The organism is Streptomyces sp. NPDC037100, from assembly GCF_055606225.1.
Genome location: NZ_JBVJSX010000016.1, coordinates 1 through 56,917 on the forward strand (window position 1 = coordinate 1; position 56,917 = coordinate 56,917).

The window sequence follows — 56,917 nt, forward strand, 5'->3', positions numbered from 1 at the left end:
GGCGTTGACTTTTGGCACGCTGTTGAGTTCTCAAGGAACGGTCGCTTCCTTTGTACTCACCCTCTCGGGCTTTCCTCCGGGCGCTTCCCTTCGGTGTTCCAAACTCTATCAGTGTTTTTCCGGCCCTCCGACCACCGTCCTGCAGGCATGCAGAAGGCGATCCAGAGATAGGATCTGACAAGTTGGTTGCTGCCCGGCCGAGACGCAAGGTTGCGTCGCTCAGCCCCGAGCAGGAGTACGACTGTACACGCGGCCGCGGAGCCGGTGCAAATCGGTTTGAGGTATGGTCTAGACCACTTCGGAGCGCTGCGCGGAACCGGCACTTCAGGTGACATACGCTGCTGAACAGTGTGCCGCCCGGTACCTACAGGGACGGCCCCATCGATCTCCACCCCTGGGAGGCTTCCCATGACCACCGTGACGTCCCCGCTCGCAGGACGCGTTATCGGACTGGCGGCAGTGCCGGATCCGGTCTTCTCCGGGGCCATGGTCGGCCCGGGCACAGCGATCGATCCCGTACGTGAGCCTTCCGAGGCCGTCTCGCCCGTGGATGGCGTCATCGTCTCCCTGCACCCGCACGCGTTCGTCGTCGTCGACGAGAACGGACACGGCGTGCTCACTCACCTCGGTATCGACACCGTGCAGCTCAACGGCGAAGGTTTCGAGCTGCTCGTGAACAAGGGCGACACCGTCAGGCGCGGTCAGGGTGTCGTCCGCTGGAACCCTGCGGCCGTCGAGACCGCCGGCAAGTCCGCGGTCTGCCCGGTCGTGGCGCTGGAAGCCACGGCCGAATCTCTCTCCGATCTTCGCGACAACGGCGATGTGAAGGCCGGCGACAGTCTCTTCCTCTGGAAGTGACGCCAGCGCCGTCCTGTGACGGCGAGTACGACAACCACCGCGGCGGCGGGGCCGCCGCTCTATACGGAGACGGGTGAGATGGAGACAACGCTGCGAGGCGTCGGGGTGAGCCACGGTGTGGCCATCGGCGAGGTTCGGCACATGGGAACGGCGGTGCTCGAGCCGCCCGCGAAGCAGATACCGGCGGAGGAGGCGGAGCGTGAGCAGGGGCGCGCCCGCAAGGCCGTCGAAGCGGTGGCGGCGGACCTGATGGCGCGGGGCAACCTGGCCGGTGGCGAAGCCCAGGCGGTGCTCGAGGCGCAGGCCATGATGGCCCAGGACCCCGAGCTGATGGCCGACGTCGAGCGACGGATCGCTGTCGGCAGCACGGCGGAGCGCGGGGTGTACGACGCGTTCGCCTCCTACCGCGAGTTGCTGGCGGGAGCCGGTGAGTACCTCGCCGGTCGCGTGGCCGACCTCGACGACGTGCGGAACCGTATCGTCGCCCGGCTGCTGGGGGTGCCGATGCCGGGCGTCCCCGACAGCGACGAGCCCTACGTCCTGGTGGCCCGCGACCTCGCACCGGCCGACACCGCGCTGCTCGACCCGACTCTGGTGCTCGGCTTCGTCACCGAGGAGGGCGGCCCGACCAGCCACAGCGCGATTCTCGCCCGGGCGCTCGGGGTGCCGGCCGTGGTGGCGCTGCCGGGTGCCGGTGAGCTCGCCGAGGGCACGATGATCGCCGTCGACGGCAGCACGGGAGAGATCTTCGTGGACCCGAGCGACGAGAAGAAGGCGCAACTGGAGGCTGCGGCTGCCGAGCGGAAGGCCGCGTTGGCGGCCTCGACCGGGCCGGGTGCCACGGCGGACGGTCACAAGGTGCCGTTGCTCGCGAACATCGGTGGCCCCGCCGATGTGGCGGCCGCGGTCGAGGCCGGGGCCGAGGGTGTCGGTCTTTTCCGTACGGAGTTCCTCTTCCTGGACGACAGCAAGCAGGCGCCCTCGGAAGAGAAGCAGGTCGCCGCGTACCGGCAGGTGCTCGAGGCGTTCCCCGAGGGGCGTGTCGTGGTGCGGGTGCTGGACGCGGGTGCGGACAAGCCGCTCGACTTCCTCACGCCGGCCGATGAGCCGAACCCGGCGCTCGGTGTGCGGGGTCTGCGGACGCTGCTCGACCACCCGGAGGTCCTGCGCACCCAGCTGACCGCGCTCGCCAAGGCCGCGGAGGGACTGCCGGTCTACCTCGAGGTCATGGCCCCGATGGTGGCGGACCGTACGGATGCCCGGGCTTTCGCGGACGCCTGCCGGGAAGCGGGGCTGCGGGCGAAGTTCGGCGCGATGGTGGAGATCCCGTCGGCCGCGCTGCGGGCTCGTTCGATCCTCCAGGAGGTCGAGTTCCTGTCGCTGGGGACGAACGACCTCGCCCAGTACACCTTCGCCGCCGACCGGCAGGTGGGTGCGGTGTCCCGTCTGCAGGATCCCTGGCAGCCCGCCCTGCTCGACCTGGTGGAGCTGTCCGCAGAGGCGGCCAAGGCCGAGGGCAAGAGCTGTGGAGTCTGTGGTGAGGCCGCGTCCGACCCGCTGCTCGCGTGTGTGCTGACCGGTCTGGGTGTCACCTCTCTCTCGATGGGTGCCGCGTCGATTCCCTACGTCCGGGCGACCCTGGCGAAGTACACGCTGGCGCAGTGCGAGCGGGCCGCTGCGGCGGCACGGGCGACGGACAGCGCCGAGGACGCGCGCAGTGCGGCGCAGGCGGTGCTGTCGGGCGAGTAGGCCCGGCCGGGTCTCCGGCGTTTCCCGGGAGGGGCGCTCCACTGAGATGGAGCGCCTTTCTCGTGTTTCAGTGCCGGTGCCCCCGGGCGGGTTTCTCCTCTCCGAGGTCGGGCGGCGCGCAGTAGTCGACGTTGGATTCCGGGGAGATCAGGTCTCCGGATTCGACGTCGGTGCAGTAGGCGTCGAAAACCTCTCCTGCGGTGAGGGGTTCGAGTCCGTAGGAGCGCATGCGCCAGCCGTAGACGCGGTCGGGTGTGCCCGGGGCGCTGGTGCGGATGACGAGTCCTCCGGGGCTTTCGGTGGCCAGGCCGAGGGCCAGGACCGTGGTGAATTCGAGGGCCTCGGTTTCGTCCAGGTCCAGGGCGGCACCGTCGTCGGTGATGTGGAGGGCGGCGACGAGGGTTTCGGGCGGTCCGGTGACACTGCAGACGAGGTGGCGATCGCCCGGTGGCGCCGTGTCGAGGATGCGGACGAAGAGCTCTGCGGCTCGGGTGAAGGAGGCGCGTCCGATGTCCTCACCGCAGGAGGCGCAGGCGCCCAGGCGGGCGAGGAGGGTGGTCGCGTACTCCCAGGTGGCCTGCCGGACGGCCTCGTCGACGAGGGCCGGGAGGAGGTCGGCCAGCGGTCGGCCGTCGTAGGGAAGGGTCGGGCCTGTGGCCGCGATCTGTGCGGTGAAGCGTGAGCGGCTCGACGGTTTGTCGGGGTCCAGCGCCTTCCGTGTGCAGAACTCGGCGTATTCCTCGGGGTCGAAGAGGGCCACCGTGGTGTGGCTGCCCTGCAGTGCCCTGTTCCTGAGGAGGGCCTCCACGTGTTTCAGATAGGTCGCGTGGTCGTCGAAGGTGAAGCTGCGGTAGCGCCGCATGGCCCGGAAGTCGTGATCGTCGGCGAGCAGGCCGATGGTGCCGGCGATCTCGCGGTGCAGGATGCGGCGCTTGGTCCGGTTGTGGGTGTGCGTCATGGTTCCCCCTGTGCACGGTCGATCAATGCTCACTCACAGTAATCGGCGGCACTGACAGCGGGGGTCGGCTCGACGATCGTGAGTTCGGCCGATGAAGAAAGGTGCAGGTCGCAGCGATTTCGCTGCAACCTGCACCCCTGAGCTTTGGTAACGGGGAGTCGCGGGACGCGGGTGGTCGGCGTCAGGCGCGTTTGCGGGCCAGTTCCTCGTAGAAGTTCAGCAGGCCGAGATTGTCGATGGAGCCCGGGTTGACCGCCTTCTCCAGCGGGGTGCCCTGGAGGAGGCGTTTGACGGGGACCTCGATGCGCTTGCCGGTGAGGGTGTGCGGGACGCCGGGTACTTCGATGATCTCGTCGGGGACGTGGCGCGGTGACAGTTGCTCGCGGATCGTCTGCTTGATGCGGTTCAGCAGGGTCTCGTCCAGGACGGCTCCGGGGGCCAGGTGCACGAAGAGGGGCATCCAGTAGCCGCCGTCGGGCTGCTCGATGCCGATGACGAGGGATTCCTTGATCTCGGGGAGCCTCTCGACGGCTTCGTAGATGTCGGCGGATCCCATGCGGACGCCCTGTCGGTTCAGCGTGGAGTCGGAGCGGCCGTGGATGACGACGGATCCGCGGGAGGTGAGGGTGATCCAGTCGCCGTGCCGCCACACGCCGGGGTAGGTGTCGAAGTAGCTGTCGTGGTAGCGGCTGCCGTCGGGGTCGTTCCAGAAGTGGATGGGCATCGACGGCATGGGGTTGGTGACGACGAGTTCGCCGACCTCGTCGACGAGGGGGCTGCCGCTGGGGTCCCAGGACTGCAGGTCGGTGCCGAGGCAGGGGGCCTGGAGTTCACCGACGTGGACCGGGAGGGTCGGTACGGCTCCGGCGAAGCACGAGCACACGTCGGTGCCGCCGCTGACGGAGGCGATCCACAGGTCGTCGCGGACCTCGTCGTGGAGCCAGCGGAATCCGTCGGGGGGCAGGGGCGAGCCGGTGGTGGCGACGCACTGGACTGAGGAGAGGTCGAAGTCGCGGGACGGGTGCACGTCGGCCTTGCGGCAGGCCATGACGTAGGCGGCGGAGGTGCCGTAGAGGGTGGCCTTCGTGCGTTCGGCGATCCGCCACTGGGCGCCGGTGTCGGGGTAGCCGGGGCTGCCGTCGTAGAGGACGATCGTGGTGCCGGTGAGCAGGCCGGAGACGAGGAAGTTCCACATCATCCAGCCGGTCGAGGTGTACCAGAAGAAGCGGTCCTCGGGACCGAGGTCGCAGTGCAGGCCGAGCTGCTTGAGGTGCTCGACGAGAATGCCGCCCTGGGACTGGACGATGGCCTTGGGCAGTCCGGTCGTACCGGAGGAATAGAGCACCCACAGGGGGTGATCGAAGGGCACCTGTTCGAATATGGGGTCCATGTCGGCGGAGGTGAGGGCCGACCAGTCCAGGGCGCCCTCGGGTGCCTCGGTGCCCAGGAGCGGGATGTGGATCACGGCCCGCAGGGTGGGGAGTTCGCGGCGCAGCTCGGTGACCACCTCGCGTCGGTCGTGCTCCTTGCCGCCGTAGCGGTAGCCGTCGACCGTGAAGAGCACGACGGGTTCGACCTGCTGGAAGCGGTCGAGGACGCTGCGGGCGCCGAAGTCGGGCGCGCAGGAGGTCCAGACGCCGCCGACTGCGGCTGTGGCGAGGAGGGCGACCACCGCCTGCGGGACGTTCGGGAGGTAGCCACTGACCCGGTCGCCGGGGCGCACGCCGAGGGCGCGCAGTTCGGCGGCCAGGGAGCCGACCTGGCGGCGCAGCTCGGCCCAGGTGACGGGGCGTGGTTCGTGGGTCTCGTCGACGTGCAGGAGGGCCGGTTCGTCGGAACGGGTGGCGGATGCGCGCAGGGCGTGCTCGGCGTAGTTCAGGGTCGCCCCGGGGAACCACTCGGCGCCGGGCATCGAGCGGTCGCCGAGCACGCGCGCGTAGGGCTGCGAGAAACGGACGTCGAACCACTCCGTGACGGCCTTCCAGAAGGTGTCCAGCTCGTCGACGGACCAGCGCTGCAGGGCCGCGTAGCCGCCCTCGGTGGGGGCGCCGTGGTGCTCGGCCGCCCAGGTCTGGAACCTGGTGATCCGTGCGCGGGCGATGCGCTCGGGGTCGGGCTGCCAGAGCGGCTGGGGACTAACGGTCGACATGGTCGGCTCCCGGACTGTGCGCGTCGTGTGCGTCCTCCGCGCACGGGCTGGGGTGTGCGCGTGAGCGGCTGGCACGGACAATGCCATGTGATCGACTTCGGCACCAGGGTGCGCCCCACATAGTCCGTGTCGTGAAGATGTGGTCCTGGCACGGGTGAACGGCAGTTGAACGACACGCCCGCGCGGGGCCGTCAGTGGCAGGGTGAGCAGCATGAACGGTCGTGACCTGGTGCGTTCGGTGAAAGCGGTGGCTTCTGTGGGGGCGGCGCAGGGTGTGCGGACCGTACGAGCAGCGTGGCGCAGGCGTCGGGCCGACGCCACCGGGCTGCCGGCGCGCGGGGCGGAGCGTGCGCGGGTGCCCGGGCCCGTTGAGGACGTGGAGCCCGGGCCGGGGGGCGGTGTCGTCCGGTTCAGCCGGTCGGAGCTGCGGATCCTGGTCGCCGTGAACGGGGCCGTGTTCTGGGGCTGGGACGGGGCGGGGCCCGAGCCGTCCTACGCACTGGCCGGACGCTGTCCGGAGCCGGATCCGCGGGCGGTCCTGGAGCCGGACAAGGACGGCGGCTGGCGTGTGGTGGCCGAGCGGGTGACGGTCGTGGTCTCGCGGCACGGCGCGGTGGAGGTACGGACTCCGGGCGGGGTCACCCTGCGACGCGATCTGCCGCCTCGCTGGTGGGAGCCGGTCGGCGGCGGCCCAGCGCGGTGGATGCAGCGGTCGGAGGTGGGCGCCGACGCCCGGTTCTTCGGGCTTGGAGGGCGTGCCTCGGGTCCTCGGCTGCCGGACGGGACGTACCGGCTGTGGAACTCCGATCCCGGCCGCGCCTTCGGACCCGGGGACGACCCGCTGTACATCACGATGCCGGTGCAGATGGTGGTGTCCGACGGTGGTACGCATCTGGCGTTCCACGACAGCTCGTGGGACGGCACAGTGACGCTGCGCGAGGGCGAGGAGGGGGCGGGTTCCGGGCACGACCGTGCCGGAACGAGCGAGCTGCGGATGGCCGGCGGACCGCTGCGCTGCTGGGTGATGGTGGGCACCCCCGCGCGCGTGCTGCTCGCCTGGGCGTCGCTCACCGGGGCGCCCACGCTGCCCCCTGCGTGGGCCCTTGGGCACCATCACGCACGGTGGGGCTTCGGCGGCGAGCAGGAGGTGCGGCGGATCGTCGCGGCCTACCTGGAGCACGGGCTGCCGCTGGACGCCGTGCACCTGGACATCGACCACCTCGACGCACATCAGGTGTTCACCGTCGACCCGGACCGCTTCCCCAAGCTGCCCGTGCTGGCCGAGGAGCTCCGGCGGGAGGGGATCCGGCTGGTGTCGATCGTCGGGCCGGGCGTGAAGGCCCTGCCGGGCCGTGCGGTGTACGACTCCGGGGCGGCTGAGGACGCGTTCGTGCGAGATGCCTCCGGGGCGGTCGTGGAGGGCGTCGTGTGGCCCGGGGAAGTGGTTTTCCCCGACTTCACCCATGCACGCGTGCGTGCATGGTGGGGCGCTCTCTACGAGGAGCGGCTCGCCCAGGGCTTTTCGGGCTTCTGGCACGACATGAACGAACCCACGTCGTTCACCGCCTTCGGGGAGTCGACGCTGCCCCGCTCGGCCCGGCACTCCCTGGAGGGGCGGGGCGGTGACCATCGTGAGGCGCACAACGTGTACGCGCTGTGCATGGCCAGGGCGGGCTTCGAAGGGTTGCGGAGGCTCGCGCCCGAGGAGCGGCCGTTCCTGTTCTCACGTTCCGGGTGGGCCGGCATGCAGCGCTACGGAGGGACGTGGTCGGGGGACGTCGCCACCGGCTGGCCGGGGCTGCGGGCATCGTTGGCCCTGGTCATGGGGCTCGGACTGTGCGGCGTCCCGTACTCGGGGCCGGATGTCGGGGGGTTCGACGGGGTTCCGTCTCCCGAGCTGTATCTGCGGTGGTTCCAGCTGGGCGCGTATCTGCCACTGTTCCGTACGCACGCGAGTCTGCGGGCGGGGCGCAGGGAGCCGTGGGAGTTCGGTGGCGAGGTGCTGGAGCACGCGCGCGTGGCGCTTGTCGAACGCCGGCGACTGCTGCCGTACTTCATGACGCTGGCGCATCTGGCGAGGCGCACCGGAGCGCCCTATGTGCGGCCTCTGTGGTGGGCGGCGCCGGAGGAGCGGGCGCTGCGCGACTGCGAGGACGCCTTCCTGCTGGGTGACAGCCTGCTGGTGGCGCCGGTGCTGGACCCGGGCGTGGGCCGGCGTGCCGTGCGGTTGCCGCGGGGGCGCTGGTACGACGTCGCCACGGGGCAGGCGTACGAGGGGCCGGGGCAGGTGCTGGTCGACGCGCCGCTGTCGCGCATCCCGGTGTTCGCGCGCGCGGGTGCCGTGCTTCCGGTACGTGGGGAGGACGGGGAGCTGGAGTTGGAGGTGTGGGCGCCCGCCGGGGGACGGACCGGGGGCGGGCTGGTCGTACCGGACGGGGGCGAGGGGTGGGACGAGCCGGAGATCGAGCGCTACAGCGCTCGGTGGATGGGCTCTCGGGTGGTCGTCGAGCGGGAGGGTGAGGACGGCGGGGGTGCGCCGCCCTACCCGCTGCGGGTTCGCGGGGCCGAGGAGTCGTGAGCTACGTCGGGCCCGGGAGCCGGGAGCCACATCGGGCGCGGGAAGCACACGAGCTACGCAGCGCCCAGGCGTCAGTTCCACCGGCTCCGCGAGCCCGGGAGCATCAGTTCCACCGGCTCCGCGAGCCCGGGAGTCCTGTGAGCTTCGCGAGGCCGGGGAGCCCGGGAGTCCTGAGCTTCGCGAGGCCGGGGAGCCCGGGAGTCCTGAGCTCCGCGAGGCCGGGGAGCTCAAGAGGTCAGATGTACCGGCCCTCGAACCAGGCCCGGGCGGCCAGGGTGTGCAGGGGGAAGGCGAGTTCCTCGGGCCTGCGCAGAAGGTGCCAGCCCTCCGTCTCGTCCGTGGCGGCGGAGGAGGGAAGGCTCTCGGCCGGGCGTTCCGGGAGGAGGCCGAACAGCAGCAGGTGCCCGTCGGGCGAGCTCATCGCGTCGACGAGCCGAACGTCCCGGCCGGCCGCGTCGATGCCGGTTTCCTCCCGGAGTTCACGTATGACGGCCTGCCGCCAGTCCTCGCGGTCGTCGATGTAGCCGCCGGGCAGGGCGATGCCCCCGCGCGCGGGAGCGATGGTTCGGGTGATGACGACCAGGGCGGTGCCCTTGGTGTCGTACACGGGCTGGAGGGCCACCGCGACCGGGAGCGGGTTGCGGTAGGCCACGGCCCCGCACGCCGGGCAGGTGCGGGGCCAGCCGGTGATGCCCTCTCCGTAGGGCGCGCCGCAGCTCGAACAGTGGGAGTTCGGCGCGGAGTTGGAAGCGGAGTGCTGAGTTTCGGACACGCGGCGGACTGTAGCCGATCGCGGGGAGGGCGCCACGAGCAGGCTGCTCAGTGAGCGCTGGTGAGCGACTTCCTGGCCACGGGGAAGTCGAAGTACGTGTCCGGATGGGCCTCGGGCTTGAAGGTGTAGTGCCACCACTCCTCCGGCAGGTTCACGAAGCCGAGGTCTTCCAGGGTGTTCTTGAGAAGCAGCCGGTTGGCGCGCTGTCGGCCCTGAATGCGTGGGTCGAGGGTGTGCGAGAGGGTGTCGAAGCAGTCGAAGCCGGTCCCCATGTCGATCGAGTTGTCCGGGAACCGCGCGCCCTGGGGTGCGAAACACGGCATCAGGGGCTCTCCTGGCTGGTAGGGCCGGTTCGGCTTCGCCGGAAGCCTGACAAGCGTGACGTCGAGGGTCGAGCCGCGACTGTGGCCGGATTTCGCCGCGATGTACCCGTCGGCGAACAGTCGCGTCTTGTCGACGTTCGGATAGAACTCGCCCTTCATCGCCTGGTCATCGAGGTCCTCGGCCCAGCGGACGAAGTGGTCCACCGCGCGCTGGGGCCGGTAGCAGTCGTACACCTTGAGCGTGTAGCCCTGGCGTAGGAGCCTGCGTTGGGCCTTGTGGAGGGCCCGCCGCCAAGCTCGGTGACCCGCCGCGGACGGTGGGCATCGACGCGACGGCCTGGGAGGTGCTGGACGTCGTGGCGGTCGGCCGTCGGGACCGCACCTCGGACGACGTGGCCGTGGTGGACGAGTACGGCCGGTGCGTGGGGGTCGCGCGGCTCGCGGACCTCGTGCGAGCGCTCGCGGAGACGCGGGTGGAGGAGGCGGTGGGGCTGAATCCGCTGACCCGGCTGCCCGGCTCGGACGCCATCACCGGCGAGGTGGACCGGCGGATCGCTGCGGGGCGGGCGTTCGCGTTGAGCTGGCTGGACGTCGACCACTTCAAGCAAGTCAACGACGGAGCCGGATTCGCGGCCGGTGACGAGCTCATCCGGGCGGTGGGCCGGGCGCTGCGACGGGCCGCGGCGGACGGCGCGCACGTGGGGCACGTCGGCGGGGACGACTTCCTGGTGCTCGCTGATCCGGACGGTCTCGATCCGCTGGCCGCCTCGGTGCTGGACGCTCCCTGGTCGGCGGGCGGCCGGCCGGTCACGTTGTCGCTCGCGACGCTGCTGTGCACGCCGGGCAGCCTGTCCGACCACCGGGAGGCCGCCGCCTGCCTGGCGCCGTTGAAGAAGGCGGCGAAGGCGCTGCAGGGGGCGAGTTGGGTGCTGGGCCGGGCGGGCGTGCCGGGCCATGAGGCCCGCCGGGGTTCGCCGCAGACGCCGGCACCCGCGCCTGCGCCCGCGGCAGTGCGGGAGGGCTGCGGGATGGCGGTCGAGAGGGGCGGGCAGGGCGTCTGAGGCGCCTGGGAGAGGGGTGAGCGTCGCGGCTCCGACCTGGTCGGAGCCGCGACGGTCACCGGGCGTCAGGGCGCATCCCCACGGCGGCCAGGGCCCCGCGGATCTCCTGCGGTTGAGAAACCGCCAGGTCAGGTGAATCCTGGACACTAGCAAGCGAGGAGTCAGGTACGGCTGGCTTTTGCCCCCCGGCGGAGCCCAGCGCAGGCCGGACACCATCAGCCAAGCCTCGCGCGGCTCATCCAGGCCCGCGCGGGTCCGGACCAGATCTGAACAACGACCCGACCGGGCGCCGCCGGACCGAGCAACCGGCCCGTCGGCCCGGCGCGAGCCCGACAGCCGTCAACCGTTGCGGTCGGCGACCTTGACGCCCCTTGGGTGCCGGTGAACACTGCCGGTGTCAGTCGACATCGCCGTACATAGTCGGCGTATTCCGGCACTGCGGCGCGTGACTGCGCCGGCGCCAAGGCCCATTTCCCCACGGGCGATTCGGCTGCGACGGCACGCTCGTCACGGATGCCGGGCGGGGCGCGGACGTCTCCCTGCCTTCGGCTGAAGTAGCCACGGGAAACGCACCCTGCAGGTGAGGACCGGGGCGGCTCGTCCCGGGCCAGGGCTGAGGAGCAGCCATGACTAACGGAGACATTTTCGTCGGCGAGATGATCGGCACGGCGATTCTGATCCTCTTCGGTGCCGGCGTGTGTGCCGCCGTCACCCTCAGATTCTCGAAAGCCCGGGCCTCCGGGTGGATCGTGATCGCGTTCGGCTGGGGGTTCGCGGTACTGGCCGGGGCGTATACCGCCGCCCCCCTCTCCGGAGGGGTCATCAACCCGGCCGTGACCTTCGGCCTCGCCGTCGACACCGGCGTGTGGAGCAAGGTCTGGGTCTACCTGCTGGGGCAGATCACCGGCGCCATGATCGGGGCTGTCCTGTGCTACCTGGTGTACTACGCCCAGTTCGCGGCCAACACGCGGCAGACGGGCACCACGGAGGGCACGGTGGACGAACCGGTTCCGACCCTCGGGATCTTCTCCACGATCCCGGAGATCCGGAACCCGATCGCCAACCTCATCACGGAGATCCTCGCCACCATCGCCCTGGTGTTGCCCATCCTGGCCCTGGTCGGCTCGGACAGGCGCGTCGAGGGCATCGGTATCGGCCTGATCCCCGGCGGCGACGGCATCTACGGGTCCGGTATCGCGATCCTGCTGGTGTCCCTCCTGGTTGTCGGTATCGGCCTGTCCCTGGGTGGGCCCACCGGGTACGCCATCAACCCGGCGCGTGACCTCGGCCCGCGCATCATCCACTCCATCCTGCCGATCCCGAACAAGGGCACGTCCGACTGGGGCTACTCGTGGATCCCCGTCGTCGGACCACTGATCGGCGGCCTGCTGGGTGGCGTCATCTACAACGCAGCCTTCTGAAACAGCCGAAGGGGTAGCCATGACGGACAACTCCGCGAAGTACGTCGCAGCCATCGACCAGGGCACCACGTCGAGCCGCTGCATCGTCTTCGACCAGGACGGCGCGATCGTCGCCGTGGATCAGCGGGAGCACCGCCAGATCTTCCCGAAACCCGGCTGGGTGGAGCACGACGCCACCGAGATCTGGTCCAAGGTGCAGGCGGTCGTGGCAGGGGCGATCGCCAAGGCCGGTCTGAGAGCCGACCAGCTGAGCGCGATGGGGATCACCAACCAGCGCGAGACGACCCTCCTGTGGGACCGGACGACCGGCAAGCCGGTGCACAACGCCATCGTGTGGCAGGACACGCGGACTGCCGCGCTGTGCAACCAGCTGGGCGGCTCGGACGGGCAGGACCGTTTCCGCGAGCAGACGGGGCTACCGCTGGCGACCTACTTCTCCGGACCCAAGGCGGCCTGGCTGCTCGACAACGTGCCCGACCTCCGAGCACGTGCCGAACGCGGCGAGATCGCCTTCGGCACCATGGACTCCTGGCTGATCTGGAACCTCACGGGCGGCACGGACGGCGGGCAGCACGTCACCGACGTGACCAACGCCGGACGCACCATGCTGATGAACCTGGAAACCCTCCAGTGGGACCCCTCGATCCTCTCGGCGATGAACGTGCCCGAGGCCATGCTGCCCGAGATCCGGTCCTCCTCCGAGGTGTACGGGACCGCCGTGGGCCAGCTCGCCGGGGTCCCCGTGGCCTCCGCGCTGGGCGACCAGCAGGCCGCTGTGTTCGGCCAGGCCTGCTACGACGTGGGCACCGCGAAGAACACGTACGGCACGGGCAGCTTCCTGCTGCTCAACACCGGCAGCCGTCCGGTGGCGTCGAAGAGCGGTCTGTTGACGACCATGGGATACAAGATCGGCACCGAGGCGCCGGTCTACTGCCTGGAGGGCGCGATCGCCATCACGGGCGCGCTGGTCCAGTGGTTCCGGGACCAGCTCGGCATCATCCGGACGGCCGACGAGATCGAGCCCCTGGCGGCGAGCGTGGAGGACAACGGCGGCGCGTACTTCGTGCCGGCGTTCTCGGGCCTGTTCGCTCCGTACTGGCGCTCGGACGCGCGGGGCGTGGTCACGGGCCTCACCCGGTACGTCACGAAGGCACACCTCGCGCGCGCGGTGCTGGAGGCGACGAGCTGGCAGACGCGCGAAGTCGTGGACGCCATGTACCAGGACTCCGGGGTGCACATCACCACCCTGAAGGTCGACGGTGGCATGACGAAGAACAACCTGCTGATGCAGCACCAGGCGGACGTGCTCGACGTGCCGGTGGTGCGGCCCAAGGTCTCCGAGACGACGTGTCTGGGCGCCGCGTACGCGGCCGGTCTGGCCACGGGTGTCTGGAACGACCTGGACGAACTCAAGGCGCACTGGCAGAAGGACGTCGAGTGGACGCCGAACATGGAGGCGTCGGTGCGGGACCGCGAGTACCACAACTGGCGCAAGGCCGTGGAGAAGAGCTTCGGCTGGGAGGAGGACAGCGACAGCTGACCACGCGCGTGTGGAGCGTCGCTCACGGCTGCGGCCCGTACCCCGGTCGGCGGGGGTGCGGGCCGCGTCCGCGGTGAAGGCGGCGTCAGCCGGTGACGGCCTCGCGGCGGTCGGCCGCGTACGCCATGGCGTGCTGGACGACACCGATGAGTGCCTCCTTGACCGACTCGCGGTCGCGGGCATCGCACATCAGGAGCGGCACGCCCTCGTCGAGGTCGAGGGCCTGGCGGACGTCCTCGATCGGGTAACGGGGAGCGCCCTCGAAGCAGTTGACACCGACGAGGAAGGGGATCGAGCGCCGTTCGAAGTAGTCGACGGCGGCGAAGCAGTCCTCCAGGCGGCGGGTGTCGGCAAGCACGACGGCCCCCAGCGCGCCCTCGGAGAGTTCGTCCCACATGAACCAGAACCGCTCCTGGCCGGGCGTGCCGAAGAGGTACAGCACGAGGTCGTCGCGGAGGGTGATGCGGCCGAAATCCATGGCCACGGTCGTCGTGTGCTTGCCTTCCACGCCGCTGGTGTCGTCGACCGGGCGCCCGGCCTCGGTGAGCAGCTCCTCGGTGCGCAGCGGCCGGATCTCGCTGACCGCGCCGACGAGCGTGGTCTTGCCCACGCCGAAACCGCCGGCCACGAGGATCTTGAGCGTGACGGGCTCGACCGGAGGCTTGCCACGCTCAGAACGCCCGAAGATCATCGATCTCTTCTCCTGCTTGATGGGGGTCGGGCGACGGCGGGCCGTAGCCTCCGCCGCCTGGGGTTTCGATGACGAGTACGTCGCCGCTGACGAGGTCCGCCGAGTCGCTGCCACCCAGTCCGGTCACCGTGCCGTCGGCATGCTCCACCCGGTTGGCGCCGAGAGCGCCCGGTTCACCGCCCGCCATGCCGTACGGGGCGACTCGGCGGTGCTGGGACAGGGTGGAGACGGTCATGGGTTCGAGGAAGCGGATTCGGCGTACGGCGCCGTCCCCGCCGTGCCACCGGCCGGCGCCGCCGCTGCCGCGCCGGACGGCGAACTCCTCGAGGCGCACGGGCAGTCGCCACTCCAGGACCTCGGGGTCGGTGAGGCGGGAGTTGGTCATGTGGGTCTGGACGACTGGCGCGCCCGGGAAGCCGTCGCCCGCCCCGGAGCCTGAGGCGACGGTTTCGTAGTACTGGTGGCGTTCGTTGCCGAAGGTGACGTTGTTCATGGTCCCGGACCCCTCGGCCTGGACGCCGAGCGCCGCGTAGAGGGCGCCGGTGACGGCCTGGGAGGTCTCCACGTTGCCCGCGACGACGGCGGCGGGCGGCTCGGGGGCGAGCAGGGAACCGGGCGGGACGACGATGCTCAAGGGGCGCAGACAACCGTCGTTGAGGGGGATGTCGTCGGCGACGAGGGTGCGGAAGACGTACAGGACGGCCGCGTTGACCACCGAGAAGGGCGCGTTGAAGTTGGTCGGCAGCTGAGCGGACGTGCCGGTGAAGTCGATGGTCGCGGCCCGGTGCTCGCGGTCCACCCGCACGGCCACGCGGATGACGGCTCCCGAGTCGGTTTCGTAGGCGTACTCGCCGTCGTCGAGGGCGTCGATGACGCGGCGCACTGCCTCTTCGGCGTTGTCCTGGACGTGCCCCATGTAGGCCTGGACGACGTCGAGGCCGTAGTCCTCGATCATGCGGCCGACCTCGTCGACGCCCTTCTGGTTGGCGGCGATCTGGGCGCGCAGGTCGGCGAGGTTGGTCTTGGGGTTGCGGGAGGGGTACGGCGCCTCCGTCAGGAGACGAAGGGTTTCCTTCTCGCGGAACCGGCCGTTCTCGGCGAGCAGCCAGTTGTCGAAGAGGACGCCTTCCTCCTCGATGGTGCGGCTGCCGGCGGGCATGGAGCCGGGGGCGATACCACCGATCTCGGCATGGTGGCCACGGGAGGCGACGTGGAAGAGGATCTTCGGGTCGGCCTCTGTTCCGTCACTCTCGGTATCGGTCGCCGGTGTCGTGTCGAAGACCGGGGTGATCACGGTGACGTCCGGCAGGTGGGTGCCGCCGTGGTACGGGTCGTTGACCGCGTAGGTGTCGCCCGGGCGCATGCCGGGGCCGCGTCTGCGGATGACCTCCTTGACGCTGGTGCCCATCGAGCCCAGGTGGACGGGGATGTGGGGCGCATTGGCCACCAGGTTTCCGTCCGGGTCGAAAAGGGCGCAGGAGAAGTCCAGGCGCTCCTTGATGTTGACCGACTGGGCGGTGGATTCGAGGCGGGCGCCCATCTGCTCGGCGATCGACATGAAGAGGTTGTTGAAGACCTCAAGCAGAACCGGGTCGACTTCCGTACCGAGATCGGAACTCTGTGTAATCGCGGCGCGTTCCATGACCAGATGCCCCTCGACGGTCGCCGCGGCCCGCCAGCCGTCGTCGACGACGGTCGTGGAACCGGCTTCGGTGATGATCGCCGGGCCTGTGACGGTGTCGCCGGGGGGTAGTTCCTCACGTCGACGGAGGGGCACGTCGCGCCAGGCGCCGCCCGTGTGGAGACGGACGGTCCGGGGCGCTGTGGGGATGTGGTCGGGGCTGTCGCCGGGGGTGGTGCCGGAGGCGGCTTCGTAGGGAGCGAGAGCGGACAGATCGGGGGGTGCGGTGATGCCGGTGGCTTCGACGGAGAGGGCTTCGACGACGATGGGGCGGTCGAGCGTGAAGGAGTACGTGGCGCGATGACGTTCTTCGAAGGCGTGCCGCATCGTGCCGGGCTCGGTCAGCTCGACGGTGAGGGTGGTGTCGGTGCCGTCGTAGCGAAGTTCCGCGCGGCTGGCGACCTGGATGTGCTCCTCGGGGACGTCCTCGGCCAGGAGTTCGGCGCGGGCCGCGGCTTCGAGGCCTTCGGCGGTCTTGCGGACGCCCGGCATGGAGGCGGGTTCGAGGGGTGCTTCGACGGACTGCTCGCGCATGGCGGTGGTGTCGGCGAGTCCGATCCCGAGTGCGGACAGGACTCCGGCCATGGGCGGCACGAGGACGGTACGGATCCCGAGGGCGTCGGCGACCATGCAGGCGTGCTGGCCTCCGGCCCCGCCGAACGTGGTGAGGGCGTAGCGGGTGACGTCGTGGCCCTTCTGGACGGAGATCCGCTTCACGGCGGACGCGATGTTGGCCACGGCGATCTGCAGGTACCCCTCGGCGACCTGTTCCGGTGTGCGCTCGTCGCCGGTCCGCTCGCCGATCATTCCGGCGAGGGCGGTGAAGCGGTCGCGGACGACGGCCTCGTCGAGCGGTTCGTCGCCGTTCGGACCGAACACCTGCGGGAAGTGGGCGGGCTGGATCCGGCCGAGCATGACGTTGGCGTCGGTGACGGCGAGCGGCCCGCCACCGCGGTAACAGGCGGGCCCCGGCTCCGCGCCCGCCGAGTCCGGCCCTACGCGGTAGCGGGAGCCGTCGAAGTGCAGAACCGACCCGCCGCCGGCCGCGACGGTGTGGATGTCGAGCATGGGGGCGCGCAGCCGGACGCCGGCGATCCGGCTGGTGAACACCCGCTCGTACGCGCCCGCGAAGTGGGAGACGTCGGTGGAGGTGCCGCCCATGTCGAAGCCGATGACCCGGTCGAAGCCGGCCAGCTGGGACATGCGGGCCATACCGACGATGCCGCCGGCCGGCCCGGACAGGATGGCGTCCTTCCCGCGGAACTGCCCGGCCTCGGTGAGGCCGCCGTTGGACTGCATGAACATCAGCCGTACGCCTTCGAGCTCGTCGGCGACGTGCCGGACGTAGCGGCGCAGCACGGGCGAGAGGTAGGCGTCGACGACGGCGGTGTCCCCGCGGGGGACGAGCTTCATCAGGGGGCTCGTCTCGCTGGAGAGCGAGATCTGCGGAAAGCCGATGCGGGCGGCCAGCTCCCCGACGGTCCGTTCGTGGGCCGGGTGGAGATGGCTGTGCATGCAGACCACGGCGACGGCCCGGATCCCGTCGTCGTATGCCTCCTGGAGGGGCCCGGTGAGGGACTCCAGGTCGGGGGCGCGCAGGACGGTGCCGTCGGCGGCGATGCGCTCGTCGACCTCCAGGACCCGCTCGTACAGCAGTTCCGGCAGGTCGATGCGGCGGGCGAAGATGCTCGGGCGGTTCTGGTAGGCGATGCGCAGGGCGTCGCGGAAGCCGCGGGTGATGAGCAGGAGGGTGCGCTCGCCCGTGCGCTCCAGGAGGGCGTTGGTGGCGACCGTGGTCCCCATGCGCACGCTGTCGACGGGGCCGCCGGAGCCGGCCAACAGGGTGCGAACGCACTCGACCGCGGCGTCGGCGTAGCGTGCGGGGTTGTCCGAGAGCAGCTTGTGCGTGAGCAGTCGGCCGTCCGGGCGCCGGGCGACGACGTCGGTGAAGGTGCCGCCGCGGTCCACCCAGAACTGCCAGCCAGTCACGTCAGTACCCCGCTTCCGCGCTGCTCACAGCGCCCGGAGGCCGTTGATCACGTCGCGCAGGATGTTCTCGTCCGGCAGCTCGGCAGGGGGCACGGGCCGGTTCACATGGACGAATTCCGCGTCCACGAGATCTCCGACGAGGACCCGTATCACTCCGATCGGCAGGTCGAGTTCCGCTGCGAGTTCCGCGACCGACTGTGGGATGTCGCGGCACAGTTCGACGATATCCACATGCTCCGGGGAGAGCATGTGGTCGGCTTCCGGATCGTCCGCCTGCGGCTCCGCGACCACTACCGCGATCAGGTCCAGGCGGTGCTGGCCCTGGCTGCTGGTGCGGCCGCGGGTCATGGCGTACGGGCGGACGACCGGTCCGGCTTCGTCGTCGAACCAGTGCCTTCTTCCCTGTCCGTCAGCGCTCATGCCATCCCACTACCCGCCTGCGGGCAGATCGGTGCGTGGTGCGGCCGCCAGATGCACGCCCACCCGCTTCACGAGGAGCGTCATCTCGTAGGCGACCTGTCCGACGTCCGAGTCCGCGTCCGAGAGGACGGCGAGGCAGCTGCCGTCGCCGGCGGCCGTCACGAACAGGAAGGCGTCGTCGAGCTCGACGACGGTCTGGCGGACGTTGCCGGCCTCGAAGTGGCGGCCCACGCCCTTGGCAAGGCTGTGGAAACCGGAGGCGACGGCAGCCAGGTGTTCGCTGTCCTCCCTGGTCAGGTCCTTGGACAAGCCCGTCGGCAATCCGTCGCCGGAGAGCACGAGGGCCTTGCGGATGCTCGCGACACGGTCCACCAGATCATCCAGGAGCCAGTTCAGCTCCCCCTTGTCGGTCGCGGTGTGGCCGGTCGCCTTCGGTGCGGTCATCGACCGTCCCCCTCTGTCGTTCCTTGTGGTGCTGCGCCGCTGTGGGCACCATCGCCCGCGGCGTTCTCCTCACGGCCGCGCTGCCAGCCACGCTGGAGCGATGCCATGCGGCTGCGTACTTCGTCGGCGTCGCGTTCGACGGGCTCGGCCCTGTCCTCGCTACGCGGCTCCGAGCTCCGCTTCAGCTGCGGGGCCAGGTTGGCCTGCCGGACGCGCCGGGGCAGCGGGGCGGTGCCGGAACCGGACTGCGGTGCGGAGCCGGCTCCCCGGGACGCTGCGCCCGAGCCCGTCTCGTGGCCCGGGGCGCCGCCGGTGCCGTCCGGCGCGGAGCCGGAGCGTTGGTCTGATCGTTCCGGGCCGCTCGAGGCGACCTCCGCGCGGCGGGTCCGCCTGGGGAGAGCGGACGGCTCCGACCGGTCGCCGACGGCGCCGCCGGGCGAGGCCGAGGACTCCTTGTGGTCCTCGGTGTGGCCGACCGCGCCGATGCGGCGGGCCGGATCCGTCCCGCGACGTCGGGCAGGCAACGGCGGCGGTGCCTCCGGCAGGGCGTCGCCCCGACGGTTGCCGGCCGAGGGGCTCTCGGTGCGGCGCCGGGCCGGAAGCGGGAGCGCGGGTTCGGGTCCCGGCCGGCCGGTGTCCCGGCCGGGCGCGGACTCCTCGCCCCGGTCGCGTGACGGGAGCACCGACGTGGTGCTCGCGTCCGTTCGGCCGGTGGCCGGGGGCGTCTCCTCGTCCGTTCTGCCCCGCCGGGGGCGCTGCTCGGTCACCGGGCGCCCGTGCGAGCTGACCAGCTTCGGGGTGTGGCGACGGGGCAGCGCGGCCGGGGCGCTCAGCTCGTCGTCACTGACGGTCCGATCCCCCGTGCTGCGGGCGTCGGCGGGCTGCCGGCGCGGCTCTGAGCGGCGGCCGGTGCTCTCGTCCGGGTCGCGGGTGAGGGAGTGGCGGGGGCGGAACAGACCACCGTGTTCGCTGTCCTCGTCCTCGATGGCGCCCGGGAAGTCTCCGATGGCGTCCAGGTCGACGGGGGCCTCCAGCTCGACCGGGCCGTCCAGCAGGGCGGCGGGCAGGCCGGGGCGCTGCGCGGGCGCGTGGGACAGCGCGGCGCGGCGACTGTCCTGCGGCTCGTTCTCGGGGGCCAGCTGGGGGCGGTCGAGACGGAACCCGATTCCGTTGGTGTCCGGGACGTCGTCGGTGAGCAGCGTGTCGGGGATGAAGACCACAGCGGTCGTGCCGCCGTACGGGGAGGGCTGCAGCGAGACCCTGACGTTCTGGCGCTGGGCGAGCCGGCTGACCACGAACAGGCCGAGCCGGTCGGTGTCGGAGAGCTCGAACTCCGGCGTCTCGGCGAGCCGGAGGTTGGCGTCCAGGAGCGCCTCTGCGGCCATGCCGAGGCCACGGTCGTGGATCTCCAGGGTGAAGCCGTTGGCGACACGCTCGCCCAGGACCTGGACGGCGGTGTGCGGCGGCGAGAAGACCGTTGCGTTCTCCAGGAGTTCGGCCACGAGATGCGTGAGGTCGGCGACGGCCGGGCCGGTGATGGCGTTCCGGGGAAGGCGGCGGACCTCGATGCGCTCGTAGTCCTCGACCTCGGCGACGGCGGCGCGTACGACGTCCATGAGCTGTACGGGCTTGCGCCACTGACGGGAGGGCGCGGCGCCGGAGAGGATCACGAGGCCCTCGGCGTGCCGGCGCATGCGGGTGGTGAGGTGGTCGAGGCGGAACAGGTCGGCGAGTTCCTCGGTGTCCTCGGTCCGGCGCTCCATGGCGTCGAGGAGGGTGAGCTGCTTGTGGAGGAGGACCTGGCTGCGGCGCGCGAGGTTGACGAACACCTCGGAGACGCCGGCGCGCAACTCGGCCTGCTTGACGGCGGCTTCGACGGCCGCGCGCTGCAGGCTGTTGAGGGCCTGGCCGACCTCGCCCATCTCGTTCTTGTCGTACTCGAGGCGCGGGACCTCGGTCTCGACGTCGACCTGCTCGCCCGCGGAGAGGCGGCGCATGACGCTGGGCAGGCGCACCCCGGACGCCTCGTGGGCCTCCAGGCGCAGCTGCCGCAGATCGCGGATGAGGGTGCGGCCGACGCGTACGGACAGGAAGAGGGAGAGCAGGAGCGCGATCAAGCCGAGGGCACCGGCGATGACCGCCTTGGCGATGACGCCGACGGCCACGGGGTGGACGCGGTCCTGATAGCGGTCGTTGGCCTGGTCGTTGAGGGTGCCGAGCTCGTCGAGCACGTTGCCGGCGGCGCTGTCCCAGCTCTTCGCGGAGACGCCGCGGGGGGTTCCGGCCCCGGAGGAGACGGCGGCTTCCTCGGCCACGCGCAGGGGGGCGGAGGAGGCGTTCTTCCAGAAGCTCTGGTAGCGGTCGCGCTCCGACACGGGCAGAAGCGGCAGGTTGACGTCGTACATCAGGGTGCGCTGGGCCACGAGGTCGGAGATGTCCCGCTCTTCGGAGTGGGAGATCCTGCCGACGATCAGGGCTGAGCCGAGGAGGGCGTCCTCGCGGGAGAGCAGTTCGCGGGCGCGGGCGAGATTGACCAGCGCGCGGTACTGCTTGTCCAGTTCGACGTTGTCGACCACGTGCAGGTTGGCGAGGAGGACGTAGCAGGGGTCGACGAGCCGGTTGTAGAGGTCGAGGGCCTGCGTGCGGTTGACGGTGCCGTCCTCGACGCTGCGGCGCAGCGACTCGATGCCGTCGAAGGCGTCCAGGACGGCGGTCAGCCGCTCGTCGGTGTCCGCGCCCATGGCGTCACGCACGTCAGGGTTGCGGGCGTTCTCGCGGATGCTGCTGACGGCCTTGTCGGTGGCGGTCCGGCTGCGCCGGAGCGCGGCGAGCCCGTCGGAGGCGCGAGGGTCGGCGAGGTGGACGAGGGTCTGGCGGCGCTCCTCCTGGAGGACGCGAACGGTGTCCTCGATGGGGTAGCCGATCTTCTCCACCACGGACGACACGTTGAACAGGTCGCCCGCCTCACGTCCCGTGAGCACCGTGGCGAAGGCCCAGATCGCGGTCAGGGACACCAGCGGCACGAGAAGCAGCGCCACGATCTTCCGGCGGATGGACTTCCCGCGAAAGCGCATGGCCTCCCCCAGCTCGGGCCCCCGGCTACCGGGGGTACACATGTGCGTCAACAAACGGCGCGAGCCTACTACCGACCCACAGGGAACTCGAAGGCCGGTCCGGAACCTGAACTTCCGCGCCAGCCACGAGGCGTGGCGAGTTGTCCGGGCATTGCGGGAGTTGTCTCCCCGAAATCGGTGGTGGCAGCGCGGGTCAACCCCCGAACGCACCGTGGGCGGTTGGCTGAAATTTTTCGATTTCCGGGAATCTTCGTGAGCGGCCGTTCGTCCTTCTCTACGGGAAACGGGGGCGGAATCGGCCACAGGAGCCGCGTCCCGCACCTGGGCGGCGTAAAACAGCGCAAGCCGGGCAACCGCTGGGGAGCACGGGTCTTCGGATGCGAGCGAGCGGTCTGCTGGCGGTGGGGAGTGACACGGTGACGGGCACGGCGGAACGGCGCGATGCGTCCAGGGCTGGTGGGGCGCAGGTGACGGGGCATCAGAATGTCGATGCAACCGATCGCGACCTCTCCGAGGGCGTGGCGGAGCCCTCCGGGCAGGAGACGGGGGTTCTGACTCGCGAGGCGGGTCGCGGCGCTCGGGAGCGGCAGTACTACCGGCCCCTGTGGGTCGAGGAGCCCGCGCGGCGGCGCCGGTTGCCGGATCCGGTCCGGACGGCGGCCGTGCGAGCGGTCCTCCTCATAGCCGTGACCCTGATCCAGGCCATGGTCGCCTTCCTGTGCACGATGGCCGGGTCCTGGCTGGCCTTCCCCATGGTGATCAGCAGTGTGGTCAGCACGATCGCGGCCACCTGGGGAGCGCTCGACGTGTGGGTGACCCGCCAGGTCTGGAACCAGCGCAACGGCGTGGTGTCCGTGCCGAGCAGCACGGCGCGGGCCCTGCGGCGCGAGCGGCGGCGGACCCGGCGGCAGGAGCGTGCCGCCGAGCGGGCGCAGGAGCGGATACGCCGGCGGAGTGGAGCCGGGCAGTTGTCCCACTCGTGAGTCAGGGCGGCAGGTGCCGGGGCGGGGCGACCGCGGCCGAGACGGGCCACCGGGCCCGGATCCGAGCCCGCGCCTTCTCACCGTAGGACCGACTGCGCCCGCATCCGGTCGGACCAGAAGCAGGGCACCGCGACGGCGGTCTTGACGGTACGTCCGGCGAGCAGGTCGGTCACGGCGACTCTCGGCTGCTGGGTCGCGGACGTCCAGCGCTCGCCGCGGTGGCGGAATGGGGCGGTTTCAAGCAGTCCGGCTTTGGACGCGAACTCGGGCCCGCGGTGCTCGCCGAGGAACGCGAGACGAAACCTCTGGCGCAACACCCTCCCCACCCCCCAGGGTTGGTTCGACTGATCGAACCGACCCTGAGACACCCATGAGGAACCGCCCATGAGAGCAACCGCAGAGTCGACCGACCCACACGGCCGGGACGACGCCGAACTCACCGAGTTCGGCTACAGACCCGAGCTCAAGCGCACCCTCGGCAACTTCCACACCTTCGCCGCGGGGATCAGCTACATCTCGATCCTGACCGGCACCTTCCAGCTGTTCTACTTCGGCTACGGCAGCGGCGGGCCCGCCTACTGGTGGTCGTGGCCGATGGTCTTCGTCGGCCAGTTCATGGTGGCCCTGTGCTTCGCGGAGCTCGCCGCCCGCTATCCCGTGGCGGGCTCTGTCTACAACTGGTCCAAGAAGATAGGAAATCCGCATCTGGGCTGGCTCGCCGGCTGGATGATGCTGATCGCCTCGATCGTGTCCATATCGGCCGTCGCCCTGGCCTACCAGTTGACGCTGCCGCAGATCTCGTCGTTCTTCCAGTTCGTGGGCGACGGCACCGGTACGTATGACGTGGCGACCAACGCGGTCATCCTGGCCGCGGTGTTGATCCTGTTCACGACCCTCGTGAACGCCTTCGGCGTCAAGTTGATGGCACGGATCAACACGGCGGGCGTGTTCATCGAGTTGATCGCCACCGTCGTACTGATCGTGCTGTTCGCGGTCCACATCACGCGCGGTCCGCAGGTCGTCATGGAGACGCACGGCACCGGTGCGGGCTACGGAAACGGCTACCTGGGCGCCTTCCTGGTGGCCTCTCTGGCCTCGGCGTACGTCATGTACGGCTTCGACACGGCCGCCTCGCTCGGTGAGGAGTCCCTGGACCCGACCCGCAACGCACCTCGCGCGATCATCCGGGCGATCGTCGCGTCCTTCGTGCTCGGCGGCCTGATCCTGCTGCTCGCGCTGATGAGCGTGTCCAGCCTGAAGGGTGACAAGCTGTCCACGGACGGCCTGCAGTACATCGTGCTGGACGTGCTCGGCCCGACGGCCGGCAAGGCGATGCTGTGGTGCGTGCTCATCGCGGTGACCGTGTGCGCCCTGGCGGTCCACACGGCGGCGGTCCGGCTGGCGTTCGCGATGGCCCGCGACAACAACCTGCCGGCGTCCTCGAAGCTGGCCAGGTGCCACCCGCGGTTCCAGACGCCGGTGCTGCCGACCGTGATCATCGGGATCCTGGCGCTGGCGATCCTGGTGGTCAACATCCGCCAGCCGCAGATCTTCACCGTCGTCACCAGCATCGGCATCATCATGATCTACCTCGCCTACCTGGGGGTCACGGTGCCGCTGCTGGTCGCGCGGCTGCGCGGGAAGTGGCAGCCCGCGGGCCAGGGCCGGTTCTCCCTGGGCCGCTGGGGCCTTCCGGTCAACATCCTCGCGGTCCTGTGGGGCGCGGCCATGACGCTCAACCTGATCTGGCCGCGGGCCGCGGTCTACAACGCCTCGGCTCCCTACCACTGGTACCTGCGCTGGGGTGCGGTGCTGTTCGTCGCCGTCATCGCGGGCGGCGGTTTCGCCTACTACTGGTTCGTCCAGCGGCACCGGACCGGGGTTCTCGCCGAGCACCGTTCCGAGGCTTCGGCGACCGCTCCGGCCGCCGCCCCGAAGGCCGACTGAAGGCGAAGGCTGAAGGCTGAAGGAGTACCAACGAGTCCGCATGACGGCGTCCTGCGGCTGGAACGCTGTAGGGGACTGCTGACGTCCGGCTACGAGCGTTGTGGTTGGTCGCGCGGTTCCCCGCGTCCCAAGGGCGTTGCGGACGCCGGGCGTTTGTACATCCTGGTCGCCGTGATCTCGCTGTGGACCGCCTCCCCCGCCTGGGGCTGTTGGGGCAGGCCCGGGCGGAGGTGTTCCTCGACGCTGATGTACTTGAGGCCGGCCCTCAGGTCGGCGTCGTTGCGCATGCGGATGACGAGGGGGAACTCGGCCAGCGCGGTGGTGTCGAACAGGCCCGTGGTGTACAGGAGCTGCACGCCCAGGGCGTCCGACACCGCCCGCTGGAGTTCCAGCAGGTACGTGGCGTTGGCGCGGCCGATGGGGTTGTCCAGGAAGAGCGTGCCGGCGTGCCGGTGCTTGTCGCGGCCCCGGTCGTTGGAGCGCAGCGCGGCCATCGTGCAGTAGAGGGCGATGGCGGCGGTGAGGAGCTGGCCGCCGGAGAAGACGTCGCCCATCTGCCCGACGGGGACGCGCTCGGCGCGCAGCACGGCGTCCGGCTTGAGGATCTCGACGGCGACGCCCTTGGGCTGAAGAGCGGCGGCGACGCCCCGCAGCAGCAGGGACATGCCGTCGCGGCGCAGGTCGGAGTTCTTCTTGACGGCGGCGCGGGTCGCCTCGTCGATGACCTCGCCGAGCCGCTCGGTGAGGGTGGCCTGGTCGGGTTCCTCGAAGCGGATGCGGAGGAACTCCTGCCCGGACCATTCGCCGAGGCCCTCGGGCAGCCGGGAGAGCCGCTGGGCGGAGCGCAGGGTGGCCAGGGCCGACTCGACCAGGCCGCGCAGGCGGTCCACGATCGAGTCACGGTTGCGCTCCAGCTGCTCCAGTTCGTCGGTCAGGACGCGCAGGCGGGGCGCGAAGGCGTCCGCCCACTTCTGGGCGTGCTCGGGCAGCGCGGAGGCGGGCAGTTCGCGGATCTGCTGGCGGGCCGGGGTACGGACCTGCTCGTAGCGCGTGGAGTTGGCGTGCCGGACGAGGATGTCGCTCGCCTCGCGGACGGCGGCCTCGGCCGCGGACAGGTCGGCGGCGCAGCCGCGCAGCGAGCGCCGGGCCTCGGCGGCGGTCTGCCGGGCCTCCTCCGGGCTGCCGGGGTACGGCTCCGTCTCTTCCTGCTCCTCCTCGGTGGCGTGTTCACGCAGCAGGTCGCGGAGCATGGCGGCGATCTCGTCGAAGCCGCTCGCCGCGTCCTCGGCGGCCCGGTGGGCGTCGAGGAGTTCGGCGTGCGCCTCGCGGGCCTGGTTCAGCGCCTCGGTGTGGGAGGCGAGTTCCGCCGTGGCGGTGCGCAGCAGGGTCTGCGCGTGTTCGGCGTCGCGCGGCCGGATGTCCTCGGGAAGGTCCGTGTGGGCCTCGCCGTCGTCGGCGGGGGCGAGCCGTTCGGCCTCGCCGCGCAGCCGCCCGAGCTGCTCGCTCGCGGTCGACATCCGGGTCTCCAGGAGCTGCACCAGCTCCTCGGCGCGAGCGGCGGCGGCCTGGCGGCTGGGGCCGTCGGAGCCGTCGGGTGACTCGAGGAGCTGCTCAGCGCGCGTCCGGACCTTGTTGCTCAGCCGGTCCAGCTCCGCGCGGGCCGCGCTCTCGTCGCTCTCGGCACGAGCCTGCTCGGCGCGCAGGTCAGCGCCGACGCCGACCTTCTCGTACAGCTGGGACGCGGCCCGGTAGGCCTCGCGCAGGGCCGGCAGGGAGGCCTTGGGGGTCTGGTCCTCGTCCTCGGGTACGTCGTCGGGGGCGCCGGCGATCTCGGACCGCTCGGCACGCAGCGCGCGGGCGGTGCGGCGGGTGTCGTCGGCCGCGCGCTGGGCGGCACGCCGGTCCTCGTCGGCGGCCCGGGCCCGCTCCAGGCAGGCCTGGGCGCTCGCCTCGGACTCGGCCGCCTCGTCGGCCAGCTCGCGCAGCTTGACCTGCCAGCCGGCCCGCTCGCGCAGCCGGAAGGCCAGCCCGGCGAGGGCGTCGGCGGAGCGGCGGGCCTTCTGCGCGGCCTCCTGCCGCTCGTCCCGGACGCGGGCGGCCTCGGTGGCGACCTCGTCGGCCTCGGCCCGCAGGGTCCGGGCCTCGGCCAGTTCGGCCTCCGACTCCTCGGCGAACTCGTGGGTGTCGTGGGCGGCCCGGGCCAGTTCGGTCAGCCGGCCGGCGGGGCAGCCGGTGCGCCAGGAGGCGAGCCGGGCGGCCAGTTCGCGGTCCTTGCCGAGCCGGGCGGCGAGCGTGCGGATCTCCTCGTCCCGCTCGGTGGCCCGGGCGCGCAGCGCCTGCCGCTCCTCGTCGGCGGCGTGCTCGTCGTGCATGGCCGGGTTCGGCGGCACGAGGAACACGTCGCCGCTGTCGGTGTCCGGGGCCGGGGTCGGGGCGAGCAGGGCGGCGGCGGTGCCGACCGCCACGGCGGAGCGGGGCAGCAGTGCCGCGTCGCCCAGCGCTTCCCGGGCGCGGGCGTGGGAATCCGGGTCGGTGATGATCACGCCGTCGACGAGTTCGGGCCGGGCGGCCAGCACGCGCGCGTGGTCGGCCGGGTCGACGGCCTGGGCGAGATAGCGCCAGCCGGGCAGCGCGGGGATGCCGTGCTCGCCGAGGAACTCGACCGTGGCCAGCACGTCAGGGCCTGGCGGCAGCAGCCCGCCGTCCCCGAGCGCGCCGAGGATCCGGGAGTCGTCGGCGGCGGCCGTACGCAGTTCGAACAGCTGCCGCTCGGCGGAGGAGACGGCGTTGTCGAGCAGGTCGCGCAGGTCGTCGGCGAAACGGTCGAGTTCCTCGGGAGTGAGTCCCTGCTCGCCGGCGGCAGGCTGCGCCGCCGACTCGCCGTCCGTGCCGTGCCGGGGCTGCGGGATGCCCGGGCGGGTCTGCGGGGTGAGGCTGAGCAGTTCCGCCAGCCGCTCCTCCCCCGCCAGTGCCTCGGCGGTGCGGCGCTCGGCCTCGTACGACCGCTCCGCCGCCGTGGCCGCGTCGGCCGCACGGGCGGCGGTGAGTTCCGCGCGGCTTTCGGTGGCAGCGGCTTCGCGCGCCTGCTCCGCGGCCCGGCGGGACGCCTCACGGGCCGCGTCCCAGGCTTCGACGGCGGTCTTCTCGGCGTCGCTGGCGGCGAGGGCCGCGCGGGCCGGGTCGGCGTCGGGCGCGGAGTCGTCGAGCCAGCCGGCCCGTACCGCCTCGGCGGTCTCCTGCTCGACCTCGGCGAGGCGCTGCTTGAGGTGCCCGATCTCGCTGCGGGCGCGCTGTGCCTGGGTGGCGGCGGCGGTGGAGTCCCGGTAGGCCGCGTCGCTGACCTCTTGGAGTGCGGCGGAGCGCTCCTCCTCCTCGTTGGCGTGGCTCTCCGCCTTCTCCGCGGCGGCGTGCAGGGCCCGAACGAGGTCGACGGCGGCCTTGGAGCGGGCGGCCAGCGCCGGCGCGGCGTCCCGCTCGGCCTCCTGGATCGCGGCGGACACGCGGGTGACGCGGTCGGAGGCGGCGCGGTGACGCAGCACGGCCTCGGCGGCCTGCCACGCCGAGTACAGGGTGCGGGCGTCGGCGAGCTCGCGTTTCTGCGCGGCGGCGGACTTCTCGGCCCCGGCCAACGCCAGCGAGGCGTGCCGGTAGGCGAGTTCGGCGGAGATCAGCGCGCTGCGCTCGCGGGCCGCCTCGGCGTGTGTGACGGCGTACGCGGCGGCGGTGACCCGCTGGGCCAGGTCGGCGGCCCGGACCCGCTCCCGCACACCGCGCGCGGACAGCCTGCGGGCCAGGGTCCGGGTCCGGCGCTCGGCCGCGGTGTGGATGTCCCGGGCGCGTGAGCGGGCCTCGGCGGCCTCGACAATCCGTCCCAGGAGGTCGACGGACCCGGCCGTGAAGTCGCGTTCGGCGATCAGCTCGGCGCGCCGGCCCAGCTTGTTGCCGAAGCCGCTGACCAGATCGGCGAGCCCGTCGGTGTCGCGGGTGTCGGTGACGGCGCGCAGCAGCAGGTCGGTGAAGTCGGCGTCCTTCTTGACGGCGAAGAGACCTGCCGCCTCGCCTTCGTCGGCGTTCATCTCGCGCTGGTAGCGGAAGAGTTCGGGGTCGAGGCCGAGGTCGCCGAGGTGCTCGATCCAGCGGTCGTGGATCTCCTCCCAGTGCACCTCCAGGTGCGGGTAGTTCTTGCCCGCCTCCGTCAGGGCGTCACGGAAACCCTTCATGGTGCGGCGCCGCCCGCGCGCACCGGACTGGCCCTCGGCCGGGGCCCGTACGGCGGTGGCCTCGGCCACGGGGAGGTTGTCCAGGCTCAGTCCGGGGCCGGGCCGGAAGGAGTACCAGGCCTCGGCGAACTTCCGCGGGTCGTTGGAGACCTGCCGCCCGCGCCACTCGCTGACCTTGCCGACGACGACGCACTCGCCGGTCAGCACGTGCTGCCACTCCAGCGCGACGTGCCCGCAGTCGTCGGCGAGCAGGAACTTGCGCAGCACGCCGGAGCTGGCGCCGCCGAGGGTGTTGCGGTGCCCCGGCAGCATCACGGAGAAGATCAGCTTGAGCAGCACCGACTTGCCGCCGCCGTTCTCCAGGAAGAGCACGCCCGCGGGTGCGGGCCGGCGCGGCGGGCCGACCGGCTCCTCCTCGAAGAACTCCGCCTGGGCGGGCGCGGGGTCGGGCACGATCTCGCCCACACCGCGCAGGTCAAGCACGGTGTCGGCGTAGCGCGCACCGGCGGGCCCGATCGAGTAGAGGCGGACCCGGGACAGCTCGTACATGGCGGACTCTCGTAAGTCTTCGTGAGATGGGGAGTTCAGGAGGAGTGGAACGGCAGCCCGGCGTCGGCGACCAGCTCCAGGTCGTCGCTCTCCTCGGCGGGCAGCAGCGTCGGCGTGCCGTCGGTGACCGGGACGACGCCCAGGTCCAGCAGCTCGGCCATCGCGGCGCTGCCGGCCATGTCGCGGACCTGGAGCTGGTAGCGGGCGGTCGTGCGGTACGTGCCGCCGTGGTCGTCGCCGGTGCGCTGCAGGAAGCCTGATTCGGTGAGGAACGCGGCGGCCTTGGCGACGATGCCGGTGGTCGAACCGGCCAGGCGGCGGGCGTCCTTGGTGGCGCCGGTCGCACTGCGCCGCACCCAGATCCGCCAGGCGGCCTCCAGGCCGGGCGCGTCGGTCGCCGGGTCGGTGTTCTCGCCCTGTTCCTCGGCGCGCTCCTCCAGCCGGCGGCAGGCCTGGCGGACGAAGGCGTCGACACCGTTGACCGTGATCCGGCCGATGTAGCCGTCGTCGTCGAGGTCCTCGGGGCGCGGGTACGCCATGGCGGCGACGGCGAGATGGGCGAGCCCGTGCAGGAACCGGTCGCCGCCGTCGGCGGACGTACGACGCGCGTAGTCGCCCATGCGAACGGCGAACACCGAGTCCTCGGCGGCGGTCACGGCCATGCCCGCGCGCGGGGAGACCTCCAGCACGATCAGCCCGAGCCCGGTCGCCACGGCGTCCGCGAGCCGCGCGAAGGGCGGGTCCTCGCGGTAGCGCCGCAGCAGGTCCGCGTACTCCTGGTCACGCGCGGGCTGCAGCTTGGGCTGCAGCCCGAACGACACGAGCCGGGCCGCGTCGGCGGCGTCGGCGGGAGTGACGGCGGCTCCGGCCGCGGGGGCCGGTCCGTCCGGCTCGCTCCACTCGACTTGCTCGCTCACGGTCGGGACTCCTTGTGCCACTCGTACTGACTCATGCTGCTTCCGTCCGGTCCGCCGCCATCCCCGCCGCGTCCAGCAGGGCGGTGCCGACGATCAGGTCCGCGCCGCCGAACTCCGGGTCGTCGAGCTCGGTCCCGTCGTCCACGGCGAACAGCAGTTTCTGCTCGCCCTGGCGATAGGCCGTGCCGACCGGCGGGCTGGCGGCGTGCACCGCCAGCAGGGCCACCAGGTAGGGCAGCTCGGGGTCCTGCCGCCGGGCCTCGGCCAGCAGCCCCGACAACCGGCGCGGCGCGTCCGCCGGCAGGTCGAGCAGCTCCTGCGCCGCCGCCAGCTGTTCCTCGCTGAACCGGCTGTCGTCCGGCGTGGCGATCAGGTCGGGCTCGGGCATCTCGGCGCCGAGGTGCTCGCGCTCCACGGGCGGCGTCAGCAGTATGTCGACCAGGTCCCCGACCCGGACGGACACGGGCGTGCGCAGCCCGGTGCCGCGGCCGAAGAAGGCATCGGTGACGCGAACGGCCTGCTCCAGCGGCAGCGGCAGCACGGGCGAGACGAGATGCCCGTAGAGGTCCATGCCCGACGTCGTCAGGGGTGTGGCGAAGGCCTGTCGGTCCTGTTCGGCGCGGAACAGCGGTCCCGCCTCCAGCAGCCGGGACTGGAGCTGTGTGTGCCGGCGGATGCAGTCCTTGACGATGTCGACGAGCTCGGCGGTGCGGCGCTTGTGCTCGGGGTCCTCGGACTCGTCACGGGCCTTGCGGATGTTGGTGAGGATCGCGTTCTCGTGGCGGTAGCGGTCGGCGACGTGCTCCAGGGCCTCGGCGATCATGTCGGGCACGGCGGAGAGCCAGTCCACCGCGCGCACGTTGCGCCGGGTCGCGTCGAGGGCGCGGCGCAGGGTCTCGGAGTACTGCACGGTCCGGTAGCGGGCCTGTTCGGCGGCGAGCTGGGCGTCGGCGAGCCGGCCGCGGCTGATCAGGATCTCCAGCTTGACCTCGGCGGCGATCTGCGCGCTGGTGACGTCCGTGTCGAGGGCGCCGACGAGGACGTTGACCGCCTCGTCCGTCGTGCGGAGGTAGACCGTGCCGCCGGGGCCGGGGACCTCCTCGATCAGCTTGAAGTCGTAGTCGCGGCGCACATAGGTGCCGTCCGCGCCGAACGTGCCGTACACGGCGCGGAATCCGCGGTCGACACTGCCGACGTTGATCAGGTTCTCCAGGACCCAGCGGGCCACCCGCTCGTGCTCGGCGGCGGGGCGCTGTGCGGCCTGGGCGGCGATGCGCGGGATGAGGCGGGCGACGATCTGGTCGTGGTCCGCGCCCGTGTCGAAGTCCATGTTCAGGGTGACCAGGTCGATGGCGGCCAGGGCGACCTCCGCCATGCCGTACACCGAGTACTCGCCGGCCAGGTTGGCCTTGCGCGCGTCCAGGTCGTGCAGCGGCGCGGTGCAGGCAAGCGCGCGCAGGCGCCGCGCCAGGCCCTCGTCGGCGGCCGGCCCCGGGGCGGGGCGCGGCCCCGCGCTGAGCTGGGGCGGAACGCTGTCCGTCGTTGCAGGCGAAGTCACGGTGCACAGACTAGGTCCTGGGTCTGACAACCACCCAAACGACGCGGTAAGCCCTCCTGGCGGCGGTCCTCAGCCGTCCTCGCCGACCCGCCGCCGGTACACCTCGACCACGCGCTCCAGCGAGTCGTCGAGGTATCCCGCGAGCAGACTCTCGGCCTTCTCGCGGTCCCCACCTTGAAGGGCCTCGAGAATCGCGACATTTCGTGCAATATAGGGCTCATGCAGCCGCTGCGGCTCGTCCACCACGTGGAAGGCCAGCCGCAGTTCGGCGAAGACGCTCCGCATCAGCTCGGCGGTGCGCTCACTCTCGGCGAGGGCCACCAGTTCCCGGTGGAAGTGGATGTTGGCCGTACCCACCCCCTTCCAGTCACCTTCCCGGGCCGCCGCCCGCCCCTCGGCGACCGCTCCGGCGAGCCCGTCCAGGCCGTACGGCGGCTTGCCGAGGCCACGGACGACGGCGCACTCGACGAGCCGCCGGGTGCGGTAGATGTCCTCTACGTCCTCGACGGTCAGGACCCGGACGAAGACCCCCCGGTTCAGCTCGTGGACGAGCAGGCGCTCGTGCGTGAGCAGCCGGAACGCCTCGCGCAGGGTGTTGCGGGAGACGCCGAGCGCGCCGCCGATGCTGTCCTCCGACAGACGGGTGCCGGGCGGGAAGTACCCCTCGGCGATCCGGCTCCTGAGGATGTCGGAGACCCGTTCCGCGGTGCTGGTGCGCCCCAGGAGGGCGCGGTCGTCGGCGAGGTCCTTCAGCTGCTCTGCCATGCCGGAATTCAATCGCAGATCACAAGAACGAACCAACATGGGTATTGAGGGATCGTTGAACAATCCTCTACGGTGCTACGCACAGCGTCGCTTCTCCATCGCGGCGCCGACCGCCTCCGTACGGCACGGCTCACCCCGAAGCACCCTCCGTCCTCCCTCTGCGAGGTGCCCATGAGCACGACCCCTCCACCGCAGGCCCTGACCGACGACACACGCCCCGCGACCACCGAACGCACCTCGGACGACGGGGCGTTCGGCTGGCTGCGCGCCCTGGGCCCGCGTGGCCGCCGCGCGTTCACCGGTGCCTTCGGCGGCTATGCGCTGGACTCGTACGACTACTTCACGCTGCCGCTCAGCATGGTCGCGCTGTCCGCCTACTTCGGCCTGAACAGCGGCCAGACCGGTCTCTTCACCACGGTCACCCTGGTGGTCTCCGCGGTCGGCGGCGCCCTCGCGGGCGTGCTCGCGGACCGCGTCGGCCGGGTGAAGGCGCTGATGCTCACGGTGATCACGTACGCGGTGTTCACCGTCGCCTGCGGTTTCGCGCCCAACTACGAGACACTGCTGGTCTTCCGCGCGCTCCAGGGCCTGGGATTCGGCGGCGAGTGGGCCGTCGGCGCGATCCTGGTCGCCGAGTACGCGAGCGCCAAGCACCGGGGGCGCACGCTCGGCGCGATCCAGAGCTCCTGGGCCGTGGGCTGGGGCCTCGCCGTGATCGTCTACACCCTGGTCTTCTCGGTGGCCGGCGACGACCTGGCCTGGCGCATCATGTTCTGGACCGGCGCGCTGCCCGCACTGCTCGTCATCTGGCTGCGGCGCAGCGTGCACGACGCCCCCGAGGCCGCCGCGGCGCGTGAACAGAGCGCGGAGAAGGGCTCCTTCACAGCGATCTTCAAGCCCGGCCTGCTGCGGATCACCCTCTTCGCGGTTCTGCTCTCGACCGGGGTCCAGGGCGGCTACTACACGCTGGCCACCTGGGTGCCGACGTATCTGAAGTCCGAGCGCGACCTGTCGGTCGTCGGCACCGGCGGCTATCTGACGTTCCTCATCTCGGGCGCCTTCATCGGCTATCTGACCGGCGGCTACCTCACCGACAAGCTGGGCCGGCGGCGCAACATCTGGCTCTTCGCCCTGCTGTCGGCGCTGTGCATCCTGGCGTACGCGAACATCCCGAGCGGCGCCAACACCCTGCTCCTGGTGCTCGGTTTCCCGCTCGGGTTCTGCATGTCGGCGATCTTCAGCGGCTTCGGCTCCTACCTGAGCGAGCTGTACCCGACGGCGGTGCGCGGGACGGGGCAGGGCTTCACCTACAACACCGGCCGCGCGGTGGGTGCCGTGTTCCCGACCACGGTCGGGTTCCTGGCCGACAGCTGGGGCGTCGGCGGCGCACTGGTCTTCGGCGCGATCGGCTACGGCATCGCGGCGCTGGCGCTGCTCGGGCTGCCCGAGACGCGTGGGAAGGAGCTCGCGTGAACCGCACCAGCACCGAGGACCGCCCCCTGCTCCTCGTGGACGAGCACGCGCGCGCGTGGAGCCCCGCAACGGCCCGGGCCCGCTTCCGGGAGGGCCTCACGGGCCCCACGGCGGGGGTCGCGGCGGGCCACACCCAGGTCAACCTGATCTCGGTTCCCGCCGACTGGGCCTACGACATGCTGCTGTTCTGCCAGCGCAACCCCAAGCCCTGCCCGGTCCTCGACGTCACGGACGCCGGCTCCTGGACGACCGTGCTGGCCGACGGCGCGGACCTGCGCACCGACCTGCCGCGGTACCGGGTCTGGCGGGACGGTGAACTGGTGGACGAACCGACGGACGCGCGCCCGTACTGGCGGGATGACCTGGTGTCGTTCCTCATCGGGTGCAGCTTCACCTTCGAGTGGGCGCTGGGAGAGGCCGGCGTGCCGATCCGCCACGTCGAGCAGGGCCGCAACGTCCCCATGTACGTGACGAGCCGGCAGTGCCGCCCGGCGGGGCGGCTGCACGGGCCGCTGGTGGTGTCCATGCGGCCGGTGCCGCCCCGGCAGCTGGCGGCGGCGATCCGGGAGAGCAGCCTCATGCCTGCGGTGCACGGCAGCCCCGTGCACTGCGGCCATCCCTCCGGGCTCGGCATCGCCGACCTCGCCCGCCCCGACTTCGGGGACCCGGTGGACGCCGAGCCGGACGACATCCCGGTCTTCTGGGCCTGTGGAGTGACCCCGCAGGCGGCCGTGATGGCCTCGCGTCCGCCGTTCGCCCTCACGCACGCCCCGGGGCAGATGTTCCTCACCGACGCCCGCGACGAGCAGTACCGCGTGGCCTGACAGGAGACACGGCACATGACCTCGATCGACCTGAACGCCGACCTCGGCGAGGGCTTCGGCCGCTGGCGGCTCACCGACGACGAACGGCTGCTGTCCGTCGTCACCAGCGCCAACGTGGCGTGCGGCTTCCACGCCGGGGACGCGGTCACGATGCGCCGGGTGTGCGAGCTGGCGGCCGAGCGCGGGGTCCGGATCGGCGCCCAGGTGTCCTATCGGGACCTGGCCGGGTTCGGGCGGCGCGCGATGGACGTGCCGCCCGCCGAGCTGGCGGCCGAAGTCGCCTACCAGATCGGCGCTTTGGAGGTCTTCGCGCGTGCGGCCGGCGCCCGCGTGGCCTACGTCAAACCGCACGGCGCGCTCTACAACCGGGTGGTGCACGACGAGGAGCAGGCCGCCGCGGTCGTCGACGGCGTACTCCTCGCGGATGCCGCACTGCCCGTCCTCGGACTGCCCGGCTCGCGCCTGCTGACGCTTGCCGGGAAGGCCGGACTGCCGGTCGTCACCGAGGCGTTCGCGGACCGGGCCTACACCGACGCGGGCACCCTGGTGCCGCGCACCCTGGAGGGCGCCGTGGTGACCGACCCCGACGCCGTCGTGGAACGCTCCCTCACCCTGGCCCGTTCCGGCGAGGTCGTCTCCCGCTCGGGGACGCGCATCGAGGTACTCGCCCGTTCGCTGTGCCTGCACGGCGACACCCCGGGCGCGGTCGAGCTGGCCCGCCGGGTGCGCGAGCGGCTGGAGGCCTCGGGGGTCCGGGTGGAGGCCTTCGCATGAACGTGCTGCCCGTCGGCGAGGACGCCCTGCTCGTCGAGGTCTCCTCCGACGACGAGGCCCAGGCCCTGCACGCGGAGCTGCTGCGGCGCCGCGCGGAGGGATCCCTCTCGGCCCGCGAGATCGTGCCCGCGGCCCGCACGGTCCTCCTCGACGGCCTCGACGCCCCCGCCCGGCTGGCCGCCGAACTGACCACCGCCGAGCTGCCGTCCGCTCCACCACGCGCGGGTGCGGTCGTGGAGATCCCGGTGCGCTACGACGGCCCGGACCTGGCCGACGTCGCCGCGCACTGGCGCGTTCCGCAGAGCGAGGTCGCCCGCATCCACGCGGAGACGGAGTTCCGGGTCGCCTTCTGCGGCTTCGCACCCGGCTTCGGCTACCTCACCGGGCTGCCGCCGCGTTACGACGTCCCCCGCCGGGCCACCCCACGCACGGCCGTACCGGCGGGCTCGGTGGCGCTGGCGGGCCCCTACACGGGCGTGTACCCGCGCTCGTCCCCGGGCGGCTGGCAGCTGATCGGCACGACGGACATCGTCCTGTGGGACCACGCACGCGTACCGGCCGCGCTGCTGTCGCCGGGCACGCGCGTGCGGTTCGTCCCGGAGGCGGGGTCATGACGGACCGAGCGCTCGCAGTCGTCCGGGCCGGGGCCCTCACGACCGTGCAGGACGCGGGTCGCCCCGGCCATGCCCACCTCGGCGTTCCCCGCTCCGGGGCACTGGACGGGCCCGCCGCGGACCTGGTCAACCGGCTCGTCGGCAATCCACCGGGGGCGGCCGTGCTGGAGACGACCCTCAACGGTTGTGCCGTTCGCCCCCGTTCCACCGTCACCGTGGCGGTCGCGGGCGCGCCCTGCCGGGTCACGGTGGACGGGCGGCCCATGGCCTGGGGTGCGCCGGTGCGGGTGCCCGCGGGGGCGCTGCTGGACGTCGGGCCCGCGGAGTCGGGCGTGCGCGCGTACGTCGGGTTCGCCGGGGGCATCGCGGTCGAGCCGGTGCTGGGCAGCCGGTCGACGGACCTGCTGTCGGGGCTGGGACCGCCCCCGCTCGCGGACGGGACGGTGCTGCCCCTCGGCCGGCCGGGGGGCGTGCACGCGCGCGTGGACGTCGTCCCGCAGCCGGCGCCCCCGGCCGAGCTGGTGCTGCGGGTGACGCTCGGCCCGCGCGACGGCTGGTTCACGCCGCAGGCCGTCCGTGCCTTCGTCTCCAGCGCCTTCAGGGTGTCCTCGGCGAGCAACCGCATCGGGCTGCGCACGGAGGGACCCGCCCTGGAGCGGGCCCGGCCGGGCGAACTGCCCAGCGAGGGCATGGTGCTGGGCGCCGTGCAGGTCCCGCCCGACGGCAGACCGGTGGTGTTCCTGGCCGACCATCCGACCACCGGGGGCTATCCGGTGATCGCCGTGGTCCGCACGGCCGACCTCCCCGCCGCCGCCCAGGCGGTTCCCGGCACGCCGGTCCGCTTCGTGGCCGTACGCCGCCGCTGATCCGTCCGGACCGGGCACAGCTGAAGTGACCGTTGGGCGCGCTGAATCCTCCCGACCGAGCACAGCTGAACCGACCCTTCGACGCCGCCGAACCCTCCCGACCGAGCACAGCTGAACCGACCCTTCGACGCCGCCGAACCCTCCCGACCGAGCACAGCTGAACCGACCCTTCGACGCCGCCGAACCATCCCGACCGGTCACGGCCGACCGGCCGGGGCCGCCGACAGGCCCGAGAGTGCGGCGGACACCGCGGCCGAGGCCCGCAGGTCGAGCCGGGCGCTCGTGCCCCGGGCGCGGTGCCGGAGTTCGTCGGCGGCCAGGGTCAACAGCTGGGGCAGCAGGTCGGTGCACCGGCGGGCCACCCAGCCGGTACCGGCCGTGGCAAGCCACCGCAGGCTCGCCGACCTGGTCGGGTCGGGGAACTCGGGCTCGGCCGTGGGCGCGGGCCCCGTCGCGAGGCCGTGCTCGGCGAGCAGCGCGTGGAAGCGCAGGGCGAGTTGCCGGTGCCCGCGTTCGCCCGGGTGCAGCCGATCCGCGCTCCACAGAGCACGGTCGGTGACCCAGTCGCCCTCGCACGCGTGCAGGTGCAGGGCCTCGTACCGCTGGGACAGGGCGTGCACCACCGTGTTCACGGCCCGTTGCCGCCGGGCCAGCGGGTGGGCGAGAGGCCCGGGCAGGCCGAGCATGGTGCCCGGGTCGGGCAGGCAGGCGGTGAGCAGGACCGCGCCCTGCTCGCTGCATGCCGCGTACACCCGGTCGAGCCGCGCGGCCACGGCCCCGATGTCGAAGGTGCAGCGCAGGCTGTCGTTGACGCCGACGACGACGGACACCAGGTCGGGCCGCAGCTCCAGCCCGGCCGGCAGCTGCCGCTCCAGGACGTCCCGGGTCTGTGCCCCGCTCACCGCGAGGTTGGTGAACCCGACCCGCTCCCCGGCGAGCCCGCGTGCGAGCAGCGCGGCCCAGCCACGCCACACGCCGTCACCGACGGGATCCCCCACGCCCTCGGTGAGCGAGTCCCCGAGGGCCACGAACCTCAGGGGCCCCTCGCGCCGCGGGGGTCTCATGCCGCGCCCCGGGGCGCGAACGGCCGGGTGGGACGCACCGGCACGGCCGCGTCGTGCGCGGCGAGGAACGCGTCGACCGCCGCGTCCCACCCGAAGCACTCCGCACGCGCGCGTGCCGCCTCGCGCCGGTCCGGCTCCAGGCGTTCCAGCAGCAGGTCCACGGCGTCCGCGAAGGCGTCCCCGCGGTTCGCCGCGACGGCACCGGCGGAACCGATCACCTCCGACAGCGCGGACGAGGCACTCGCCACCACGGGCGTACCGCAGGCCAAGGCCTCCAGCGCGGCGAGCCCGAAGGTCTCGGCGGGCCCCGGTGCCAACACCACGTCGGCGGACGCCTGGAGCGCGCCGAGCAGCCGGCGGTCAAAGACGTGCCCGAGGAAGGTGACCGGCAGGCCGCTCTCGCGCGCCCGCTGTTCGAGCCGCGCGCGCAGCGGGCCGTCCCCGGCCACCACCAGCACGGCCCGGTGCCCGCGCCGCCGCAGCGCCTGCAGGGCGTCCAGCGCCGTGCCGGGCCGCTTCTCCACGGACAGCCGCGAGCACATCACGAGCAGTGTCTCGTCCTCGCGCGCGTGCCGGGCCCGTACCTGCGGGTCGCGCAGCGCCGGGTGCCGCTGCATCAGGTCGACGCCGAGCGGTGCCCGGACGACGTTGCGGGCCCCGATCCGTACGAACTCCCGCTCGGCGAACTCGGTGGTGCACACCACGCGCGCGTAGGTGTGGGCCGTGCGGATGTTGAGGGCGTCGGCGGCACGCCGGGCGGCCGCCTCGGGCAGGCCCCAGGTGCGCAGCACCCCGTCGGCCGACTCGTGGGAGACCATCACCGCCGGGATCCGGGCGCGTCGCGCCCATCTGCCGGTCCACCGCAGGGTCGTCCGGTCGGACACCTCCAGCCGGTCCGGCGCGAGTTCCTCCAGGAGCCGGGTCACCCGCCGCCTGTCGGTGAGGACGCGGTATCCGCCGGTGCCGGGCAGCAGCGGTCCGGGGAGGGTGATGACCCGCCCCTGCTCGGTCTCGCGGTCGCTCATCCGCTCACCGGGGACCACGAGGACGGGGTCGTGCCCCGCCGCCTTGAAGCCCTTGCCGAGCTCGCGCAACGCGGTGCGCAGTCCGCCGGACGCGGGGGCGACGAAGTTGGCGAGCCGGACGATCCGCAGCGACCTGCGGTCGCCGCTGCCGGAACGGGAGTCGCTCATGCCGCCACCGCCGTCCGGCGTCCGGCGAGCACCTGCGCGTAGTGACCGATCAGCCGGTCGCCGACGGCCACCCAGGTGCGGCCCTCGACGGTGGCGCGCCCGGCGGCGCCGTAGCCGGCCCGCAGCCCGGCGTCGGCGGCCAGGGATCGCACCGCGTCGCGGACGGCGGCCGCGTCGTGGGGCGGGACCAGCAGCCCGGTGCGCCCGTGCGCGACCAGGTCGAGCGGGCCGCCCGCGGCGGGCGCCACCACGGGCAGGCCGCTGGCCATGGCCTCCTGGACCGTCTGGCAGAAGGTCTCGAAGGGGCCCGTGTGCGCGAAGACGTCGAACGAGGCGAAGACCCGGGCGAGGTCGTCACCGGTGCGCCGGCCGAGGAAGACGGCGCCGGGCAGCGCCTGCTCCAGGCCGGGCCGGCTGGGGCCGTCGCCGACGATCACGACCCGGACGCCCTCCAGGCCGCAGGCACCGGCAAGGAGTTCGACCTGCTTCTCGGGGGCGAGCCTGCCGACATAGCCGACGATCAGCTCGCCGTTCGGGGCGAGTGCGCGGCGCAGGGCATCGTCGCGCCGGTCGGGCCGGAACCGCTCGGTGTCCACACCGCGCGGCCACAACCGGACCCGGGGCACCCCGTGGGTCTCCAGGTCGTGCAGGGCCGCGCTGGACGGCGCGAGGGTGAGGTCGGCGGCGCCGTGCACGGCGCGGATGCGCCGCCAGGCGGCGGCTTCCCCGGCGCCCATGTACGTACGTGCGTAACCGGCCAGGTCGGTCTGGTAGACGGCGACGGCGGGGAGGCCGAGGCGCGCGGCGGCGGCCATGCCCCGCACGCCGAGGACGAAGGGACTGGCGAGGTGGACCACATCGGCACGGTGCTCGACGAGGGTGGCGGCCAGGCGGCGGCTGGGGAGGGCGACGCGGACCTGGGGGTAGCCGGGGAGCGGGAGGGAGGGGACGTGCACGACGGGGCACGGCGCGAAGGCGTCGGGCTTGTTCCCCGGTGCGGGGGCCGGGGCGACGACGACGGGGGCGTGACCGCGATCGACGAGGTGCCGTGCGGTCTGGAGCGCGCAGTGGGCCACGCCGTTCACGTCGGGGGGAAAGGATTCGGTCACTATGACGACACGCATACCCGTGTTGTCGCCGTGCCGGACGTGGCCGCGTCAACGTGGATCTTTCCGGGCGAGGAACGTCCCATGAGCGTTCTGAGGCGCACCCGCGCAGGTCAGGCGGTGTCCATGCACTCCTGACCCGCGGGTCACCCCCCGTTCACCCTTCAGGCGCGAATCCGCCCCGGCAGCCCGTCGAGAAGGGGCACCCAGCGGTCACACCGCGGTCTCCTCGGGACCGATCCTGCTGCGTACGGCAGTCTGCACCTCGGCTTCCTCGGCCGGGTCGGCGGCGAGCCGGCGCAGTCGCTCGACGACGCGGGTGTCTCCGGTCTCGGCGTGCCGGGCGGCGATCTCCCGGGTGGTCTCCTCGCAGTCCCACAGGCACTCGACGGCGAAGCCGGTGGCGAAGGAGGGGTCGGTGGCGGCGAGGGCCCGGGCGGCCCGGCCGCGCAGATGGGAGGAGGCGGTCTCACGGTAGACGTGGCGGAGTACGGGTGCGGCGCAGGCGATGCCGAGCCGTCCGGTGCCGTCCACGAGGGTCCACAGGGTCTGCGCGTCGGGGCCTTCGCCCCGTACGGCCTCCCGTAGCGCCGCGAGGACCAGGTCGCGGTCGTGCGCCCCGCCCCGGCAGGCGAGGACGCGTCCGGCGGCCGCGCCCAGCGCGTCCGGCCGCCGGGCCCAGCCGCGCGCCCGGTCCACGGCGGCGAGCGAGCGCATCCGTTCGAAGGCGTCGACGGCCGCGTCCACGACGAGCGTCGAGCCGGTGGCCACGGCGCCCTCGATCAGATCGAGGGCCTCCGGATCGTTGCCGTCTGCGAGGTACCTGAGGGCCGTGCACCGCGCGCCGTCGCTGCCGTCCTTCGCAGCCCGGACGATCTCGGCCCGGTCCTCGGGACCCGCCACCGCGGTGAGACACCGGGCGGCCGGCACATGGAGGGCGGCACCCCGATCGATGCCCTGCTGGGCCCATTCGAAGACGGCCTGCACGCTCCAGCCCGGCCGGGGGCCGGAGGGGCGCATCTGCCGCTGCCAGCGGTCGAAGCAGCCCGTCTCATGAGCGGCACGCACACGTGTGGCGACGGATTCGCGCGGATCCTCCGCCCACAGCCGCCAGGGCCGCGGTTCGAAGGCGTCCCGCACGGTGGCGGCCAGCTCGGCATCGCCCTCCGGGTCGGCGGGGAACCGGGCGAGCACGGGAGCGGCGAGGGCACGCAGGCCCGCGTCGTCGTCCCTGAGGGCCAGCTCGTCGAGGGCCCAGGCCCAGTTGGAGCCGTGTGCGGCGTACCTGCGCAGCAGTTCGAGCGCGTCCCGCCTGCCGTAGGAGGCGAGGTGCCCGAGGACGGCCAGGGCGAGCCCGGTGCGTGACTCGTCGCTGTCGAGGACGTCCTCGGCGCCGAAGAGATGGGCCTCGACCTCGTCCAGCTCGCCGTTCAGGTCGAGGTAGAGGCGGGCGTAGTAGAGGGAGCGGTTCTCCACCTGCCAGTCGTGGCGGGGATCGCGCAGCACACAGTGGTTCAACGCCGCCAGCGCCTCGGGGCGCGGGGCGGTGAGCGCGTGCAGCGTGCCGTCGCCGCGGCCCCGCTGGAGCAGGCCGAGCAGCGTACCGCTGGGCGCTATGACCGGATCGAACATGGGAAACAGCCTCACATCAAGCGTCGACGCAACCGGGGACGTGTACTACCTGGCCGCGTGACAACACGTCGGAGTGCCCGCCGTTTCCTGCTTGCTGTAGACCATTTCCTCTGCCTCTCGTCGGTGGCCCTTGCGGACCGCGTCACGGCCCGCGCGGTGCGGCAAAACCTGCCCAACCATCACGTCCGTGAACCACGTCGTCATGATGACTCGGCACTTCCGTCTGCCGCGACCGAAATTTCGGCGGCCCTTTACCGCCTCCCCCGTTTTCGTTGTCGTTCCAGGTCAGACCGGTCGGCTCAGTGCTCGCCGAACAGTTCGAGCAATTCCGTCCGGCCGAACATCCGGGCGGTGTCGACCGCCGAGGGCGTGCCGGCGGACGGGTCGGCTCCGCCCTCCAGGAGGGCCTTGATCACGTCTGTCTCGCCCTTGAAGACCGCCCCGGCGAGCGGGGTCTGGCCTCGGTCGTTCACGCGGTCGGCCTCGGCGCCGCGGTCGAGCAGGGCGCGCACCGCCTCGGAGTGACCGTGGTAGGCGGCGAGCATCACGAGCGAGTCGCCGCGGTCATTGGTGAGGTTGGCCGGAACGCCTGCGTCCACATAGGCCACGAGCGGCTCGGTCCGTCCCCGCCGGGCCAGATCGAAGATCTTGGTCGCCAGCTCCACGACCTCGGGGTCGGGGACTTCGGTCATCGGACGGACCGCCTCTCCACTGCACATCATCTCGGGTGCGTACGCCTGCGAGGGCGCAGCCGTACGAGTGAATCGCCAGGGTACTGGCTCGCGCTGCACATGACCCGATGTGCCCGAGGTAAAGATCAGCGCAGACCGGGACCAGCGCAACCGCCGGCTCGACCAGGCCCGGGACCACTCCGCCGCCCGAGGGTGAATAGTACGAATTTCACCCAGTTGCACCTTTTATCGCATGGATACATCCTGTGAGCCTGGAAGTACTCATGGTGACTGTCCCCGCGAACCAGGAGAACACAAATGATCCTCTCCATCTCAGGCGTGGTCCTGCTCGGCATCGTCGTCTTCATCTTCTTCCGCAAGGACGGCCTGAAGGCGTCGCATGCCGTGGTCGCCATGCTGTTCGGCTTCTATCTGGCGAGTACCGCCATCGCCCCGAGCATCAAGGCCGGCGGCGAGAGCCTGGCGAGCCTCCTGGGCGGAATCAAGTTCTGACGCCCCCGTTCCCCGTACGCATCCCGCCCGTACGCACTCTCTGGAGGCATTAGTGGCCCGGCGCCCCCTCCCCCGCATTCTGAGCAACGGCAGCGCGCAGCTGGCCCGGAGCCGGGAGCTGGCCCGGACGGCCGCCGACAGCGCCACCGACGTCCTCCACCCGCTGATCACGCTCACGCGGGGTCTGCGCCGGCTGGCAGCGGCCGGGCGGCGCAGATGGACCGAGACCCCCAAGGAGCGACGGGGGGCGCTGCTGTTCCTGGTGGCCTCCGTCATCCTGGTCGTGGCGCTGGTGCCGTACGGACCGCTGCTCGCCGCCATCACCCTGATGGCGGCGGCGGCCTGGCAGGGCCGGGACCGCTCTACGGCGGCGTCCGACGGGCCCGACGAGTCGCAGGCCCAGCGGCTGAAGTCGCTGTACGAGGCGCTCGTGCCGTACTTCTCCGCCGCCGAGGACCCAGAGCCGCTGTACTCCCACGGCGGCGCGTGGGACAAGGCTTTTCCCACCTACGCGTTCGACGGCGACGGCCGGATCTCGCAGCTGGTGGTCCGCTACCCGGCGTACTTCACCGACAGCGAGCCCGAGGCCCGCGCCCGGATCGAGCACCTCCTCGCGGCCAAGTCGGGCCGGGGCCGCGAGTACCACTTCACGTGGGACGAGGAGGGCAACCAGTTGACGGTGGGCGTGCTCCTGCCGCTGCCCGTCGACATCGCCGCCCAGCGTTTCGTCACCACCCCCGGCGAGACGGTCCTGGGTTTCACGGACCCCACCCGGGTCCAGCGCACGCTCCCCGTCACCCACGGGGAGCGGCAGCGGGACGTGCCGCCGGTCGTCTGGCGCACGGGCCTGCGCTCCACCGAGCCGCACCTGCTCGCTCTCGGCCAGCCGGGCAGCGGCACCTCCACCCTGTTGCGGTCCATCGCCCTGCAGGCCCTGCGGCACGGCGACGTGATGATCGTCGACGGAGGCGGCACCGGCGAGTACGCCTGCCTGACCGGCAGGGACGGCGTCCTGGCCGTCGAAGCGGGGCTCGCCGGGGTCATGGCGAGCCTGGAGTGGGCCGCGACCGAGACCGAGCGCCGCCTCATCGCCGCCAACCGCGCCCACCAGGCGGGTGATCCGCCGCCCGAGGACACCAAGCGCCCGCTGTGGATCCTCCTGGACCGCCCCACGGCGTTCACCCACCTGGCGGCCGCCGACGGCCGCAAGGACCCGCAATCCCTCCTCCAGGTCCCCCTCCGGCACGGCCGCCCGGCGAACGTGACGGTGGTCGTGGCCGACCAGCTGGACAGCGTGGACGCTCTGAGCGATCCGGTTCGCCGGCACACCCGCGCCCGGGTGATCCTGGGTCCGGCCACGGCGGACCAGCTCGAATCGGTCCTGGGCGCGCTCCCGCACACCACGTTGATCGACGTGCTCCCGCCGGGCCGCGGATACGCCCGCCTGGGCACGGGCGCGGTCCACCGCCTCCAGGTCCCGGCCACGCCGAACCCCTACGACGACGCCGCGCCCGACGCCCTCTGCGAGGCGGTCCTGGACCTCCTCCCGCCGCGCACGGCCCCGGCGGACGGCGAGACGATCCCGGAGCAGGACCCGTCGGAAGGCGAGTCGGCACCGGGGCCGGCGGATGCGGAAGAAGAGCCGGCTCCGGTGAAACCGCAGACGTCCGAGGCGGTACCGGTCGTCGCCGATGAACGCCTGCCGGACCCGGCACCGGCCCTCACCGAAGAACCCCTGCCGGACCAGGTACCGGTCCTCGCCAAGGAGACGTAGCCGCGGACTGCGTGCCGTTGGGGGTGCACCGCCCCCAGCACCCCCACCCGGCCCGCCCGGCCCGCCCTACGCCACGAACGTACGCGGCGGCTCGGCGCTCCCCACGGCACCGCTCTCCACGAGTCCCGCCGCCGCGGCCAACCGCACGGCCGCCTCCTCGGCCACCGCCCCGCCCACGGTGAACGGCAGCCGCACATACCCCTCGAACGCCCCGTCCACCCCGAACCGCGGCCCGGACGGCACCCGAACCCCCACGCGCTCCCCCGCCTCGGCCAGCCGCGACCCGGACAGGCCCCCGGTCCGCACCCAGAGCGTCAGCCCGCCCCGAGGCACTTCGAACTCCCACGCGGGCAGCTCCCGCCGCACCGCGGCCACCAGCTCGTCCCGGTTCGCCCGGGCCTGCTCCCGCCGCACCTCCACGGCCTGCTCCCAGCCTCCGGTCCCGAACAGCCAGTTCACCGCCAGCTGCTCCAGCACCGGTGTGCCGAGATCGGCGTACGCACGGGCGGCGACCAGACTGCGGATCACGTCCGGGGCGGCCCGCACCCATCCGATCCGCATCCCGGCCCAGAAGGCCTTGCTCGCCGACCCCACCGTGATCACCGTGGACCCGGCCGGGTCGAACGCGCACACCGGCCGCGGCATCCGCACCTCCGGGTCGAGCCACAGCTCGCTCATCGTCTCGTCGGCGATCAGCACGGTTCCCGCGGACCGCGCCGCGTCCACCAGCCGCCTGCGCTGGTCCTCGTCCGCGAGTGCCCCGGTCGGGTTGTGGAAGTCGGCGACGACGTAGGCGATGCGCGGGGCGGCGTCCCGCAGGACCTGCCGCCAGCGGTCCATGTCCCACCCGGTGAGCCCCTCGGCCATGGCGACGGGCACCAGCCGCGCCCCGGCCTCCCGCATCAGCTGGAGGATGTTGGCGTACGAGGGCGACTCGACTGCGATGCGCTCGCCCCGCCCGGCGAACAGATGGCAGATGGCGTCGATCGCGCCCATCGCGCCAGTCGTCACCATGATCTGCTCGGGCATGGTCGGGATCCCGCGGGCGGTGTACCGCTCGGCGATCATCGCCCGCAGCGCGGGCAGCCCGGCGGGGTAGTCGCCGTGCGTGTGCGCGTAGGGCGGCAGTTCCTCCAGTGCGCCCTGGACGGCCCGGGTGAGCCAGGGCTCGGGAGCGGGGAGCGCGGCGCAGCCGAGGTCGATCAGCGAGCCGAGGGCCTCCGGTGGGAGGGGCTCCAGCCCCCGGGCGGGCAGCGGGTTCCCGGCCGGGACGGCGGTCCAACTGCCCGCGCCCCGCCGGGACTCCAGGAACCCCTCACTGCGCAGCGCCTCGTACGCGGCGGCGACCGTCGTGCGGCTGACGGACAGGGAGAGGGCGAGTTCACGTTCGGCGGGCAGCCGGGCCGCCACCGGGACGCGTCCCTCGAGCACCAGCAGGCGAATGCCGTCCGCGAGCGCGCGGTAGGCCGGCGGCCGGCGCGTGCCGGGTCCCGCCGGGCGGTCCTGCTGGGAGCTGAGGAGCCGCGCGAGCTGTGCCGCACCCACGGCCGAGGTCCATTCCGCCATCGAAATCAGTCCACCTTCCCCGGATTGGCCATGGATGGCCTCTCCATCCAAGCCACAGGGTGTCATGAAGCAGTCCACTACCACCACTGGGGGCACGTCATGTCCACGCAGGGGCGCCTCGCCCGTCGGCTCGTCCAGCTCTACGCGGGTCTCGCGCTCTACGGCGCGAGTTCGGCGCTGCTCGTCCGGTCGGGGCTCGGGCTGGAGCCGTGGAACGTGCTGCACCAGGGTCTCGCCGAGCGGACCGGTCTGTCGATCGGTGCCGTGCTGACCCTGGTGGGCGCCGCGGTGCTGCTCGCGTGGCTCCCGCTGCGGCAGCGGCCGGGCCTGGGCACGATCTCCAACGTGCTGGTCATCGGCATGGCGATGGACGCGACGCTGGCGCTGGTGCCCGACGCGCACGGCCCGGCGCCGCGCATCGCCCTGATGGTGGCGGGGATCGTCCTGAACGGCGCGGCGACCGGCCTGTACATCGCGGCCCGCTTCGGCCCGGGCCCGCGCGACGGCCTCATGACCGGACTGCACCGGCTCACGGGCGTCTCGATCCGCCTGGTCCGCACGGGCATCGAGCTCACGGTCGTGGCGACCGGCTTCGCCCTGGGCGGCACCGTCGGCATCGGCACCCTCCTGTACGCCATGGCGATCGGTCCGCTCGCCCAGATGTTCCTGCGTGTGTTCGCCGTCCCTCCGGCATCCGGCGGTGGTACGGCCGTTGCCACCGGTCAACCCCGAGGAGCGATACTGCGATCGTGACCCCGCGGATACGCCATCCCTACCTCGACCATCCCGGCCCGATCGCCTTCGCCCACCGGGGCGGGGCCGCGGACGGCCTGGAGAACACCGTGCGGCAGTTCCGGCGCGCAGTCGAGGCGGGTTACCGGTACATCGAGACCGACGTCCACGCCACGCTGGACGGCAGGCTCGTCGCCTTCCACGACGCGACGCTGGACCGGATGACGGACGGCGGGGGCCGGATCGCCGACCTGCCGTGGCACGAGGTACGGCAGGCCCGGGTGGCGGGCGAGGAGCCGCTCCCCCTCTTCGAGGAGCTCCTGGAAACCTTCCCCGACGTGCGCTGGAACGTGGACGTCAAGGCGGAGGGCGCCCTGCTGCCCTTCCTCGACCTGGTCGGGCGGACGAACTCCTGGGACCGGGTGTGTCTCGGCTCGTTCTCCGATGCGCGGGTGGTGCGCGCCCAGCGGCTGGCCGGCCCGCGCCTGGCCACGTCGTACGGCACACGGGGCGTGCTCAACCTGCGACTTCGCTCCTGGGGGCTGCCGGCGGCGGTGCGCCGCTCGGCGGTGGCCGCGCAGGTCCCCGAGATCCAGTCCGGCATCCAGGTCGTGGACCGGCGCTTCCTGCACACCGCCCACGCGCGCGGGCTCCAGGTGCACGTGTGGACCGTCAACGACGCCGAGACGATGCACCGGCTCCTGGACCTGGGTGTGGATGGCATCATGACCGATCACATCGACACACTGCGCAAGGTCATGGAGGACCGCGGCGTCTGGGTCTGAGACCCCGGGCACCTCCGCTCCGCGCGTTCACGGGGAAGCGAGGGCGCGGGTGGGCAACGACACCGTGCGGACACCACCGGCCGACGGGGCCGCGGAGCTGAGACGCGAACAGCGCGGCTGGTACTTCTACGACTGGGCCTGCTCCGTCTACTCGACGAGCGTGCTCACCGTGTTCCTCGGCCCCTATCTGACGTCGGTCGCCGAGTCGGCGGCCGACGCCGACGGGTACGTCCACCCCCTGGGCATCCCGGTGCGGGCCGGGTCCTTCTTCGCGTACTCGGTGTCCGTGTCGGTGATCGTGGCCGTCCTGGTGATGCCCCTGGTCGGCGCGGCCGCCGACCGCACCGGCCGCAAGAAGCCCCTCCTCGCGGCCGCCGCCTACACCGGCGCCACGGCCACGGCGGCCATGTTCTTCCTGGACGGCGACCGCTACCTGCTGGGCGGTGCCCTGCTGATCGTCGCCAACGCCGCGCAGTCCGTGGCGATGATGCTCTACAACTCCTACCTGCCGCAGATCGCCCCGCCCGAGCAGCGGGACGCGGTGTCCTCCCGCGGGTGGGCCTTCGGCTACGCGGCGGGCTCGCTGGTCCTCGTCGCGAACCTGGTCCTCTACACCGGGCACGACGGCTTCGGCCTCTCCGAGAGCACGGCGGTCCGCATCTGCCTGGCATCGGCCGGCCTGTGGTGGGGTGCGTTCGCCCTCATTCCGCTGCGGCGGCTGCGCGATCGCAGGACCGCCGGCCGCGAGGCGGCCCTCCCGGGTTTCCGGCAGCTGGCGGCGACCGTCCGCGACATGCGCCGCCATCCGCTGACACTGGCCTTCCTGCTCGCCTACCTCGTCTACAACGACGGCATCCAGACGGTGATCTCCCAGGCCTCGATCTACGGCTCCGAGGAACTGGGCCTCGGGCAGTCCACGCTCATCGGCGCCGTCCTGCTGGTGCAGGTGCTGGCGGTGGCGGGCGCGCTGGCCATGGGCCGGCTGGCCCGGCTGTACGGGGCCAAGCGCACGATCCTGGGGTCATTGGTCGCCTGGACGGTGACGCTGGCGGCCGGGTACTTCCTGCCGGCCGGGGCGCCGGTGTGGTTCTTCGCGCTCGCCGCCGGGATCGGCCTGGTCCTCGGCGGCAGCCAGGCGCTGTCCAGGTCCCTGTTCTCCCATTTGATCCCGCCGGGCAAAGAGGCCGAATACTTCTCGGCGTACGAGATGAGCGACCGCGGCATGAGCTGGCTCGGGCCGCTGCTGTTCGGCGTGACCTACCAGCTGACGGGGAGCTACCGGGACGCGATCATCTCGCTGGTGGCCTTCTTCGTTCTCGGATTCGCCCTGCTCGCCCGGGTCCCGGTGCGGCGTGCGATCGCCGAAGCGGGGAATCCGGTTCCTGACAGGATTTAGCACTCGGAGCGAAAGGGCTGTAGTGTACGCGTTTGGCCTGCCTGGCGTACCGTTACTGCGCGTCAAAGATGCCGAAACGCTGGGTTATATCTGTTATCAGATGTGACAAACCGGGCGCTGGTGGGTACAACAAGGGCGGCTACGACGGCGACGCATGACCCGGAACGAGACCCGGAACGGGAATCTTTACCGCCGACCGGACGTTGACCGGATGACGACGACAGCGACACCTGTCCTGTGGGCGACAAGCCCGGGAGGCACGATTCATGAGTGAGCGAGCTCTTCGCGGCACGCGCCTCGTGGTGACCAGCTACGAGACGGACCGCGGCATCGACCTGGCCCCGCGCCAGGCCGTGGAGTACGCATGCGAGAAGGGGCACCGGTTCGAGATGCCCTTCTCGGTCGAGGCGGAGATCCCGCCGGAGTGGGAGTGCAAGGTCTGTGGGGCCCAGGCACTCCTCGTGGACGGCGATGTCCCTGAAGAGAAGAAGGGCAAGCCCGCGCGTACGCATTGGGACATGCTGATGGAGCGGCGCACCCGTGAGGAACTCGAAGAGGTCCTCGAGGAGCGCCTGGCGGTTCTGCGTTCCGGAGCGATGAACATCGCCGTTCATCCCCGTGACAGCCGCAAGTCGGCATAATCCCCCAGGGCCTGGCCCGAACAACAGCGCATCACAAGACCGCGGGCGCCGTACGCGAAGTACGGCGCCCGCGGTCTTGTGCGTGCGCGGCGCACGGGCGCGGGCACCCGTGTGCCCGGCACGGGCGCGTGCACCCGGGATCAGTGCGTCAGCGTCAGCGGCGGATCAGTGCGTCAGCGGCGGGCGCGGCGGCTGCGGGGCGTCCCCCGGCTCGTCCCTGATGACCTCGCCCTGGACGACCTTGCCGTCGGGCCGGTGCATACGGGCCTGCTGGAAGGCACCGCCCAGGCCGCCCGCGCCGGCCTCCCGGAGCTTGCGCTCGAAGGTGCGTTCCGCAGAGCGACTCACGATCTTCTGGACCGGCGGCAGCAGCAGGAGCAGACCCACGGCGTCCGACACCAGGCCGGGGATCATGAGGAGCAGGCCGCCCAGCATCATCAGGCCGTTGCCCTCGCTGTTGGACCGGCCCGCTTCGGGCATCACACCGCTCTGCTGCTGTTGCAGCGCCTCGGAGAGCTTGCGGAAGGCCCGCCGTCCGGCCCGCTTGATGACGACCGAGCCGAGGACGAGGCCCGCCAGCAGAACGAGGAAGACCACCAGCCCGCTGGTCGCCCCCGCGACCAGGGTGAGCAGCCAGATCTCCAGCACGAGCCACGCGGCGACGCCCAGCGGCAGGAACGTACGCAGCCGGGAGCGCTTGGGCCGGGCAGGGGACAGCGGGGTCTGAGCGCCAGTCGTCATGCCTCCAGTGTGCCTGGCCCCGGCTCAGCGCGGGATAAGGCCACCATCAGCTGTTTCTGTGAGCGGACCCTCCGCGAGCGGCGCGCCCTCACTCCTTCGCGGGCTTGCCGCCACGCCCCGTGACCTTGCCGACCCGCTCCCCCACGCCCCACGCCGTGACGCGCCACAGCGCCTCGACGAGGATGTCGCGGCTCATCTTGGAGTCGCCCAGTTCGCGCTCGACGAACGTGATGGGCACCTCGATCACGTGATAGCCGGCCTTGACCGCGCGGCGGGCGAGGTCGACCTGGAAGCAGTACCCCTGGGAGGCGACATCGTCGAGGCCGAGGCCCTCCAGGGTCTCGCGACGGAACGCACGGTAGCCGCCGGTGATGTCGCGCAACGGCAGATCGAGCGCCAGCCGTGAGTAGAGGCTGCCGCCCCGGGAGATCACCTCGCGGGACTTCGGCCAGTTCACCACGCGGCCGCCCGGCACCCATCGCGAGCCCAGCACCAGGTCGGCGCTCTTGAGGGCGGTGAGCAGGCGGGGCAGTTCCTCGGGCTGGTGGGAGCCGTCGGCGTCCATCTCGATCAGGACGCCGTAGTCGCGCTCCAGGCCCCAGCGGAAGCCCGCGAGGTAGGCGGCGCCCAGGCCCTCCTTGCCCTTGCGGTGCAGCACGTGGACGTGGTCGTCCTCGACGGTCAGCTCGTCGGCGAGCTTGCCCGTGCCGTCCGGGCTGTTGTCGTCGGCCACGAGTACGTGCGCCTCGGGGACGGCCTCGCGTACCCGGCCGACGATGCTCTTGATGTTCTCCGCCTCGTTGTAGGTCGGGATGATCACCAAGGCCGTGCCGAGCGGGCCGAACTTCCTCACCCGGGCTTCTGCCGCGAGGGTTCCGTCGCCGTCGTTCACTGCTGCCCCTTCATGTTCATACGCAGAGGTCCACCATAGTGGGCCCGGCCTGCGATGACGTGACAGGACGTTCGAATCGTGGTGTCGGATCCGGAAGACGGGGGTAGGAGCGCACCTCCGGGTGCGCGCGTGCGGCGGATGGGGGCCCGGCACCCTTCGGGCCGACCTGGGATCCGCTGGCTGCGGATCGACCGAAAGCCGTTGTCTACTGAGCGCGCGGGCCCCACCCGGGTCACACCTCCCCGACCGGCCGGAACGTTCCCTCGGCGCTGCGTCGGCCTGAGCCTGGCTCCCAGTGACGGTGCCGCGGTGCGGCACACCGTCCCTGACCCGGCGGCGCCGCGGCGAGTGCTCGGACGTTCCCCGGTCGGGCGTCCGGTGGTGGACTCGGCCGAACCTACCGGCCTCCTGCGGCCGCCTGTCAACAGCCGTTTGACCTGCGCCTCTCGCGGCAAAGCCCTGGTCAGCGCCGAGGATTCGCAGGTCGCGCGCCGGGGCTGCGGCGCGCGACTTCATGCGCGCCACCCCCGTAGATCACTCGCCCGGCCGTACGAAGACCGTGCGTCCGCCCACCACGGTGCGCAGACAGACGGGCAGGTCGTGGCCCGGGGTGAGGTCGGGAAGACCCGGCGTGCCGGAGCGGGGATCCGTCGACCAGCGGGCGACGCGGTCGTCCGGGGCCTGCACGACGAGTTCGCCGGTGCGCCAGACGGCGTAGTCGGCGGGGGCGCCCGGGACCAGAACGCCCGCGTCGTCCCGTCCCACGGCCCGCCAGCCGCCGCGCGTGTGCGCCGTGAAAGCGGCGCGCACGGAGACGCGGTGCTCCGGTGTGCGGTGGAAGGCGGCGGCCCGGACCGTGCCCCAGGGGTCGAGCGGGGTCACCGGGCTGTCGGAGCCGAAGGCGAGCGGGACACCGGCGCGCAGCAGGGCCGCGAAGGGGTTCAGGCCACGGGCCCGCTCGGCGCCCAGACGCTGCGCGTACATGCCCTCCTCGCCGCCCCACAGGGCGTCGAACGCGGGCTGCACCGATGCGGTGAGGCCGAGTTCGGCGAAGGCGGCGACACTCTCCGGAGTGAGCATCTCGGCGTGCTCGACGCGGTGCCGGGCGGCCCGGATCCGGCCGAGCCCGAGCTTCTCGGCGGCGGCGCGCACCCCTTCCACCACGGCGTCCACGGCCGCGTCGCCGATGGCGTGGAAACCGGCCTGCAGGCCCGCCTCGGTGCAGGCCACCACATGCGCCGCGACCGCGTCGGCGTCCAGGTAGGCGACGCCGGTGTGCGCGGCGTCGGCGTACGGCTGGTGCAGACAGGCCGTGTGCGAGCCGAGGGCGCCGTCGACGAACAGGTCCCCCGCGGCGCCGGCCGCGCCCAGCTCCCGTGCCTTGACGACGTCCTGTTCCGCCCAGTAGCCGACGACCCGCGGCCCGGGCTCCTTGCCCGCGAGGCGCAGCAGGCCGGTGAAGTCGTCCTCCGAGGAGATCTCCGGCCCGGCGCACTCGTGGAGCGTGCCGATCCCGAGCGAGACGGCGTGCGCGAGCGCGGCGCGCTGGGCGTCGCCGCGCTGCTGCGGCGTGACGGCGGCGAACGCGGCGGCGCGTACGGCGTGATGGGCGTCGGCGGTGAGCGGTCCGTCCGCCCGGGCGACATCGGGGACCAGGTCGAGCAGGGCGGTGGTGACGACCGCCGAGTGGACGTCGATCCGGCTGAGGTAGAGGGGCCGGTGCCCGGTGGCCTGGTCCAGCTCGGCCCGCGTCGGGGGCCGGCCTCCGGGCCAGCGGGCCGCGTCCCAGCCGTGTCCGAGCAGCACCCGGTCGTCGGGACGGGCGGCGGCGAAGTCCCGGACGAGGGCGAGGGCGGCCTCCAGCGTGGGAGCGCCGGAGAGATCGAGCCCGGTCAGGGCCAGGCCCGTGGCCGTCGTGTGCACATGCGCATCGGTGAACGCCGGTGTGACCAGCGCCCCGTCCAGGTCGACCACCTCGTCGACCCCGTCCGCGAAGGCGTCAGCGGCCCCTTCGGACCCCACCCAGGCGATCTGTCCCCGCTCCACGACCATCGCGGTGGCGAAGGGGTCGGCGGGGCTGTGGACCTCTCCACGGCGGAGAAGAACGGTCTGGGGCGGGGCGGTCGACTCACTCATGGAGCACAGTCTCACAGGGGCGAGGGCGACGCCTGAATCAGGGGCGCGGGGAACGGTGGGCACAACCGCGCACGCCCCGCACCCGGCACCGGGCGTTCAGATCCGCGGCGGTCGCGCCTCGTACGGCGTGGACAACACCACCGTCGTCCGCGTGGACACCCCGGCCAACGACCGCACCCGGGCCAGCAGCTCCTCCAGCTCGTGGGGTGTCGCCACCCGCACCTTCAGGATGTAGTTCTCGTCGCCCGCGACACTGTGGCAGGCCTCGATCTCGGGAACGCCGGCCAGCCGGTCCGCGATGTCGTCCGGCGCGCTGGGATCGAACGGTTTCACCGAGATGAACGCCGTCATCGGCAGCCCGACGGCCTCGGGGTCGACGACCGCGGCATAGCCCCGGATGACGCCCCGCTGCTCCAGCCGCCGCACCCGCTGATGCACGGCCGACGTGGACAGCCCCGTGGCCTTGCCCAGGTCGGTGTAGCTCATCCGCCCGTCCTTGACGAGCAGCTGCACGATCTGTCGGTCCAGCTCCTCCATGGCGCAAGAACCTACAGTGCCGTTGATCTCCTCGGATACCTGAGCAGCCCAGGTCATGCCCGGTTCGTGATGTGTCCGCAAAGCCGATGGTCAGCGGTCGGGGGACAAACGCACCGCAGTGGACACCTGTGCGGGGTGTGTGACGAACGCCACAGGGCTCGAACAGCCTCCGTGATGTTCTCGTGATTACCCCCCAGGGGGGACGGGAAGTGCTTGCTGTGGTCGAGGCCGCAGTGCCTGATACGGCCCAGCCCGAGGGGGAGAACCCAATGCAGAGTCTTAAGCGCCCTGGTCGCACCGCACCCAAGCGGCAGCTCGTCGTCGAGCCCGAGCCGGAGGGCGTCGAACGCGACGCCTTCGACGACGAACTCGACGCCTACGACACGTTCGAGATGTTCCGGGTCGTCTGCCCGGACTGTGCGCAGCCCATCGCCCTGCTGGCGGACGAGGAGGTTCTGCCGGAGCACGCGCTGTGCGCCTCTCCGTGGAACCCCTTCGGACTGACGGTCTGCGCCGGAACCGGCCGCAGGGCCACGGACGCCCGCCCCGCGGACGAGTCCGTGGAACCGCAGGAGCAGGACACCGCCCTGCTGTTGACGCTCCCCCAGGGCCTCGACTGGCGGACCCAGCCCTTCTCACACGTCGGCGGCCCGGGCTCGCGCCCGATCAGGGTCCCGGTCATGCGTCGCGCGGCCTGAGCGCGGTCCTTCCGCCCGCCGCTTCCGTTACGCGACCGCCCCGCACCACGGCTCCGGCAGACCGCCGTGGTGCGGGTCCGGTGCGCGCGGGAATCCGGACGCCTCTGAACGCACGCCCGATTCCGCGCCCCGGTGACCTGTCCCGGCTTTGCCGCGTTGCCCTGGCATGACCCCCATCTCCTCAGCGACCGGGCGTCAGCGCCTCCTGTACGTCCCGCCGCCCGCAGAATCGGTTCGGCCGGCCCCGTCCCGCTATCAGGACCCGCCGATCTACCGCGACTTGATGCGGACCTGGGCCGAGGGCGGCCGCACCCTGCCGGGTCGGCACGACCCGGAGTGGATGCGGCTCGCGGCCCCGTGGCGGGGCCTCGACCAGTTCAGCGTCCCTCTGGACCCACGAGATGGCGGGCGATGACCATCCGCTGGATCTGATTGGTGCCCTCCACGATCTGCAGCACCTTGGCCTCGCGCATGTAGCGCTCGGCCGGGAAGTCGGCGGTGTAGCCGTAGCCGCCGAGGATCTGCACGGCGTCGGTGGTGACCCGCATCGCCGTGTCGGTGCAGTGCAGCTTGGCCATGGCGGCCTGCCTGGCGAACGGCCGGCCGGCATCCTTCAGCCGTGCCGCCGCGAGGTAGAGCGCACGCCCCGACTCGATCTGCGTCGCCATGTCGGCGAGCATGAAGCGCAGCCCCTGGAAGTCGGCGATCGGCTTGCCGAACTGGCGCCTTTCGGTCGCATAGGCCAGAGCCTCGTCGAGAGCCGCCTGCGCCACGCCGATGGCGCAGGCCGAGATGCCGAGCCGTCCCGAGTCGAGCGAGGACAGGGCGATCGCGAAGCCCTGGCCCTCCTCGCCGATGCGCCGGTCGTCCGGGACGCGGACACCGTCGAAGTGGACCTGCGCGGTGGGCGAGCCCTTCATGCCCATCTTCTTCTCCGGCACGGCGGCACTCACGCCCTCCGCGTCACCCGGCACCAGGAAGGCCGTGATCCCGCGTGGTCCCTCCTCGCCGGTGCGGGCCATGACCGTGTAGAAGTCGGCGATCCCGCCGTGGGTGATCCAGGCCTTGGTGCCGGTGATCACCCAGTCGTCGCCGTCCCGCACGGCCTTGGTGCGCAGGGCGGCCGCGTCCGATCCGGAGTGCGGCTCGGAGAGGCAGTAGGCGCCGAGCAGGCCGCCGCCGAGCATCGCCGGCAGGTGCTCGACCTGCTGTTCCTTGGTGCCGTAGGCGGCGAGGGCGTAGGAGGCCAGGGAGTGCACGCTGACGCCGAGGCCGACGGTGAGGCGGGCGGCGGCCAGCTCCTCCAGGACCTGGAGGTACACCTCGTAGGGCTGGTCGCCACCGCCGTACTCGGAGTCGTACGGCAGGCCGAGCAGTCCGGAACGGGAGAGCAGTGTGAACAGCTCACGCGGGAAGCGGCCGGCGTCCTCCTCCTCGGCCGCCTTCGGGGTGATCTCCTGCTGCGCGATGTCACGCACGAGCGAGATCAGGTCCCGGGCCTCCTCCGTGGGCAGTTGTCGGTCCACCGGCTGCGGGGCGCGGTCGGGCATGGCGACGCTCTCCTCCCTGTCGGGCACTGGCGGACGGGCCCAAGGGTGGGGGCGGCGCCGCCGGGTCGTTCTGGTGCCTGGCCGATGCTTGC

44 protein-coding genes and 2 pseudogenes are annotated in these 56,917 nt (G+C 72.1%); 21 read left to right on the forward strand and 25 right to left on the reverse strand.

Annotation, left to right across the window (positions count from 1 at the left end; all coding sequences use genetic code 11):
- Positions 1 to 408: 408 nt before the first annotated feature.
- Both ACZ7EG_RS36000 and ptsP read left to right on the forward strand, forming a co-directional pair.
- Positions 409 to 858: a PTS sugar transporter subunit IIA gene (locus tag ACZ7EG_RS36000; RefSeq protein ID WP_471088432.1), complete on the forward strand. Its 450-nt coding sequence runs from the start codon at positions 409 to 411 to the stop codon at positions 856 to 858.
- 78 nt (positions 859 to 936) lie between these two features.
- Positions 937 to 2,607, forward strand: coding sequence for a phosphoenolpyruvate--protein phosphotransferase (gene ptsP, locus ACZ7EG_RS36005; protein ID WP_344454836.1), 1,671 nt, complete (start codon positions 937 to 939; stop codon positions 2,605 to 2,607).
- A 67-nt stretch (positions 2,608 to 2,674) separates the two neighbouring features.
- Here ptsP and ACZ7EG_RS36010 read toward each other — a convergent pair whose 3' ends face one another.
- The gene (locus tag ACZ7EG_RS36010) at positions 2,675 to 3,565 is read right to left on the reverse strand and encodes a hypothetical protein (RefSeq protein WP_471088434.1); all 891 of its coding nucleotides are present in this window, start codon (positions 3,563 to 3,565) and stop codon (positions 2,675 to 2,677) included.
- 181 nt (positions 3,566 to 3,746) lie between these two features.
- On the reverse strand, positions 3,747 to 5,714 hold the full coding sequence (locus ACZ7EG_RS36015) for an acetoacetate--CoA ligase (RefSeq protein WP_471088436.1): 1,968 nt from the start codon (positions 5,712 to 5,714) through the stop codon (positions 3,747 to 3,749).
- A 211-nt stretch (positions 5,715 to 5,925) separates the two neighbouring features.
- On the opposite strand from ACZ7EG_RS36015, the gene ACZ7EG_RS36020 reads away from it, so the two are divergent.
- Positions 5,926 to 8,292, forward strand: a complete 2,367-nt coding sequence (locus ACZ7EG_RS36020) for a glycoside hydrolase family 31 protein (RefSeq protein WP_471088438.1) — start codon at positions 5,926 to 5,928, stop codon at positions 8,290 to 8,292.
- A 235-nt stretch (positions 8,293 to 8,527) separates the two neighbouring features.
- Here the strand turns inward: ACZ7EG_RS36020 and ACZ7EG_RS36025 are convergent, their stop codons facing one another.
- The gene (locus tag ACZ7EG_RS36025) at positions 8,528 to 9,064 is read right to left on the reverse strand and encodes an NUDIX domain-containing protein (protein WP_471088440.1); all 537 of its coding nucleotides are present in this window, start codon (positions 9,062 to 9,064) and stop codon (positions 8,528 to 8,530) included.
- A 47-nt stretch (positions 9,065 to 9,111) separates the two neighbouring features.
- Positions 9,112 to 9,672: pseudogene (locus tag ACZ7EG_RS36030) on the reverse strand (M15 family metallopeptidase); the annotation flags it as partial.
- Here ACZ7EG_RS36030 and ACZ7EG_RS36035 point away from each other — a divergent pair.
- The 3 genes and pseudogenes from ACZ7EG_RS36035 to glpK form a co-directional block, all read left to right on the forward strand.
- Positions 9,672 to 10,448, forward strand: a pseudogene (locus ACZ7EG_RS36035) (diguanylate cyclase domain-containing protein); the annotation flags it as partial. The pseudogenes ACZ7EG_RS36030 and ACZ7EG_RS36035 sit on opposite strands and share 1 nt — an antisense overlap.
- Before the next feature lie 626 nt (positions 10,449 to 11,074).
- Entirely contained in the window at positions 11,075 to 11,869 is a 795-nt protein-coding gene (locus ACZ7EG_RS36040; RefSeq protein ID WP_471088442.1) for an MIP/aquaporin family protein, read from the forward strand.
- A gap of 19 nt (positions 11,870 to 11,888) precedes the next feature.
- A complete protein-coding gene (gene glpK / locus ACZ7EG_RS36045; RefSeq protein WP_471088444.1) occupies positions 11,889 to 13,409 on the forward strand; it encodes a glycerol kinase GlpK in 1,521 nt (506 codons plus the stop codon).
- 85 nt (positions 13,410 to 13,494) lie between these two features.
- Here glpK and ACZ7EG_RS36050 read toward each other — a convergent pair whose 3' ends face one another.
- From ACZ7EG_RS36050 to ACZ7EG_RS36070, 5 genes are read right to left on the reverse strand one after another with little or no spacing between them, the layout of a single operon-like run.
- Positions 13,495 to 14,100 (reverse strand): GTP-binding protein, encoded by a 606-nt coding sequence (locus ACZ7EG_RS36050; protein ID WP_351639562.1) that lies wholly within the window; start codon positions 14,098 to 14,100, stop codon positions 13,495 to 13,497.
- Complete coding sequence (locus ACZ7EG_RS36055; RefSeq protein WP_471088446.1) at positions 14,081 to 17,770, reverse strand: hydantoinase B/oxoprolinase family protein; 3,690 nt, start codon at positions 17,768 to 17,770, stop codon at positions 14,081 to 14,083. The genes ACZ7EG_RS36050 and ACZ7EG_RS36055 overlap by 20 nt, the downstream gene beginning before the upstream one ends.
- A 24-nt stretch (positions 17,771 to 17,794) precedes the next feature.
- A complete protein-coding gene (locus ACZ7EG_RS36060) occupies positions 17,795 to 18,190 on the reverse strand; it encodes a DUF742 domain-containing protein (RefSeq protein WP_471088448.1) in 396 nt (131 codons plus the stop codon).
- Positions 18,191 to 18,199: 9 nt separating this feature from the next.
- Positions 18,200 to 18,634, reverse strand: a complete 435-nt coding sequence (locus ACZ7EG_RS36065) for a roadblock/LC7 domain-containing protein (protein WP_362240041.1) — start codon at positions 18,632 to 18,634, stop codon at positions 18,200 to 18,202.
- Positions 18,631 to 21,708 (reverse strand): sensor histidine kinase, encoded by a 3,078-nt coding sequence (locus ACZ7EG_RS36070; protein WP_471088450.1) that lies wholly within the window; start codon positions 21,706 to 21,708, stop codon positions 18,631 to 18,633. Before ACZ7EG_RS36070 ends, ACZ7EG_RS36065 begins: the two co-directional genes overlap by 4 nt.
- Before the next feature lie 377 nt (positions 21,709 to 22,085).
- On the opposite strand from ACZ7EG_RS36070, the gene ACZ7EG_RS36075 reads away from it, so the two are divergent.
- Entirely contained in the window at positions 22,086 to 22,691 is a 606-nt protein-coding gene (locus tag ACZ7EG_RS36075; RefSeq protein ID WP_471088452.1) for a hypothetical protein, read from the forward strand.
- A 77-nt stretch (positions 22,692 to 22,768) separates the two neighbouring features.
- Here ACZ7EG_RS36075 and ACZ7EG_RS36080 read toward each other — a convergent pair whose 3' ends face one another.
- Complete coding sequence (locus ACZ7EG_RS36080; RefSeq protein WP_471088454.1) at positions 22,769 to 23,008, reverse strand: hypothetical protein; 240 nt, start codon at positions 23,006 to 23,008, stop codon at positions 22,769 to 22,771.
- A gap of 67 nt (positions 23,009 to 23,075) precedes the next feature.
- On the opposite strand from ACZ7EG_RS36080, the gene ACZ7EG_RS36085 reads away from it, so the two are divergent.
- Positions 23,076 to 24,638 (forward strand): APC family permease, encoded by a 1,563-nt coding sequence (locus ACZ7EG_RS36085; protein ID WP_471088456.1) that lies wholly within the window; start codon positions 23,076 to 23,078, stop codon positions 24,636 to 24,638.
- 89 nt (positions 24,639 to 24,727) lie between these two features.
- Here ACZ7EG_RS36085 and ACZ7EG_RS36090 read toward each other — a convergent pair whose 3' ends face one another.
- From ACZ7EG_RS36090 to ACZ7EG_RS36105, 4 genes are all read right to left on the reverse strand, one after another.
- Positions 24,728 to 29,407, reverse strand: coding sequence for a coiled-coil domain-containing protein (locus ACZ7EG_RS36090; protein WP_471088458.1), 4,680 nt, complete (start codon positions 29,405 to 29,407; stop codon positions 24,728 to 24,730).
- A 35-nt stretch (positions 29,408 to 29,442) separates the two neighbouring features.
- Positions 29,443 to 30,324: a hypothetical protein gene (locus ACZ7EG_RS36095; protein WP_471088460.1), complete on the reverse strand. Its 882-nt coding sequence runs from the start codon at positions 30,322 to 30,324 to the stop codon at positions 29,443 to 29,445.
- A 31-nt stretch (positions 30,325 to 30,355) separates the two neighbouring features.
- Entirely contained in the window at positions 30,356 to 31,882 is a 1,527-nt protein-coding gene (locus ACZ7EG_RS36100) for a hypothetical protein (protein WP_471088462.1), read from the reverse strand.
- A gap of 69 nt (positions 31,883 to 31,951) precedes the next feature.
- Positions 31,952 to 32,647 carry a GntR family transcriptional regulator gene (locus ACZ7EG_RS36105; RefSeq protein ID WP_471088464.1) on the reverse strand — a complete coding sequence of 232 codons (696 nt, stop codon included), beginning with the start codon at positions 32,645 to 32,647 and terminating at the stop codon, positions 31,952 to 31,954.
- 171 nt (positions 32,648 to 32,818) lie between these two features.
- On the opposite strand from ACZ7EG_RS36105, the gene ACZ7EG_RS36110 reads away from it, so the two are divergent.
- Genes ACZ7EG_RS36110 through ACZ7EG_RS36130 form a run of 5 tightly spaced genes read left to right on the forward strand, consistent with a single transcriptional unit; the run spans position 32,819 to position 37,198 of the window.
- Positions 32,819 to 34,120, forward strand: a complete 1,302-nt coding sequence (locus ACZ7EG_RS36110) for an MFS transporter (RefSeq protein WP_471088466.1) — start codon at positions 32,819 to 32,821, stop codon at positions 34,118 to 34,120.
- Positions 34,117 to 34,944 (forward strand): putative hydro-lyase, encoded by an 828-nt coding sequence (locus ACZ7EG_RS36115; RefSeq protein ID WP_471088467.1) that lies wholly within the window; start codon positions 34,117 to 34,119, stop codon positions 34,942 to 34,944. The genes ACZ7EG_RS36110 and ACZ7EG_RS36115 overlap by 4 nt, the downstream gene beginning before the upstream one ends.
- Positions 34,945 to 34,959: 15 nt before the next feature.
- Positions 34,960 to 35,718 (forward strand): LamB/YcsF family protein, encoded by a 759-nt coding sequence (locus tag ACZ7EG_RS36120; RefSeq protein WP_471088469.1) that lies wholly within the window; start codon positions 34,960 to 34,962, stop codon positions 35,716 to 35,718.
- Positions 35,715 to 36,332: a 5-oxoprolinase subunit B family protein gene (locus tag ACZ7EG_RS36125; protein ID WP_471088471.1), complete on the forward strand. Its 618-nt coding sequence runs from the start codon at positions 35,715 to 35,717 to the stop codon at positions 36,330 to 36,332. The genes ACZ7EG_RS36120 and ACZ7EG_RS36125 overlap by 4 nt, the downstream gene beginning before the upstream one ends.
- The gene (locus tag ACZ7EG_RS36130) at positions 36,329 to 37,198 is read left to right on the forward strand and encodes a 5-oxoprolinase subunit C family protein (protein WP_471088473.1); all 870 of its coding nucleotides are present in this window, start codon (positions 36,329 to 36,331) and stop codon (positions 37,196 to 37,198) included. Before ACZ7EG_RS36125 ends, ACZ7EG_RS36130 begins: the two co-directional genes overlap by 4 nt.
- Before the next feature lie 197 nt (positions 37,199 to 37,395).
- On the opposite strand, the gene ACZ7EG_RS36135 is transcribed toward ACZ7EG_RS36130, so the two are convergent.
- The 5 genes from ACZ7EG_RS36135 to ACZ7EG_RS36155 form a co-directional block, all read right to left on the reverse strand.
- Entirely contained in the window at positions 37,396 to 38,262 is an 867-nt protein-coding gene (locus tag ACZ7EG_RS36135; RefSeq protein WP_471088475.1) for an SGNH/GDSL hydrolase family protein, read from the reverse strand.
- Positions 38,259 to 39,455, reverse strand: coding sequence for a glycosyltransferase (locus ACZ7EG_RS36140; protein ID WP_471088477.1), 1,197 nt, complete (start codon positions 39,453 to 39,455; stop codon positions 38,259 to 38,261). Before ACZ7EG_RS36140 ends, ACZ7EG_RS36135 begins: the two co-directional genes overlap by 4 nt.
- The gene (locus ACZ7EG_RS36145; protein WP_471088479.1) at positions 39,452 to 40,579 is read right to left on the reverse strand and encodes a glycosyltransferase family 4 protein; all 1,128 of its coding nucleotides are present in this window, start codon (positions 40,577 to 40,579) and stop codon (positions 39,452 to 39,454) included. Before ACZ7EG_RS36145 ends, ACZ7EG_RS36140 begins: the two co-directional genes overlap by 4 nt.
- A gap of 195 nt (positions 40,580 to 40,774) precedes the next feature.
- Positions 40,775 to 42,193 (reverse strand): HEAT repeat domain-containing protein, encoded by a 1,419-nt coding sequence (locus tag ACZ7EG_RS36150; protein WP_471088481.1) that lies wholly within the window; start codon positions 42,191 to 42,193, stop codon positions 40,775 to 40,777.
- Between the two features lie 299 nt (positions 42,194 to 42,492).
- Positions 42,493 to 42,885: an ankyrin repeat domain-containing protein gene (locus ACZ7EG_RS36155; protein WP_471088483.1), complete on the reverse strand. Its 393-nt coding sequence runs from the start codon at positions 42,883 to 42,885 to the stop codon at positions 42,493 to 42,495.
- A gap of 297 nt (positions 42,886 to 43,182) precedes the next feature.
- Between ACZ7EG_RS36155 and ACZ7EG_RS36160 the strand changes: the two genes are divergently transcribed.
- A complete protein-coding gene (locus ACZ7EG_RS36160) occupies positions 43,183 to 43,377 on the forward strand; it encodes a hypothetical protein (protein ID WP_030843336.1) in 195 nt (64 codons plus the stop codon).
- A 52-nt stretch (positions 43,378 to 43,429) separates the two neighbouring features.
- On the forward strand, positions 43,430 to 45,151 hold the full coding sequence (locus tag ACZ7EG_RS36165) for a hypothetical protein (protein WP_471088485.1): 1,722 nt from the start codon (positions 43,430 to 43,432) through the stop codon (positions 45,149 to 45,151).
- 66 nt (positions 45,152 to 45,217) lie between these two features.
- Here the strand turns inward: ACZ7EG_RS36165 and ACZ7EG_RS36170 are convergent, their stop codons facing one another.
- Positions 45,218 to 46,717 carry an SCO1417 family PLP biosynthesis transcription factor gene (locus ACZ7EG_RS36170; protein ID WP_362240096.1) on the reverse strand — a complete coding sequence of 500 codons (1,500 nt, stop codon included), beginning with the start codon at positions 46,715 to 46,717 and terminating at the stop codon, positions 45,218 to 45,220.
- A 99-nt stretch (positions 46,718 to 46,816) separates the two neighbouring features.
- Between ACZ7EG_RS36170 and yczE the strand changes: the two genes are divergently transcribed.
- From yczE to ACZ7EG_RS36190, 4 genes are all read left to right on the forward strand, one after another.
- Positions 46,817 to 47,470 carry a membrane protein YczE gene (gene yczE / locus ACZ7EG_RS36175; protein ID WP_471088487.1) on the forward strand — a complete coding sequence of 218 codons (654 nt, stop codon included), beginning with the start codon at positions 46,817 to 46,819 and terminating at the stop codon, positions 47,468 to 47,470.
- Positions 47,467 to 48,234 carry a glycerophosphodiester phosphodiesterase gene (locus tag ACZ7EG_RS36180; RefSeq protein WP_471088489.1) on the forward strand — a complete coding sequence of 256 codons (768 nt, stop codon included), beginning with the start codon at positions 47,467 to 47,469 and terminating at the stop codon, positions 48,232 to 48,234. The genes yczE and ACZ7EG_RS36180 overlap by 4 nt, the downstream gene beginning before the upstream one ends.
- 49 nt (positions 48,235 to 48,283) lie before the next feature.
- Positions 48,284 to 49,630, forward strand: coding sequence for an MFS transporter (locus ACZ7EG_RS36185; RefSeq protein WP_471088491.1), 1,347 nt, complete (start codon positions 48,284 to 48,286; stop codon positions 49,628 to 49,630).
- Between the two features lie 266 nt (positions 49,631 to 49,896).
- A complete protein-coding gene (locus ACZ7EG_RS36190; protein WP_030247095.1) occupies positions 49,897 to 50,271 on the forward strand; it encodes an RNA polymerase-binding protein RbpA in 375 nt (124 codons plus the stop codon).
- Between the two features lie 165 nt (positions 50,272 to 50,436).
- On the opposite strand, the gene fxsA is transcribed toward ACZ7EG_RS36190, so the two are convergent.
- From fxsA to ACZ7EG_RS36210, 4 genes are all read right to left on the reverse strand, one after another.
- Positions 50,437 to 51,012 (reverse strand): FxsA family membrane protein, encoded by a 576-nt coding sequence (gene fxsA, locus ACZ7EG_RS36195; protein ID WP_471088493.1) that lies wholly within the window; start codon positions 51,010 to 51,012, stop codon positions 50,437 to 50,439.
- Positions 51,013 to 51,100: 88 nt separating this feature from the next.
- The gene (locus ACZ7EG_RS36200) at positions 51,101 to 51,904 is read right to left on the reverse strand and encodes a polyprenol monophosphomannose synthase (RefSeq protein ID WP_471088495.1); all 804 of its coding nucleotides are present in this window, start codon (positions 51,902 to 51,904) and stop codon (positions 51,101 to 51,103) included.
- 534 nt (positions 51,905 to 52,438) lie between these two features.
- A complete protein-coding gene (locus ACZ7EG_RS36205) occupies positions 52,439 to 54,040 on the reverse strand; it encodes an amidohydrolase (protein WP_471088497.1) in 1,602 nt (533 codons plus the stop codon).
- Positions 54,041 to 54,136: 96 nt separating this feature from the next.
- On the reverse strand, positions 54,137 to 54,577 hold the full coding sequence (locus ACZ7EG_RS36210; RefSeq protein WP_006136660.1) for an Lrp/AsnC family transcriptional regulator: 441 nt from the start codon (positions 54,575 to 54,577) through the stop codon (positions 54,137 to 54,139).
- Between the two features lie 269 nt (positions 54,578 to 54,846).
- Between ACZ7EG_RS36210 and ACZ7EG_RS36215 the strand changes: the two genes are divergently transcribed.
- Positions 54,847 to 55,275: a hypothetical protein gene (locus tag ACZ7EG_RS36215; protein ID WP_362240115.1), complete on the forward strand. Its 429-nt coding sequence runs from the start codon at positions 54,847 to 54,849 to the stop codon at positions 55,273 to 55,275.
- Between the two features lie 166 nt (positions 55,276 to 55,441).
- Positions 55,442 to 55,690, forward strand: coding sequence for a hypothetical protein (locus ACZ7EG_RS36220; RefSeq protein WP_471088499.1), 249 nt, complete (start codon positions 55,442 to 55,444; stop codon positions 55,688 to 55,690).
- On the opposite strand, the gene ACZ7EG_RS36225 is transcribed toward ACZ7EG_RS36220, so the two are convergent.
- On the reverse strand, positions 55,653 to 56,825 hold the full coding sequence (locus tag ACZ7EG_RS36225; RefSeq protein ID WP_471088501.1) for an acyl-CoA dehydrogenase: 1,173 nt from the start codon (positions 56,823 to 56,825) through the stop codon (positions 55,653 to 55,655). The genes ACZ7EG_RS36220 and ACZ7EG_RS36225 overlap by 38 nt on opposite strands.
- Positions 56,826 to 56,917 lie beyond the last annotated feature (92 nt).

Excerpts from the sequence above, each read along its gene's own strand:
- ACZ7EG_RS36050 (WP_351639562.1), bottom strand. The coding sequence starts at position 14,100 with ATGATCTTCGGGCGTTCTGAGCGTGGCAAGCCTCCGGTCGAGCCCGTC.
- ACZ7EG_RS36125 (WP_471088471.1), top strand. The coding sequence starts at position 35,715 with ATGAACGTGCTGCCCGTCGGCGAGGACGCCCTGCTCGTCGAGGTCTCC.
- ACZ7EG_RS36090 (WP_471088458.1), bottom strand. The coding sequence starts at position 29,407 with ATGTACGAGCTGTCCCGGGTCCGCCTCTACTCGATCGGGCCCGCCGGT.
- ACZ7EG_RS36015 (WP_471088436.1), bottom strand. The coding sequence starts at position 5,714 with ATGTCGACCGTTAGTCCCCAGCCGCTCTGGCAGCCCGACCCCGAGCGC.
- ACZ7EG_RS36150 (WP_471088481.1), bottom strand. The coding sequence starts at position 42,193 with ATGTTCGATCCGGTCATAGCGCCCAGCGGTACGCTGCTCGGCCTGCTC.
- ACZ7EG_RS36020 (WP_471088438.1), top strand. The coding sequence starts at position 5,926 with ATGAACGGTCGTGACCTGGTGCGTTCGGTGAAAGCGGTGGCTTCTGTG.
- ACZ7EG_RS36220 (WP_471088499.1), top strand. The coding sequence starts at position 55,442 with ATGACCCCCATCTCCTCAGCGACCGGGCGTCAGCGCCTCCTGTACGTC.
- ACZ7EG_RS36065 (WP_362240041.1), bottom strand. The coding sequence starts at position 18,634 with ATGACCGCACCGAAGGCGACCGGCCACACCGCGACCGACAAGGGGGAG.
- ACZ7EG_RS36190 (WP_030247095.1), top strand. The coding sequence starts at position 49,897 with ATGAGTGAGCGAGCTCTTCGCGGCACGCGCCTCGTGGTGACCAGCTAC.
- ptsP (WP_344454836.1), top strand. The coding sequence starts at position 937 with ATGGAGACAACGCTGCGAGGCGTCGGGGTGAGCCACGGTGTGGCCATC.
- ACZ7EG_RS36010 (WP_471088434.1), bottom strand. The coding sequence starts at position 3,565 with ATGACGCACACCCACAACCGGACCAAGCGCCGCATCCTGCACCGCGAG.
- ACZ7EG_RS36160 (WP_030843336.1), top strand. The coding sequence starts at position 43,183 with ATGATCCTCTCCATCTCAGGCGTGGTCCTGCTCGGCATCGTCGTCTTC.
- ACZ7EG_RS36210 (WP_006136660.1), bottom strand. The coding sequence starts at position 54,577 with ATGGAGGAGCTGGACCGACAGATCGTGCAGCTGCTCGTCAAGGACGGG.
- ACZ7EG_RS36110 (WP_471088466.1), top strand. The coding sequence starts at position 32,819 with ATGAGCACGACCCCTCCACCGCAGGCCCTGACCGACGACACACGCCCC.
- fxsA (WP_471088493.1), bottom strand. The coding sequence starts at position 51,012 with ATGACGACTGGCGCTCAGACCCCGCTGTCCCCTGCCCGGCCCAAGCGC.
- ACZ7EG_RS36105 (WP_471088464.1), bottom strand. The coding sequence starts at position 32,647 with ATGGCAGAGCAGCTGAAGGACCTCGCCGACGACCGCGCCCTCCTGGGG.
- glpK (WP_471088444.1), top strand. The coding sequence starts at position 11,889 with ATGACGGACAACTCCGCGAAGTACGTCGCAGCCATCGACCAGGGCACC.
- ACZ7EG_RS36140 (WP_471088477.1), bottom strand. The coding sequence starts at position 39,455 with ATGAGCGACTCCCGTTCCGGCAGCGGCGACCGCAGGTCGCTGCGGATC.
- yczE (WP_471088487.1), top strand. The coding sequence starts at position 46,817 with ATGTCCACGCAGGGGCGCCTCGCCCGTCGGCTCGTCCAGCTCTACGCG.
- ACZ7EG_RS36120 (WP_471088469.1), top strand. The coding sequence starts at position 34,960 with ATGACCTCGATCGACCTGAACGCCGACCTCGGCGAGGGCTTCGGCCGC.
- ACZ7EG_RS36155 (WP_471088483.1), bottom strand. The coding sequence starts at position 42,885 with ATGACCGAAGTCCCCGACCCCGAGGTCGTGGAGCTGGCGACCAAGATC.
- ACZ7EG_RS36000 (WP_471088432.1), top strand. The coding sequence starts at position 409 with ATGACCACCGTGACGTCCCCGCTCGCAGGACGCGTTATCGGACTGGCG.
- ACZ7EG_RS36060 (WP_471088448.1), bottom strand. The coding sequence starts at position 18,190 with ATGAGCGCTGACGGACAGGGAAGAAGGCACTGGTTCGACGACGAAGCC.
- ACZ7EG_RS36215 (WP_362240115.1), top strand. The coding sequence starts at position 54,847 with ATGCAGAGTCTTAAGCGCCCTGGTCGCACCGCACCCAAGCGGCAGCTC.
- ACZ7EG_RS36145 (WP_471088479.1), bottom strand. The coding sequence starts at position 40,579 with ATGCGTGTCGTCATAGTGACCGAATCCTTTCCCCCCGACGTGAACGGC.
- ACZ7EG_RS36225 (WP_471088501.1), bottom strand. The coding sequence starts at position 56,825 with ATGCCCGACCGCGCCCCGCAGCCGGTGGACCGACAACTGCCCACGGAG.
- ACZ7EG_RS36040 (WP_471088442.1), top strand. The coding sequence starts at position 11,075 with ATGACTAACGGAGACATTTTCGTCGGCGAGATGATCGGCACGGCGATT.
- ACZ7EG_RS36130 (WP_471088473.1), top strand. The coding sequence starts at position 36,329 with ATGACGGACCGAGCGCTCGCAGTCGTCCGGGCCGGGGCCCTCACGACC.
- ACZ7EG_RS36205 (WP_471088497.1), bottom strand. The coding sequence starts at position 54,040 with ATGAGTGAGTCGACCGCCCCGCCCCAGACCGTTCTTCTCCGCCGTGGA.
- ACZ7EG_RS36085 (WP_471088456.1), top strand. The coding sequence starts at position 23,076 with ATGAGAGCAACCGCAGAGTCGACCGACCCACACGGCCGGGACGACGCC.
- ACZ7EG_RS36170 (WP_362240096.1), bottom strand. The coding sequence starts at position 46,717 with ATGGCGGAATGGACCTCGGCCGTGGGTGCGGCACAGCTCGCGCGGCTC.
- ACZ7EG_RS36135 (WP_471088475.1), bottom strand. The coding sequence starts at position 38,262 with ATGAGACCCCCGCGGCGCGAGGGGCCCCTGAGGTTCGTGGCCCTCGGG.
- ACZ7EG_RS36070 (WP_471088450.1), bottom strand. The coding sequence starts at position 21,708 with ATGCGCTTTCGCGGGAAGTCCATCCGCCGGAAGATCGTGGCGCTGCTT.
- ACZ7EG_RS36075 (WP_471088452.1), top strand. The coding sequence starts at position 22,086 with ATGCGAGCGAGCGGTCTGCTGGCGGTGGGGAGTGACACGGTGACGGGC.